Below are 57,671 nucleotides of genomic sequence, written 5' to 3'. Positions count from 1 at the left end.
GCCAGCTGGCCTTTCACCACATAGACGGTATTGCCGTTTTCGTCGTAGATGTCATAGCTGTCGAACCAGGAAAAGATCCGTTGACGGAACAAGAGTTTCATGGCCGCACCTCCCTTTTTGGTTCTATGGTACCACAAAAAGGGGCTGCTGCAAATGCAACAGCCCCTTTTCAGTTGTGAATTGTGAATTGTCAATGGCCGACTGAGTCTCGTACAATATCCAAAATATGGTTTCCCACGTCTTCCTTGCTCATAAGCTCCAGGCTGCGGATCTCTCCGCTGGGGAACAGGAGCTTCACCACGTTGGTGTCGGTGCTGAAGCCGGCGCCTTTCATGGTCACGTCGTTGGCCACGATCATGTCCAGGTTCTTCTTCCTGACCTTGGCGGCGGCGTTTTCCAGCAGATGCTGGGTTTCGGCGGCAAAGCCCACCAGGAACTGATGGGTCTTCTGCTGACCCAGCTGCTTTAAGATATCCGGGTTCTTGTCCAGGTCCAGGGTAAGGGTATCGTCGTTTTTCTTGATTTTCTGCTCTTCCGCATGATGGGGCCGGTAATCAGCCACGGCAGCGGCCATGATCACCACATCCACCTGGGGATAGGCTCCCAGCACCGCATCCATCATTTCCCGGGTGGTTTCCACGTTCTGGAACTTCACGTTCCGGGGAGCCGGGAGAGCCGTGGGACCGGATACCAGGAACACTTCCGCCCCTCTCCGGGCGGCGTCCCGGGCAATGGCGTAGCCCATCTTTCCGCTGGACCGGTTGCCGATGAACCGGACCGGGTCGATGGCTTCCCGGGTGCCTCCGGCGGTGACCAGAACCTTGAGGCCCCGCAGATCCCCTTCCCGGCTGGCCAGGAACCCGTCGATGAAGGATTTGATGTCTTCCGGTTCCGGCAGCCGTCCGGACCCGTTCACCCCGCAGGCCAGATGGCCGGCAGCGCTGGGCATGATGGTGATCCCGTCCTGGCGCAGGGTGGCCAGGTTCCGGACCACCGCCGGGTTGTTCAGCATATTGGTGTTCATGGCCGGGCAGATGATCTTGGGTTTGTCACAGGCCATCAGAGTGGTGGACAGCAGGTCGTCGGCAATGCCGTTGGCCATTTTCCCGATCATGTCGGCAGTGGCCGGAGCCACCACCATCACATCGCACCAGCGGCCCACGGCCACGTGTTCCACATTGAATTCCGCGTTCCCGGCCCACAGATCCGTGGCCACCGGATTCCCGCTGATTTCCTTGAACAAAAGGGGCGAAACCAGATGGGTGGCGGCGTCCGTCATGATCACCCGCACCTGGGCTCCCGCCTGGACCAGCCGGCTCACCAGGGTCACAGCCTTGTAGGCGGCAATCCCCCCGGTGACCCCCAATGCAATCTTTTTGCCTTCCAGCACCTGGGGCCTCCTTTTATTTCTTCATTTCCTTCAGGTCTTCTTTGGTGGCAATGGTCACCAGGCCTTCGCCGATTTCGTGGAGGGCGATGGAAACAGGCTTGTTGGAATCGCACTTCACCAGGGCCGGTGCATGGTCCACCAGCTGCCGGGCCCGTTTGGAAGCCATAATCACCAGGGCATATTTGCTGCCCACTTTGTCAGCCAGATAGTCAATGGAAGGATCAATCATGGACATAGTTACATTCTCCTTTACTTCTCCTGCGCGTTTTCTGCGCAGTCACAGGTGCCGTTATGGCAGATTTCGTCAACAATGTAATAGGTGCGGCCCACCCGCAGGTGTTCCACATCGATGATCTTGCTCACCTTGTCGGTGGCCTTTTCCACTTCGTCGTTGACCACGATGTAGTCATACTTGGAAGCGTAGGCCAGTTCGCTGGTGGCGGCGCTGAGCCGGCGTTTGATCACGTCCACCGCGTCGGTGCCCCGTTTGTAGATCCGCTTGGACAGTTCATCCAGGGAAGGCGGCACAATGAACACGAACACTCCGTCGGGATAGCTTTTCTTCACCTGGAGGGCCCCCTGAGGGTCGATTTCCAGGATTACATCCAGCCCTTCCGCCAGTTTGTCCAGCACATACTGCCGGGGGGTGCCGTAGTAGTTGCCGTACACGGAAGCATGTTCCAGCAGGCCCCCGTTCCTGATCATTTCTTCGAACTCATCCCGGGTCTTGAAGAAGTAGTTCACCCCGTCCACTTCCCCGTTCCGGGGCTGGCGGGTGGTGCAGGACACCGAGTAGGCCATTTGGTCCCGTTTTTCCCGGAGCCGGGCGCAGATGGTGCCTTTGCCGGCGCCGCTGGGGCCGCTGAGTACCAGCAGAATTCCCTGAGGTTTATTCATTGGGTTCCTCCTTTTCTTCCGCAGCCGTATCATCGTCCTCTTCCGGAGTGGCGAACCGGTTGGCGATGGTTTCCGGCTGGAGGGCAGACAGTACAATATGGCCGCTGTCCATAATCAATACGGCTCTGGTCCGCCGGCCATAGGTGGCGTCGATGACCACACCCTTGTCACGGCCGTCCTGGACAATCCGCTTGATGGGAGCGCTGTCCGGTCCGATGATGGTGATGACCCGCTGGCCGGATACCATGTTGCCAAAGCCGATGTTGATCATTTTGATGTCCATAGATGATTTCTCTCCTACTCTTATTGTATATTCTGGATCTGTTCTCTTACCTTCTCGATTTCGCTTTTCATATCCACAATGGTCTGGATGATCCGGGCATCCCCTGCCTTGGAGGCTATGGTGTTGGCTTCCCGGTTCATTTCCTGGACCAGGAAATCCATCCGCCGTCCCACCGGTTCCTCCTTTTGGAGCAGCTGCCGGAACTGCCGGAGATGGCTGCGGAGCCGGACGGTTTCTTCCGTCACATTCACCCGGTCCGCGTAAAGGGCCGCCTCCTGGATCACCCGTCCCTCGTCCAGAGGCCCTGCCCCGGCTTCCTGGAGCAGGTCCCGGAGCTGACCGCTGATTCTTTCCCGGTATTCCGCCACCGTTTCCGGGGCCCGGGTTTCGATGGTCCCCAGCTGGGTCTCGATGGTGCCAATCCGTTTTTCCAGGTCGGCGGCCAGTTGTTCCCCTTCCGCCTTCCGCATGGCCAGCAGCCGGTCCAGGGCTTCCCCGATGGCCTGTTCCATCCCGGGCCACAGCCGGTCCAGATCCACCGTTCCTTCTTCCGGCACCAGCACATCCTCACAGCCGGCTATGAAAAACAGGTCCTGCCGGGAAGCTTCTTCGGGAGATCCCAGCAGGTGCGCAAGTTCTTTCAAACTATCATGATAAGCCTTTGCCAGCCCTTTGTCAACTTTTACCTGACGGCCTTCCGTCCCTGTATAGACCGCCGTAATGAATACATCGGCGTGGCCCCGGCTGATTTTTCCCAGCAGCAGCTTCCGGATCCGGTTTTCCACCGGATTCAGGAACCGGGGCAGCCGGAGGGCCAGCTCCGCGTACCGGTGGTTCACGGTCTTGATCTCGATCTGGAAGGAAAAGTCCTTTTCTTCCCAGGCGCCCCGGCCGTAGCCGGTCATGCTCTGTACCATGTCCCTTCCCCCTTAGTTCATATTGGGCAGCTTCAGCACAAATTCCCGGGTACCAGCGTATTCATCGGTGGCCGCCAGCACCATGATCCGGTTGGGGTCCACCTTGGACAGGTCGAAATAGACGAAGTACTGGAGATCCCACACATTGTTGTCCTCCAGTTCCCCGGACTGCTTGTTGAGGATCTGCATGTCCCGCTGGGAGGCATTGTTCAGGTTGCAGGCATAGGGTTCCAGCACATTCTGGCCCTGGTACATCCGCAGTTTCAGGTTCCTGGGTTCCAGTTTCACACTGGTGCTCAGGTTGAGACCCAGGGCCAGCACTCCGTCATACTGTTTGGCCACCTTCATGCCCTGGGGCACACTGGGGGTGCCCCCGTCCGCTGCGGTCTGCCGGGCATCCACCGCCGCCGTCAGGAAGGGGGTATAGACCACCACCCGTTCCCGGAGGCCGTAGGGATTCATCTGCTTCCGGTCGTAGACAGTCCAGGGAGCCAGCAGCTCTCCCAGGGACGCCCCCTTCCGTTCCACGCCGTAGACCTGGGCGGCCTGGATGGTGGTGGGCGTCAGGGGAAGCATGGCGAAGGCGGGCTGGGTGAGCAGCAGCAGGGCCGCTGTCAGAGTTCCGATTTTTTTCATGGTATCCTCTCCTCTATGGTTTGACCGAAAAGTCCAATACGGTTTATACTAATCAATATATTATAACGAATTTAACGAAACCGTGCAAATATTGGAGGAAAACACACCATGAACCTGGAAGGTATCACCCTGCAGCTCCTGACCCGGGAACTGACAGGAGCTTTAAGCGGCGGAAAAATTTTCAAGATCTTCATGCCCAGCCGTGAATCCCTGCTGCTGCAGGTGAACCGGCTGAACCGTACGGTGAATCTTTTGATCGACATGAACGGGGCCTCCCCTCTCATCACCCTGCCGGAGACCCTGCCGGAGCGGCCGGACCTGCCCCCCAGCTTCTGCATGCTGCTGCGGAAGCACCTGGAGGAAGGCCGGATCGCCCGGGTGACCCAAAAGGGCCTGGACCGGATCCTCACATTGGATGTGGATCTCATCGGGGCGGAACGGAAGATCATCACCAAACACCTGATCCTGGAACTTACCGGGAAGAACAGCAACATCATCTTCACCGACGAAAAGGGAATCATCCTGGACGCTCTCCGGCATGTAACAAAAGCCCAGAGCCGGGTCCGGCAGATCCTTCCCAACCTGCCCTACACCCTGCCCCCTGCCCAGGAAGGCCTGGATTTTCTCCAGGCGGACCCTCACGCCATCCGGGAGGCTGCTGTGGCCCAGGGGGATGTGAGTCTGGTCCAGGGGCTCATTGCCGCCACCCAGGGGATCGGGAAATACACCGCCCAGGAAGTGGAACTGCGCAGCGGCTTTACGGGACCGGTGAATCTTATGGACCTGGAAGGGGCCCAAAAGGTGGAACAGGCCATCGGAGCCATCCAGCAGGAGATCCGTCAGCGTCTGGAAGGCACGGACCCGACCGTGGTGGCCCAGATCGACAGCCGGAACCGGATGAAGAACCTGGTGCCCTATGAGCCCCAGACCCATCCGGAATGGACCCGGAAGGTGTTCCCCTCCCTGCTGGCGGCCCAGGCCTACAGCGCTTCCCTGGTGCCGGTCCAGATTCCGGAAAAGGACCTGCTCACCAAGGTGGTGGCCAGCCAGGAAGCCAAGACGGAAAAGAAGCTGAAATACCTGGCCCAGGACCTGGCCAAAGCGGAAAACGCCGAAACCCAGAAGATCATGGCGGACACCCTGATGGCCTACGGCTGGTCCCTGAAAAAGGGCCATACTTCCTGTGAACTGGACAGTCTCTACGACGGAAAGAAGCTGAAGATCGCCCTGGCTCCGGAACTGACCCCCATGGAAAACGCCCAGGCCTACTACAAACGGTACAACAAGTTCAAACGGGCGGTGGGAGAGATCCGGCAGCAGCAGAAAGAGGCCAACGATCTGCTGGAATACCTCCAGAGCCTGGAAGTGTCCCTGGAAACCGCCTCCACCAAAGGGGAGATCGGGGAGATCAAACAGGAGATCATCTCCCTGGGCCTTTTGCCCCAGCCCCGGAAGAAACAGCCTTCCCAGAGCCGGTCCACCCCCCTGAAGGTCCAGCTCACCCCGGACACCTTCCTTTATATTGGAAAGAACAACCGGCAGAACGATTATGTGACCTTCAAGCTGGGCCGGGGCAGCGACCTGTGGTTCCATGCCAAGAACATCCCCGGGTCCCATGTGATTTTAAAGACCACCCTGCCCCAGCCCCGGGAAGAGGACATCCTGGCCGCCGCCCAGCTGGCTGCCGGGTACAGCAAGGGACGGAACGCCGACCGGGTGCCGGTGGATTATGCAGAGAAACGGCTGGTGAAAAAGCCCTCCGGAGCCAAGCCCGGATTCGTGATCTACACGGGCCAGACCACCCTATATGTAAAACCTTGTACAACTGTCCACGTCAAAAAGGACTGATTCTGCTTTTCGTTGACACTCTTTTTCCATCGTGTTACAGTATTGGTTATATTACGGCGGAAACGCCAGTACATGAGGGAAAAGAGGAATACTATGAGAAGTACAACAGTGAAAAAAGGTTCCACCCGGGCGGCCCACCGCTCTCTGTTCTATGCCATGGGATATACGGAAGATGAATTGAAAAAGCCGCTCATCGGCATCTGCAATGCCCAGAATGAAATCATTCCCGGCCATATGGATCTGGACCGGATCGCCAAGGCCGTTAAATATGGTGTGCTGGAAAACGGCGGCACCCCCATTGAATTCCCTGCCATCGGTATCTGCGACGGGATCGCCATGGGCCATGACGGGATGAAATACCCGCTGGCCAGCCGGGAGCTGGTGGCGGACAGCATCGAAGCGGTGGCCAACGGCCATGCCTTTGACGCCCTGGTGCTGATCCCCAACTGCGACAAGATCGTTCCCGGGATGCTCATGGCCGCTGCCCGGCTGAACATCCCTACGGTGGTGGTCAGCGGGGGCCCCATGCTCCCGGGCCGGTACCAGGGGAAGGACATCAGCGTCAGCACCGTGTTCGAAGCCGCCGGCCGGTTTGAAGCCGGGAAAATCAGCAAACAGGAACTGTCTGCCATCGAACACTGCGCCTGCCCGGGCTGCGGCTCCTGTGCCGGGCTCTTTACCGCCAACACCATGAACTCCCTGACGGAAGTGCTGGGCATGGGCCTGCCGGGCAACGGCACCATCCCTGCCGCCTACCAGGGTGCCCGGATCGCCTTGGCCAAACAGGCCGGGAAACAGGTAATGGAAATGCTGGCCAAGAACATCCGGCCCCGGGACATCATGACCGCCAAGGCCTTCAAGAACGCCATTACCGTGGACATGGCCATGGGGGGCTCCACCAATACCTGCCTCCACCTGCCGGCCATTGCCCATGAAGCCGGGGTGGACCTGACCCTGGAAGAATTCGACGAAATCAGCAAGAAGACCCCCTACCTGACCAAGCTAAGCCCAGGTGGCACCTTCCACATGGTGGATGTGGAAGAAGCCGGGGGCATCCGGGCAGTGATGAACGAACTGGCCAAGCACGGACTCATTGAAAAGGACTGCCTCACCGTCACCGGCAAGACCGTAGGCCAGAACATCAAGGGCGCCAAGATCCTCCGTCCGGAAGTGATCCACACGGTGAAGGACCCCATCCGGAAAACCGGGGGCATCGCCGTGCTGAAAGGGAACATCGCCCAGGACTGCTCTGTGGTGAAGGAAAGCGCCGTGGCTCCGGAAATGCTGAAACATTCCGGTCCCGCCCGGGTGTTCAACTCCGAAGACGAAGCCATCGAAGCCATTGTGGGCAAGAAGATCAACCCGGGTGATGTGGTGGTGATCCGCTACGAAGGGCCCAAGGGCGGCCCGGGGATGCGGGAAATGCTGAACCCCACCGCCGTGATCACCGGCATGGGCCTGGGGAAATCCGTGGCGCTCCTCACTGACGGCCGGTTCTCCGGAGCCACCCAGGGGGCCTGCATCGGCCACATCTCCCCGGAAGCCCGGGAAGGGGGCAATATCGCCCTGATCGAAGAAGGGGACATCATCGACATCGATATCCCCAACCGGACCCTGAACGTGCGGGTCAGCGACGAAGAGCTGGCCAAACGGAAGGAAAACTGGGTGTGCCCGGAACCCAAGGTGAAGAAGGGCTACCTGGCCCGGTACGCTTCCCTGGTGTCCTCCGCAGCACAGGGAGCGGTGCTGAAGTATAATTGAGGATAAAAAAAGGCTGGCGCCTGCGGCGCCAGTCTTTTTTTCCACGATTGGGGTGTGAATCTTTTCACACCCCCTTTTTTCTCTTCATATCCTTCATCACCCACTGCCAGGCACACCAGGCGAACAGGCCGGCGGTCAGCCAAGCCATGGGGTCGCAGGCGGCGGAGATGGCGTAGCTGTGGGTGTGCATGCCCAGAAGGGCCGTGCCGCCCCGGGCGGCCAGTTCCACCACCCCGCACAGGGTGGGCGCCAGGGCGTACCCCACCCCCTGCATGGCATTCCGGTAAATGAAGATGCTGCTCAGGGGCAGGTAGAACCACATGGCAATGTCTCCATAGGTTTGGGCCCAGGGCATAAGGGCCGCCGGGTCCGTATCCCCGGAAAAGAAGAAGCCCATGAGCCAGGGCAGCAGATAGTGGAGCACCACCGCCGCCAGCACCGAATACAGGGCCATCACCCGGAGGGATTTCTTCACCCCCAGGCGGATCCGTTCCAGGTCTCCCCGGCCGAAATTCTGGCCTGCATAGGTGGCCATGGTCTGGCCCATGGACAGACACCCCTGGGTCAGCAGCATGGATACCTTGGAAGCCGCCGTATAAGCCGCGGCAGCGGTGGAACCGAACAGGTTGATGGCAGACTGGGCAATCATGATTCCGGAGGCGGTGATGGAAAACTGAAGAGCCATGGGCACCCCCATCCGGAGCTGTTCCCGGGTCTCATACCGGTACAGTCCCCAGTCCTGTTTCTCAGGCACCAGTACCGGCACTTTTTTCAGGATGTACACCAGGCACAGGAGCACGGAGAGCCCCTGGCTCACCACCGTGGCCAGGGCCGCCCCGGCTACTCCCATGCCAAACTGGATGATCAGCAGCAGATCCAGCCCCACATTGAGGCAGGCGGAAAACACCAGGAAGAACAACGGGGCTTTGCTGTTCCCCACGGACCGGAGGAACACGGAAGCCATGTTGTAGAATACGTTGGTGAAAAGCCCCTGGAAAATGATGGTGATGTAAGTCCGGGCATCGTTCCAGATATCCGCCGGCGTGTTCAACAGTTCCAGGAGCCAGGGCACGGCGGCGGTGCTCAAAAGTGTCATGGCTCCGGAAAGGAGCAGCGCCAGAAGGGTGCCGTTGGCTACGCTCCGGCGGACCCCGGCCTCATCCCTGGCCCCAAACCGCTGGGAGGTGAGGATGCCGAAACCGGCGGTGATCCCCAGGGCAAAGCCCAGGACCAGGAACATCAGGGTGCCGGTGGAGCCTACGGCCGCCAGAGCCCCGGCCCCCACATACCGGCCTACGATGATCATATCCGCCATGTTGTACAGCTGCTGGAACACGTTGCCCACGAACATGGGGAAAAGGAATTCCAGGATCAGGGGAAGGATGGGTCCCCGGGTCATGTCTTTTTGCATGGTTGTCACACCTCATAGAAAAAAGGGGCTGTTGCTCACGCAACAGCCCTTTTTATCAGCACAATTTCGCGCCGGCGGGGATATGGGGATCCAGCATCAGGAGATGGAGTTTCCGTTCTTCCCCTTCCATATGTTCCGCGCTGAGCAGCATCCCGCAGGATTCGATGCCCATCATCTTCCGGGGCGGCAGGTTCACAATGGCCACACAGGTCTTGCCGATCAGGTCTTCCGGATCGTAGTAGGCCTTGATGCCGCTGAGGATGGTCCGGTCGGTGCCGGTGCCGTCGTCCAGGGTGAACTGGAGCAGCTTCTTGCTCTTGGGCACGGCGAAGCAGTCCTTCACCTTCACCACCCGGAAATCGCAGTCTGCAAACTTGTCGAAATCCACATAGTCGGTGAAGAGCGGTTCGATGGTCACGTTGGAGAAGTCGATCTTTTCCGGTGCCACCGTTTCGAAAGCCGGAGCTGCAGCAGTTTCGGCTGCCACAGGAGCGGCGGCAGGGGCCTTGGCTGCTTCGTTCTTCCCACCGTCCAGAGGCTTCATGGTGGGGAACAGCAGCACGTCACGGATGGACACAGCCCCCGTCAGGAACATTACCAGGCGGTCGATGCCAATGCCCAGGCCCCCTGTAGGAGGCAGGCCGTGCATCAGGGCGTTGATGAAGTCTTCGTCCATCATCCCGGCTTCGTCATCCCCGGCATTCCGTTCTTCCACTTGTTTTTCGAACCGTTCCTTCTGGTCCAGAGGATCGTTCAGTTCGGTGAAGCCGTTGCACAGTTCCCGGCCGAAGATGTACCCTTCGAAACGGTCGGTGATGTCCGGATCCGCCACACTGCTCTTGGCCAGAGGAGAGATTTCCTTGGGATGGCCGGTGATGAAAATGGGCTGGATCAGGTTCTTTTCCACGAATTCATCGAAGAAGGCGTTGATGATCTTGCCCACGCCCCAGGCGGGTTCCACAGCCACACCGGCTTCTTTGGCCAGCTGCCGGGCCACTTCCACGTCCTTGACGCCGGTGAAGTCCTTGCCGCTGTATTTCTTCACAGCGTCGATCATGGACATCCGGGGCCAGGGCCCGGTCAGGTCGATTTCCGTGCCTTCATACTGGATCTTCAGGGTCCCCAGGACCTTTTCCGCACAGGTGGTGACGATCTTTTCCGTCAGGTCCATCATGGTGTTGAAATCCCCGAAGGCTTCATAACATTCCAGGGTGGTGAATTCCGGGTTGTGTTTGATGTCCATCCCTTCGTTCCGGAACACCCGGCCCAGTTCGTACACCCGTTCCAGGCCCCCTACCACCAGACGCTTCAGGTTCAGTTCCGTGGCGATCCGGAGATACAGGTCGATGTCCAGGGCATTGTGATGGGTAATGAAGGGCCGTGCGGTGGCGCCCCCGGAGATGGTGTTCAGCACAGGGGTTTCCACTTCCAGATACCCCTGGTCGTCCAGCACCTGCCGAATGCACTTGATGATCTGGGTCCGTTTCACGAACACATCCCGGACTTCCGGGTTCACGATCAGATCCACATACCGCTGACGGTAGCGGATTTCCTTATCTTTCAGCCCATGCCATTTTTCCGGCAGGGGTTTCAGGGCCTTGGAGAGGAATTCCAGTTTCTGGACCCGGATGGAGGGTTCCCCCATATGGGTCTTGAACACGGTGCCTTCCACCCCTACGATATCCCCGATATCCAGCAGTTTCACCACGCTGTAGGCTTCTTCGCCCAGTTCGTCCTTCCGGACATACAGCTGGATCTTGCCGGTCTTGTCCTGGAGATCCATGAAACAGGTCTTGCCGTGGCCCCGGATGGCCAGGAGACGGCCGGCCACTTTCACTACAGTGCCGGCAGCTTCCATGGCATCCACCTGGTCATGGACTTCTTTGGTGTGATGGGTCCACTGATAGGCATGGCCAAAGGGCAGGATGCCCTTTTCTTCCAGTTTGTGCATTTTATCCAGACGGACCTGCATCTGTTCATTGACGTCTTCGTCCGCCAGTGCTTCCTTCTCTACGTCCGGTTGGTTCTTCTTTTCGTCGGACATGAAAACCCTCCTGATTCTTTGCGAAATTATTTTGCGTCCTTGGCGGCAGCCTTTTTGGCAGCGCCGGGACGGCTTACGGCTACAATCTTGTAGTCCAGTTCACCGATGGGGGTGGTGACCTTCACCACGGAACCCACCTTCTGGCCCAGGATGGCTTTGCCCACCGGGGATTCATTGGAGATCCGGGGCGGTTCGGCCATAGGGTCGGCTTCGGTGGTCCCTACCACGGTGTATTCTTCCTGATCATGGGTTTCCATGTCTTCGATCTTCACCTTGCAGCCCAGGGAAACCACGTTTTTGGTAATGTCGGAATCCTTGATGATCTTGGCATTCCGGATCATGTTTTCCAGGGTCAGGATCCGGCCTTCCACAAAGGCCTGTTCGTTTTTGGCATCGTCATATTCGGAGTTTTCGCTGATGTCCCCGTAAGAAATGGCAACCTTCAGCCGTTCGGCCACCTGCTGCCGTTTCTCGGAACGGAGATAATCCAGTTCGTCTTCTAATTTTTTGAGACCTTCTTCGGTCAAAATTGTTTGTTCAGCCATGTTTCACGACTCCTTTATAGGCTTTTTGGCTATTACCATATCTTGTAAATTATAGAGTTTTTCCGGGGGGTTGTCAATGGGAAAGGCCCCGCCGGGGCGGGGCCGTCAATGGTCAATGGTCAATTGTCAATTGTCAATGGCCGGAGGAGGCCAAATGCGGACCCATTTGGCGTTGAAGGGATGGGCCCTCTCCGGGCGGGCCCCTACAGAACCGCTGCCATCCCCGCCAGGGGCACCAGGAAGGCCAGGTTGGCCAGGGTGAATGCCTTCAGATAATATCCCTGGAGCCAGGGGTAGCGGCGTACATAATACCCGTAGGAAATCAGGCTGGCCATGGAGGCGATCAGGGTCCCCAGGCCCCCGATGTCCGTACCCAGCACCAGGGCCCGGCCGTTGTCCGTGAACCCGGACAGCAGCACCGCCGCCGGCACGTTGCTGATCACCTGGCTGGCCAGAAGGGCCGTAAAAAATTCCCGCCCCTCCAGAAAGGAAATCAGCAGCTGCCGGAAGGCCGGGATCTGGCCCAGGTTCCCGATCAGCACAAAAAAGGCCACAAAAGTCCCCAGCAGCCGGTAATCCACCCACCGGAACCACCGGGGCCGGACGGCCAGGATCCCCAGGGTCACCGCCCCCAGGGTCACCCGCCAGTCCAGCACATGGGCCACGGTCAAAAGGCACAGACAGAACAGGAACCCCAGGAGCTTTCCGTATTTCCCGGGGCTCCCTTTCCCGGGTTCCCCCCTCCCCCGTTTTTCCAGAGGCCGGCAGGGCACCCACAGGACCACCCCCAGGGCCAGCATCCCCAGGGACACCAGGGTGTAGGGCAGCAGCAGGGCCAGGAATCCCCCCAGTTCCATCTGATAATGGAAGTACAGGTACAGGTTCTGGGGATTCCCCACCGGGGTGACCATGCTCCCCAGGTTGGCGGCCAGGGTCTGGAGGATGATGATCCGGGCTGTCTGTTTTTCCGTTGCCTGCCCGGCCAGGCTGAGGAGGGCAAAGGGGACGAAGGTGATCAGGGCCACGTCGTTGGTGACCCACATGCTGCCGAAGAAGCAGGCAAACACCAGCACCGCCCCCAATTGCCGGGTGGTGGACAGCCTTTCCAGGAGATGGTCCAGGAGCCTGTCAAAGAAGCCCGTTTCCCGCAGACCCCCGATCACCCCCATAAGGCAGAACAGAAGGGCCAGTACCGGCAGGTTAAGGGCCCCCACCAGAGCCCGGGAAGGAGGCACCGCCCCAAAGGACAGCAGGGCCCCCAGGGAGGCCAGGAAAAGGATGGTGTTGGAGCGGATCCAGGGGAGAAGCGTATGGAAGAAGAAGTTCATGGAGGTCGTCCTTTCGGTTGGGAAGGGCCCCGCCGGGGCGGGGCCGTCAATGGTCAATGGTCAATGGCCGGGGGAAGCCAAATGCGGACCCATTTGGCGTTGAAGGGATGGGCCCCCTGGGCGGCCGGGTTGGGCTTGCCTTCGGCGAGCCCCTACGGCGTTGGAGTCGGGGAGTCTTCTCCGGTCGATGGGACCAGGTCCCCCAAGTTTTGGTGCAGGAAGGAGGACGGCGCCGAGTACTGCGGCGCCTAACCCACCACCAGCCTTGCGGCTGGTCCCCAGCTACGGCATAAGCGACCTCGCTATCCGCTGAAGCGGATGCTCCCTGCTTACGCCCTTGCAAAGGGCGGATATACTTAGGCATTCAGGACCACCTCCACGACGCTCGCCCCCCCCTTGCAAAGGGCGGATAAAAACTCGGGAACTTGGTCCCTCGTTTTCTGGTACTGCAATATGCTGCGTATACTGAAAGCAACGGGCGGTCAGCCCGATCCTTTTTCCGCCCCTGCATAGGATGAATATAGATCATGCGGGATCTCCCCTGGTACTCCCAAAAGCTATGGGCGCAAGCCCGAGCGCTTATCCGCCCTTTCCAAGGGCGGGGGACCGTTGCGCCTGCGCAATGGTGGTGGGTTAGCAGCCCAACGGGCTGCGTTTCCCTTCAGGACCCTTTGCCCCCGGCAAATGGTCTCCTTTGGCGTGAGACGTTTTCCCATAAAAAGAACCCGCCCCCAAAAGGCGGGTTCTTTCCTTTGGCTGCCGACTAGTGGCTAGTGACTGTTGGCTGTTCTTACAGCATCCCCTTCACTGCAGCCAGCACTCCGTCGAAATTGATGGCATGGGTCACTTCGGGGACGTATTCCACGTAGGTCACTTTGTCGTTTTTGTCGATGACCACGACCCCCCGGGCTTCCAGCCGCAGGCCGTCCATGAGGAAGCCGTAGTTCTTCCCGAAGGAAGCGTCCCGGTGATCGGACAGGGTCACCACGTTTTCCACCCCGGCGGCGCCGCACCAGCGGGCCTGGGCAAAGGGCAGGTCCATGGAGACCGTGAGCACCACCACATCTTCGGACAGGCCGGTGACATCCTGATTGAACCAGCGGGTCTGGGCGTCGCAGACCCCGGTATCCAGGGAAGGCACCACGGAGATCACTTTGATCTTCCCTTCATAATCCTTCAGGGTCTTTTCCCCCAGTTTGTTGTCGATGAGTTTGAAATCAGGAGCCTGCTGGCCCACTTTCACTTCCGGCCCCACCAGGGCCACAGGGTCGCCGGCAAAGGTTACGGTACGTTTTTCCATATTGAAATTCCTCCTCTATATGATCAGAATGGATAGTTTGTTGGTATAGATATAGTATAGCATTTTAAGAATGATTCGTAAATAGAATTTTGTAAAAGATTGGTGGAAAGAACCCCCTACCCGCTGCCCCGGGTCCTTCCCCCCTTGCCAGGGGACACAGCCCCTTGGGCGGCCGGGTCGGGCTTGCCTACGGCGAGCCCCTACGGCGTTGGGGTCTGGGAGTCTTCTCCGGTCGTTGGGACCAGGTCCCCCAAGGGCCGGTGCAGGAAGGAGGACGGCGCCGGGTATTGCGGCGCCTAACCCACCACCAGCCTTGCGGCTGGTCCCCAGCTACGGCATAAGCGACCTCGCTATCCGCTGAAGCGGATGCTCCCTGCTTACGCCCTTGCAAAGGGCGGATATAGGCTGGGTCCATGGACCCATTGCTTATTTGAGTACAAGGGCGAAGCCCGTGTACTTGTTATCCGCCCTTTGCAAGGGCGGGGGACCGTTGCGCCTGCGCAATGGTGGTGGGTTAGCAGCCCAACGGGCTGCGTTTCCCTTCAAAACCATTTGCCCCCGGCAAATGGTCTCCTTTGACATTAGGCGCAAAAAATCCCCCTGGTTTCCCAGGGGGATTTCGTTGTGCCTGTTCAGGTCTGATCTCACATCATTCCAGGCATCCCAGCGCCCATGGCAGGGGCTGCTGCGGCGCCTTTTTCAGCCGGTTTGTCGGCTACTACGGCTTCCGTGGTCAGGATCATGGAAGCGATGGAAGCGGCGTTCTGGAGAGCACTGCGGGTTACTTTGCAGGGATCCACGATACCGGCTTTGATCATATCCACATATTCTTCGGTGGCAGCGTTGAAGCCGGTGCCTTTGGCAGCCTTCTTCACAGCTTCCACGATGACGGCGCCTTCCAGGCCGGCGTTGTTGGCGATTTGCCGTACCGGTGCTTCAATGGCCCGTCTTACAATATCGATACCGGTCTTTTCATCACCGTCAGCCTTGGCTTCCAGTTCGTCCAGAACCGGCTGTACCTGCAGCAGAGCGGTGCCGCCGCCGGCCACAATGCCTTCAGCCACAGCAGCACGGGTGGCGTTCAGGGCATCTTCGATACGGAGTTTCTTGTCTTTCAGTTCGGTTTCGGTAGCAGCACCAACCTTGATCACAGCTACGCCGCCGGACAGTTTGGCCAAGCGTTCCTGGAGTTTTTCCTTGTCGAACTGAGAGGTGGTGGCAGGGATCTGGGCCTTGATGGAGGCAATCCGGTCAGCCACAGCCTGTTTGTCGCCGCCGCCGTCAACGATGGTGGTCATGTCCTTGGTTACCCGTACCTGACCGGCAGTACCCAGGTCAGCCAGGGTAGCGCTGTCCAGTTTCCGGCCCACTTCTTCACTGATGACCGTAGCACCGGTGAGGGTGGCGATATCCTGGAGCATGGCCTTCCGGCGGTCACCGAAGCCAGGAGCCTTTACAGCCACAGCCTTGAAGGTGCCACGCAGACGGTTCACAACCAGGGTAGCCAGGGCTTCCCCTTCCACGTCTTCAGCGATGATCAGCAGTTCACGGCCCTGTTGTACAACCTTTTCCAGTACGGGCATAATGTCGTTGATCAGGGTAATCTTCCGGTCCGTAATGAATACGTACGGGTTGCTCATAACGGCTTCCATCTTGTCAGGATCCGTTACCATGTAAGGGGAGATGTACCCACGGTCGAACTGCATGCCTTTTACGGTTTCCAGGGAGGTGTCCATGGTCTTGGATTCTTCCACGGTGATTACGCCGTCGTTGCCCACTTTTTCCATGGCATCGGCGATCAGCCCGCCGATTTCTTCATCACCGGCGGAAATGGAGGCAACCTGTGCCTTTTCTTCCTTGGTGCTGACAGCCTTGGCGCTCTTCTTCAGTTCGTCAACCAGGGCATCGGTGGCTTTCTTGATCCCTTTCTTCAGGACCATGGGGTTGGCACCGGCCACCACGTTCTTCATCCCTTCATGGACGATGGACTGGGCCAGCACCGTAGCAGTGGTGGTACCGTCGCCGGCGATGTCGTTGGTCTTGGTGGCCACTTCACGGACCAGGGCGGCGCCCATGTTTTCGAACGGATCTTCCAGTTCAATATCCTTGGCAATGGTTACCCCATCGTTGGTGATGGTGGGAGAACCGAATTTCTTTTCCAGTACAACGTTCCGGCCTTTGGGCCCCAGGGTTACCTTTACGGCATCAGCCAGGGCATTGACACCCCGTTCCAAGCCACGGCGGGCATCTTCATCAAATTTAATCAGTTTAGCCATATTGATCGACTCCTTAATTCCAGATAATGTACGGTTTGGTATTTTCTACCAGATACGGGACGGAGGAAAGCTTTCAGTCTTCCACAACCGCCAGGATATCGCTGTCTCTCAGGATGATGTAGTCTTTCCCGTCCAGGGTTACATCACTGCCGGAGTATTTGGCGAATACCACCACATCCCCTGCCTTCACTTCAGAAGGGACCCGGGTGCCGTTTTCCAGGAGACGGCCGGTGCCTACGGCAACCACTTTGCCGGTCTGGGGTTTGTCTTTGTGAGCAGTATCCGGCAGGTAAATGCCGCTGCTGGTTTTTTCTTCTTGTACAATGGGTTCAACTACAACATGATCATCCAAAGGTTTTAACATCTTACGTATCCCCTTTCATTCTATGAGCAATGGGTTGTTTGCATTTTTATTAGCACTCATTTCACTGGAGTGCTAACTACAGTATCTATAATAGCATGTTTCCAAAAAAAATCAAGCCCTTTGACTATTTTTTGTCAAAAGGCTTGAAAACTTTTTTCTGCAGGGTCCGGACCACCTGGTCGTACCGGTCCGGGTCGTGGGGCAAAAGGCAGCGGCTGCAGTCTTTGTTCCCATCTCCCAGCCGGGTGAAATCCCCGCCGCAGTCCGGCACCAGGTACAGGGGGCAGTAGCAGAACAGGCAGTTGAACCGGTCCGGGTCCGCCCCTTTGTGGCAGGGAAAGAATTCGCACTGCCGGTGGGCAAAGAACTTGTACCGGCAGCTCATGGTTCCAGCAGCTTCCCGTAGGCCTGGGCCAGGCTGCCGAATTCGTCCATGGAAAGGGATTCCCCTCTCCGCTTCCCGTCGATGCCGGCCCCATCCAGCAGTTCCTTCACCTGGTCCGGGGTGATGCCCAGGGTCTTCAGGCAGTTGCTGAGCATTTTCCGCCGCTGGGAAAAGGCCGCCTTCACCACCCGGAAGAACAGCTTCGCCGGAACATCCACCGCCGGGTGCTCCCGTTTGTCGCAGACCACCACCATGGAATCCACCTTGGGGGCGGGCATAAAGTCCCGGGCGGGCACCGGGATGGCCAGCCGGGGCTGGGAATAATACTGGAGAGCCAGGGACAGAGGGCCGTAATCCTTCCCTCCCGGAGCAGCGATCATCCGCTCCGCCACTTCCTTCTGGACCATCACCACCAGCCTCTGGAGGGGCAGATCCTCTTCCAAAAGGGCGAAGATGATGGGGGTGGTGATGTAATAGGGCAGGTTGGCGGCCACCGTAAAGGGCCGGTGCTCCGTCACTTCCCCCAGGTCCACCTTCAGCACGTCCCCGGGGACGATTTCCACATTGTCATACCCTTCCAGGGTTTTGGCCAGGACGGGCAGCAGGGTCCGGTCGATCTCCACGCTTTTCACCTGGGCCCCGGTCTCCGCCAGGGCCTGGGTCAGGGTACCGATTCCCGGGCCGATTTCCAGCACCAGGTCTCCGGGGCCCACCTGGGCTTCCCGGGCGATCCCCCAGACCACCTGTTCATTGATCAAAAAGTTCTGTCCGAACTTCTTCTTGGCCCGGAGGCCAAAAGTATCGAGGATGTACCGGGTCACGTCCCGGCTGGCGATCACTGGATGCAGCATGTCATTTCCCTTCCCCGTCGATTTCCGCCAGAGCGGCCTGGAATTCCTCCCGGGTCACTCCGTAATTGTTCAGCCGATGGACCATCTGCTTGGCATTCCCGTAGCCGATGCCCAGGATGGCTCCCAGTCTGTCCCGCCGGGCCACCGCCTCCGGAGACCCTGACAGCCCGGAAACAAACAAGTCCCGAGAGGAAAATTCCTTTCGGGGCTCCATTTCCTGGAAACGGACCTTGGACAGGGCTTTCCGGATGGCCTCCGGCTGGGCCTGTTCAATGCCCACATCATGATGGGCCAGGGCCTCCGCCTTGGGCACAAAAGCCTGTCCGGCTTTGGGGAAGCGCTCCGTCAAGAATTTCCGGATCCGCTCTCCCGCGCCGTCGGGATCGGTCATGATGATGATCCCCCGTTTCCTGTAGGCTGCTTCGATCAGGGCCAGGGTATGGGGCGCCAGGGTGAATCCCCCGGTCTCGATGGTCTCAGCATCCACTGCCTTCTTCACCGCCACGGTGTCCATCTTGCCTTCTACTACCAGCACTTCTTTCAGCACGATTTTCTCCTGTCTTTTACTCCAAGAAATACACAGTCACATCCCGCCGGCCCCAGGAAATGGCATCGCCATAATCTTCCATGAACAGGTCGATGGTATTGCCGTTGATGGCGCCGCCGCAGTCCGCTGCCACAGCAAAGCCGTAGCCGGGGATGTACATTCGAGTGCCGTAGGGGATCACGTCCGGATCCACGGCCACCACCCCATGATAGGGGACTACGCCGGTGGAGGTGAGCCCTGTGCCGCTGCCTTCTGCCATGGTGTAGGCGGATGCTTCCACCGTCCGGGCAGAGCGGTAACGGACGAAACCACGGGAGGTTTCGATCATATTCAGGTTGTTCCCCGTACCCACTTCCACGATTTCAGGGACCGGTTCCGAGAGCACTTCCCGGTTCAGCTCCTGTCTTACGGTTTCGCTGCCCACCTTGATTTCCCGGTAGGTGACCTTTTCCTGCCCGTTTTGGCCGGGGGAGATCACATTCTGCCGGCCCCGGGGCAGGTTGTCATTGTTCCGCATCTCCACTTCATAGGGGATGTCCCGGGTTTCGGTGGTCAGTTTATTGGTGGGAGAAATAATGTGGATGGTCATGTCCGGGGTCACTTCCGTGTCCAGTCCCGGATAGACCTGGAATCCTTTGTAATCCACTCCCACGGCATTCAATACGTCTCGCACGGTTTTGCGTCCGATGGTGTATTCGGTGGTTCTTCCTGCTTTCCAAACTTTCACGGGCATGGCCCGGGTCACTTCGATGGTAGCTCCATCATTGAGTTTTTCCTCTTCGCCGACCAGTTCATATCCGTCGGCTTTCTGAAGAACAACACCGGCTTCTTCCAGGGCTCCCTGAACGGTCAGGGCTCTGGTCTGCAGGGTTATGGTCTGTCCGTCCACTTTGATGCTCACGGTTTTGGGCTGGGCCGCAAAGCCCACCAGGTTCACGCTGGCAGCCAGCAGCAGGCAGACAACAATCCACTTGTAGGGACGCTTAAAAGGTTGTGATTTTCGCAAAGTTTCGCCTCCTTAAAGTGCTTGCATCATACCATAAGGAGGCGATTCCTGTCAAAATTAAATTAGTACCAGGTACTAAAATTATGCACTCTGACAGGTGTAATTTGTGACGTTTTTGTAGACTGTACAGCTGTTTTACTGGTTTGTGAGACGGAAAAACAGCTTTTTCGCATTATTTGTTGAACTTTCCATGATTTTTTCCGGTGTGGTCCCCCGGAGTTCCGCCGCCCGCTCTGCCACAATGGCGGTGTACAGAGGGTTGTTCCGCTTTCCCCGGTAGGGCACAGGGGCCATGTAGGGGGAATCGGTCTCGAACAGGATCCGGTCTTCCGGCACCCGGGCCAGGATGGATCTTACCCCCCGGTCGTTCTTGAAGGTGCTGGTGCCCCCGAACCCCAGGTACCAGCCCAGGGCCAGGGCCTCTTCCGCCATGGCCCAGTCCCCGGAAAAGCAGTGGAGCACCCCCCGGACGCCTTTGCCTTCTTCCCGGATGATCCGGAGCACGTCCTCATGGGAATCCCGGTCGTGGATGATCACCGGCAGGCCGGTTTTCCGGGCCAGGTCCAGCTGGCGGATCAGAAATTCCTGCTGCAGGCCGTGGGGGGAATGTTCATCGTTGTAGTAATCCAGACCGATCTCCCCGATGGCCACCACCCGGGGATCGGCGCACCAGGCTTCGATCTGTTTCAGGTCCTCCAGGCTGCTGTGGCTGATCTCTTCCGGATGGATCCCCACTGCCGCCCACACAAAGGGGTACTGGTGGGCCAGGGCAAGGGCCGTTTGGGAGCTGGGAATGTCACAGCCGGGATCAATGATCCCGGCCATGGTCTCTCCGATGGAACGGAGCAGCTCTTCCCTGTCTTCGTCAAAATCCTCCACGTCCACATGGGCGTGGGTATCGAACAAAGGAAGCTTATGCATGTTATTTCACCTTGCTGCCGGAGGCGATCCCCGGCACTTCCGCCAGTTTCAGGTTCCCCTGGCCGTCAGACGCGGCCAGCAGCATCCCCCGGGATTCCACGCCACGGAGTTTGGCCGGCTTCAGGTTGGCGATGACGATCACGTTCTTGCCCGTCAGTTCTTCTTCCTTGTAATAGGGAGCGATGCCGGAAACGATGGTCCGGACTTCGTCCCCCACCTTCACTGCGATCTTCAGCAGCTTGTCCGCGTTGGGCATTTTTTCCGCTTTCTGGATGGTGCCCACCCGCAGGTCCAGTTTGCCGAAGTCTTCGATGGTGCACTGGTCCGGGGTCACGACCCCTTCAGCCTTTTTCTCCGCCTTCTTGTCCTTTTTGGCCGGTTTGGCTTCCTTTTTGGGTTCCGGAGCCTTGTCTTCTTCCTCTTCTTCGATCCGGGGGAAGATGGGCTGGCCCTTGGCCACCTTGGTGCCGTCAGGGAAGTTGCCCCAGGCCACGTCGTTCAGGTCGAACTGTTCCGGAGTCTCCAGGCCCAGCTGGGCGAAGATCTTGGGTGCGGTGAAGGGCATCATGGAGGAGATCAGGATGGCGATGTTCCGGACCGCGTCTGCCAGGTTGTACATCACCGCTTCCAGCCGTTTGGCCTGGGCGGGATCCTTGGCCAGGATCCAGGGGGTGGTTTCGTCGATGTACTTGTTGGCGGCCCCCACATAGGCCCAGATGGCCTTGATCCCGTCGTTGAGGGCGTATCTGTCCATGGCGGCCCGGTAGTTCTTCAGGGTTTCGGCGGCCAGGCTGCGGAACTTCTCATCGGTTTCGCTGTCCACCACGGTCTTGTGGACGATGCCCCCGTGGTATTTGTCAATCATGGAAACGGTCCGGTACTGGAGGTTCCCCAGGTCGTTGGCCAGGTCGGAGTTGAACCGTTTGATCAGGCCCTTCCGGGAATAGTTCCCGTCGCTGCCCAAGTTGATTTCCCGGAGCAGGAAATACCGGACGGCGTCAGCGCCGAATTCTTTGATGGGCTGCACCGGATCCACCACATTGCCCTTGGACTTGGACATTTTGTCCCCGTCTACCACCAGCCAGCCGTGGCCGTACACTTCCTTGGGCAGGTCGAAGCCCATGGCCATCAGCATGGCCGGCCAGATAATGGTATGGAACCGGACGATTTCCTTCCCCACCAGGTGGAGGTCCGCCGGCCAGAACCGGTTGAATTTGTCCATGTCCTGACCGAAACCGATGCCGGTGAAGTAGGCCAGCAGGGCGTCGAACCACACGTACACCACATGTTTGGGGTCAAAGGGCACCTGGATGCCCCAGTCGAAGCTGCTCCGGCTGATGCACAGGTCTTCCAGTCCCTGTTTGATGAAGTTGATCATTTCGTTCCGGCGGGAAACAGGCTGGATGAAATCCGGATGGGTCTCGATGTATTCCAGGATCCGGTCCGCATATTTGGACATCCGGAAGAAATAGCTGGATTCCTTCATCTTTTCCACAGGACGGCCGCAGTCCGGGCACACGCCCCCGGCTTCCTCCACCTGGTGTTCGGTCCAGAAAGATTCGCAGGGCACGCAGTACAGGCCTTCGTAGTCTTTTTTGTAGATGTCCCCCTGTTCCCACACCTTCTGGAGCAGGGTCTGGACGGTCTTTTCGTGTTCCGGGCTGGAAGTGCGGACGAAGGAGGTGTAGCTGACCCCCAGCATCTCCCACAGCTTCTTGAAGTCCGCCACGATCTTGTCGGTGTATTCAATGGGCTTTACCCCGAAGGATTCCGCCTTCCGCTGGATCTTCAGCCCGTGTTCGTCACTGCCGGTGATGAACTGGACATCAAAGCCGTTGGCCCGTTTGTACCGGGCGATGGTGTCGGCAATGGTGGTGCAGTAGGCATGTCCAATGTGCAGGTCGGCGCTGGGATAGTAAATGGGCGTCGTAATATAAAAAGCAGGTTTCGTCATGGTCATTCCCCTTTGTCAAATAAAAATAATGCTCTAGTATATTATCATATCACAAATGGGCGGGAGATGCACGGAAAAGGGGCTGTTGCAAGAGCAACAGCCCCTTTTTGTCAGCGGTCAATGGTCAGCGGCCGGTGGAAGCCAAACGCGGCCGGGACGGGCTCGCCTCCGGCAAGCCCCTACGCCGTTGGGGTCAAGGGATCTCCACAGAGACAAGGAAACGGGGTTGTCGGGGAATTCCGTTTCCCTGACCGTTGTTGTCGACTCCCGATTCCAACGCTGTAGGGGCGTGCCGAAGGCCCGCCCTTCCGTGGCCTCCAGTTTTATACGTTCAAAACCATTTGCCCCCGGCAAATGGTCTCCTTCGGCTGCTGACCGTTGACCGGCCCTTATCCCCTCACTTCCCGGAGCAGCTCCCGGATGTTCTCCTGCTGGTTTTCTTCGGTCACTTCTTCGGAGAAGGGAATCACGTTGGCGGCGGGGCGGATCTCTTTGACCGGCAGCTGGCAGTTGTAGAAGCTTTCCAGCTGCTGTTCTCCGTGGGTAAGGCCGTAGAGGATCTCCAGGCCCCGTACCGCCACTTCCACCGGCTGTCCCTTTTCTTCATAGGGCACCGGGCTGAGAGACAGCAGGTATTTGTAGCTCATTTCCGGCATCAGTTCCTGGAGGACTTTTTTCCGGTAGCTGTACTTGGCGTCCAGGATCAGGTAGTTCTCCCGGTTCCCCTGCTTCCACCGGAGCAGGTAATCCGGGGTGTAATAATGGCCCTCTTCCAGGGGCTTGAAGGCGTAGGTGGTGTTCCGGTACAGGTGGATGGCCCCCGGGCCCTGTTCCGGCTGGTCCGTGAGCACCGGCTGGAAGAACAGGGTCAGTTCCTCGTCCCCCCGCTCCAGCCGGTACACGTTCTGGTACCCGGAATGGTCGTACAGGTTCCGGCTGCCCAGGGTGTACACCTTCCGGCGGCATTCCTCCAGTACAAACCCTTCCTGCCGGAGCCCCTGGAGCAGCCGGGCCAGGCAGTAGATCTCGAACACGAAGGTGTTTTCGTACAAATTGAGGAGCATCCGCTCCCGGGGAAAGTGGCGGCAGGTGTTCTGGTACCACTGGTGGATGCACAGATAGATCCGGTAATACTGGGGCACCCGGAAAAAGGGCTCCGTAGGTTCCGGCATCTGGCTGGCGTCCAGCAGGGTCACCGGCAAAATCTGCCGGTAGGACACGAACATTTCCTGGAGCCGCTCCTCCACCTCATCGCACCGTTCCAGGAAGCCCTTCAGCATGTGGGCGGCGTTGGCGTAGAGCACCTGGGAGGACAGCTGGTACCCCTCCCGGTCGGCTTCCGGCAGGTCCAGCCCCTGGACCAGGGCCCGGATTTCCTTTCCCTCCTCCCCGATGTCGTAGAGCATCCGCTGGAGGAAGCTGAGGACCACCTGGTTCTCGTACACGTCCCGGCTCATTTTGTCCTGGGTCATCAGGAGTTTTTCCGGCAGGTAGTGCTTGTCCCCCACCTGGATCCCGAAAGGGGCCTCCCGGAGGTATTCCGGGTGCCGGACCAGGTACTGGAGGGTGTGGGGGCTGACAGTCTGGACCTTTTCCGTCCAGTCCACCACTTCGGCGGTTTCCAGGGTATGCCGGCAGTTGGCCTTGAAATACCCGTAGCTTTCCTCATACACCTGGAGGATCTCCTCTGCCAGGGTCAGCTGGGACAGGAAATCCTGGAACCCGTTCCGGCTGTCCGGGCCGGTGCCCTCCGGGGCTTTATCCCGCAAAAGCGGCGCCTGGTGGGCGTAGATGTATTCCACCATGGCCTTCAGGTTTTCCTGCTGCTGGGAAGGCTGGATCAGTACCGGCAGCAGATCCGTGTACCAGATCTCTCCCGGCTCCTCCCCTTTCTGGAGGGTGATTTCCAGTTCCACCAGCCCCATATGGTAGGCAAAGATATTGTAGGGAAACAGGATCATGTGCCGGCGGCTGTCCCAGAGACTGTTGAGAGGCTTCCCGTTAAGGGAGACCCCGGCCCCTGTGCAGTCCCAGTCTCCCGGCAGTTCCAGGTCGTAGTGGAGGTTTTCCCGCACCCCCTGGTGACCGGCGGCGGCCAGCACCCGTTCCGCCGAATGGGGACGGGGCTCCCGGGTCACCGGCAGGGTCAGGACTTCTCCGTTCTGTTCCCGGAGACGGATGAATTGTTCCATGGCCATCTTAGTGGAAGAACTGGAAGAACTTCATCCGCCGGTTCCCCCACTGGAGGATCTGGTCCAGCAGGGCCGCACTCTGGACCATCCGGTTGCCTTCACAGTCGTCCCGGAACTGGATCAGCCATTTTTCGTATTCCGCCCCGTTGCCGCTGAGTTTGGGCAGGATCTTCTGGGCCACCGCATAGTCCAGGGCGATGATCCCGGGCCGGATGTGGTCTTCCGGTTCCATGAGCCGGGCGGCCACCTTCCAGTACCGGCGGAGGGCCAGCTCGATCCGCATGCTCAGGTAGATGTTCTGTTCTGCCAGCCGGGCTTTGATCCGGTCGTACACGTTCTGTTCCACGCTGGTCAGTTGGCAGCTTTCCCGGGGCGCCACGTCGAACAGGCTCTTCAGCTGGCTCCAGGACAGCAGCTGGATATCCCCCTGGCTGATCCCCTGGGTCATTTCCGGCACCGCGTCAGTCCGGGGCAGGGTGATGATCCAGGCCCGGTCGATGAGCCGGGGAGACAGGGTCTCGGTGGTGTGGTCGTTGTTGATGGTGGCCAGGAAATGGAGGGTTTCCGGCAGCTGGAGCCGGTGGTTGTACCCCAGGCTCAGGGTGTGTTCCCCGTCCCAGTCATCGCACACGTTCATAAAGTCCGCCCAGTAGTATTCCATGGGGGACAGATTGGCCTCATCCAGCAGGATGTAATAGGGGAACTGGCGGATCCCCCGGGTCTTTTCCCAGTCCAGCAGCTTCAGCCCGTCGTACACGTCCCGGTTGCTTTCCTCAAAGGTCCGGGTCAGCGGGTTGTAGTACCCGATCAGGTCCCGTTTGGAGGTCCAGCCCCGTTCCACGGACACCGGGATGTACCGGTTGGCGGTGCTCATGAATTCCTGTTCCCCGATCTTCCGGTCGAACTGGGTGAGCCCCAGCACCTTCCCCAACAGGTTGCAGAAGGAGGTCTTGCCGCTGCCGGGAGCCCCGGAGAATACGGTAAGGAACCCCTGGTGGGTGCAGATCAGCAGGTTCAGGATCAGGTTCCGGCTGTACTGGGGCCGTTCCTTCTGGATGGCAGTGATCAGGTAGTCCAGGGCCTTCCGGTTGTTGGTGCCGGAGGCAGGCAGGCTGTTGATGGCTTCCGCCAGTGCTTCCGGGCTCTGGGGCCGGGGCTTCTGGTTCTTCCGCTGTTCCGCCTGGGCCAGGGCCTTCCGGGTGCGGGCGGGCAGCCCTTTGGCACTGCCCAGGTCCTGCCAGATGTCCGGATACCGTTCCAAAAGGGCGGTGATGAAGTCCTGGCTCCACCGCTTGTTCAGGTTTTCCAGCAGATGCCGGTAGAGAAAGTCCCCCACCTGTTCATACCCTTCCCGGGCAGCGTCGTCCCCTTCCAGGATGGCTTCCAGCCGGGCGATCCGTCCCTGGCGGATGTGGGCCGGGAGACCGCTGAACAGCTGGGTCTTTTCCCGTTCCAGGAAGCTTTTCAGCACCCCGGGCTTCACCAGGTCCCCTTCGTCCACCTGGACGGATTTCACCAGGCTCCGGAGGAGCACTTCGTCCGGCACCCGGTCCACCAGCTGGGAGGGAGACCCGGGCACCCGGTGCCAGAACACCCATTCCGTCTTTTCCTGCCGGCTGGCCCAGGTGCCTTCTGCCGGGTAGAAGGTGACGGGCTGCCAGGCTTCCGGCGGGCAGGCGGTCAACAGGTACTGGTTTTCCGGCACATCGCTCTGGAGGAAGAAGCCGAACCGGATGTTCTTCTGGACCTCATAGGGCCCGGCGATCCACCCGTCCCGGAGCTGGAGCAGGATCTGCTTGCCGGCGAAAAGGCCCGGTTCCTGGAGCCGGAGCACCGTATCCATGGAAAGGGGATCCAGGAGATGGGTCTCCGGCACCTGTTCATAGAGCCCTTCCCCAAAGGGGAACCGGAGACGGCCGTCCTTCAGGGCGTCGATGCAGAACACCCGGTAGGCGGTGGACCGGAGATTCCCCTGGCTGTCCTTGTTTTCCACCAGGGAATGGGGTCCCAGGTCCAGGAAGACGATATCGTTTTCGTGGAAGTGTTCTTCCATGTATTTCTGGTCGCTGTGGAGGCTGTACCACAGGTTGATGTTCTTGTACTGTTCCGCCCGGGGGATCAGGGCATCGATTTCTTCCGGGGTCAGGGCCCGGTAGGTTCCCTGTTCCCATACCCCCATGGGGGTGAAGTTGTAGAAGCTGTCCACAATGTTGATCCGGCCCACATAGGTGGTGAAGGGTTCTTCTTCCGGGGCTTCCGGTTCCGCCGGAGCGGCCGGTTCGTCAGGCGCCGGGGCCGGTTCTGCCGGTGCCGGGGCGGCTTCCGGCTGGGGAGCCGGGGCGTTCCGGGGCTCCGGAGCAGGGGTTTCCGGGGCTTCCGGCCGGGCCGGGGCGGCTGTTTCTTCCGGTGCTGCCTCTTCTGCCGGAGCCGGGGTTTCTTCCGGGGCCGGTTCCGGAGCGGCGTTCTTCTTCCCCCGGCGGTTCCGGGCGGCCTTGTCCCATTTCCGGCTGTTCCGGGTCTTCCGGGAGGCCGGTTCTTCCGTGGCTTCTTCCGGGGAAGCTTCCGGTTCCCGGTTATCTTTGTTATCTTTGTTATCTTTGTTATCTTTGTTATCTTTGTTATCTTTATTTTCTTTGCTGTTCCTGGCTTCCTTGTTCTCTTTGGCCCCTTTCTTCTCTTTGGAGTCCTGGGTTTCCCGGGCCTCCTTTTCCTTCTTCTTCAGCAGGGATTCCGCCTGGTGCTGTTTCCCTTCCGGATAGGGCATTCCGGCCATTTCCAGCACCATCCACAGGGCATTGGGACGGAAGGGCTGCTTTTTATTCTGGCAGATCCGTCCATATTTCAGCAGCAGTTCCGCCATGGCATCCGGGCTGTATTTGCAGATTTTCCTGATATTCTCCGGATCCTTCCCTACAATCTGCTGCAGGTTCCGGCATACCTGGCCCAGGAAGGCCTGGAAGGTATAGGCGGCAATATCCCGGTAGATCCGGTCCCCTTCCTTGTACAGTTCCACCGCAAAGGGGACGATTTTTTCCCGGACCCGGGGGGACCGTTTGTCCAGTTTCCCCAGCTGGATAATGTATTTCCGGTATTTCCGGCTGTTCCCCTTCATGGGCTTCAGCAGCACTTCCACCGGGGTGGTTTCATAGATCAGCTGCAGATACCGGTCGTTGATATTCTCCAGTTCCTCTTCAGAAACGGTCAGGGAGGAGGGTATAACAGGAGATTTTGGCTTTTTCGGCGATTTCATGGTGTGACCTCCAAAAATAAAATATAAGAGTAATTTGACAAATAAAAAGAAAGCCCACGCCTCAAAAAGCGCGGCTTTCTTTATTATACCCGTGGATGTGGGGCCGGGTCAAGGAAGAGGTCTACCCCTTCCGCTCTTCCAAGCCTTTGTGCCTTCTTTCGTGAAGAGCATAATAGGCGGCCTTGTCCTGGTACATTTCCCGGTCAGCCTGGCGGATGGCCTGCCTGATCCGGGCGGAATCCTCCAGCCACAGGGCCCCTACAGCCAGGATGGGTTCCGGGTCTTCAGCCAGTTCCCGGCGGATCTGTTCCACCCGGCGGGAAAATTCCCGTTTCCCCAGGTTCCGGGCCAGCACCAGGAACTCGTCTCCCCCTTCCCGGAACACCTGCTCCCGGGAAAAGTTCCGGACCAAAACCCCGACGGCCCGGCGGATCAGCTCATCCCCGGCCTGGTGGCCCTGTTGGTCGTTGGTGGCTTTCAGACCGTTCACATCGGCGTAGATCACCCCCAGGGGACGATCCTGCCGGGCCAGGCTGTGGAGAGTCTCCCGGAGGGCGTTCCGGTTGTGGACCCCAGTCAGGGCGTCATACCGGCTCATATGCTCCAGCTGTTTCACCAGCTTGTGGTTCCGGATCTTGAAACTGAGGAAATAGGAAATGGTTTCCAGCACTTCCCGAGTGTTGATCAGGTCATTTACCTCGTAATTGTCCGCTCCCAAAAAGCCCACGATCTGTCCCTGCAGGTAAAAGGGTGCGGCGATCAGCCGCTGGATGTTCTGCCGCTTCAGGTTCTCGTAGTCCACCGGATCATCTTCCCGCAGCAGTTCGATGTCTTCAATCAGCACACAGGTGGAACTTTCCAGGAACTGGCTCCAGCCTCCCATGTACAGCTGATAATCCTTGTTCTGCAGGGTCTGGATTTCCGGTTCAATTCCCGGGGCGCACCATTCAAAGGTGTTGGAGACGGTTTTCCCGTCGGTTTCCAGCACATACAGCCGATCCGGGTGGATCATTTCTCCCAGGGCTTCCAGGGCATGGTCCATGGAAGCCTCATACCCTTCCTCTCCATTGAGGATCCGGAAGATCCGGAGGATCACGTCATCGGTCATCATCCCCCGGCGCATGGCGTGGCTCTCTTCCCGTTCCCGGTCCGCGATCATGAATACAAAAGCCACCCACCCTGGATGGTTCTCCAGGGGCTTTACGGCAAAGTCCAGCCAGTGGCCGATGCTCTCCTCATACAGTCTGCTGCGGATTTCCGTCTGTTCCATCACCGCCCGGTGGCAGCAGTCCATCCACAAAGGGTTCCCCTGGGGATACACCTCAAAGAACCGGTGTCCCAAAAGATCCTTGGGGGCGCGGCCAGCAATGGTGCAGTACAGCTGGTTCACATAGACATACCGGGCATCCATGGCTCCAGATCCCCCCTCATTGGGGATCACCTGGAACACCGCATAGGCCGCCGGCACATCCCGGAACAGGTCCAACCCCATCCTGTCTTCGTCCATAGCATACACTCCCTTACAGGCATTGTCATCATCCGCTGCTGGGTAGAATGGTGAGCCAAATTGTCAGTTTACAGTTTTATTATACCATGAAAAGATACGGGTGACTATACAGGAAAGGGGCTGCCGAATGGACAGCCCCTTTGGTCGCGGTCAGCGGCAGGTGGAGGCCAGATGCCCTGGTGCCCCAATAGCTATGGGCGGCCGGGACGGGCTCGCCTGCGGCAAGCCCCTACGTCGTTGGGGTCAAAAGTTCATCACGATGATCCTGGGAACGGGATTGTCGGGGAATCCGTTTCCCTGACCGTTGTGATCAATTCCCCGGTCCCCGCCAGACAACCCTTCGATGAACCCCGTTGTTTCCCTACCCTCCGACCCTGACGCCGTAGGGGCGCGCCGCAGGCACGCCCTTCCGTGGCCTGCGGTTTTCCTGTATTTCCAGGAACCCGCCCTGGGGGTTCCTTCCATAAAAAAGAACCCGCCCCCAAAAGGCGGGTTCTTTCCTTTGGCCGTTGACCGAGTTGCTGCTCTTACTTCTTCACCCACACCCGTTCCTTCACATCCAGTTTCTCGATGGGTTTGGGATCAGCGGTGGGTTCCCCGAAGGGCATCTGGGCCACCAGGGTCCAGCTGTCCGGCACTTCGAAGGCCGCCTTGATGGCATCATCGATGATCGGGTTGTAGTGCTGGATATTCACCCCCAGCCCCAGGTCCGTGAGAGCCGTCCACAGGGCGAACTGGAGCATCCCGTTCCCCTGGCTGGCCCATACCGGGAAGTTGGCCGCGTACCCCGGGAACTGTTCCTGGAGCTTTTTCACCGTGTCCGTTTCCTCAAAATACAGCAGGGTGCCATAGGCAGCGGCAAACCCCTTCACCTTGGCTTCCGTAGGAGCGAATTTCTCCGCCGGCACGATTTTCCGCAGGGTTTCCATCACAATGTCCCACACCTTGTCATGGTACTTCCCCAGGGCCACGATCACCCGGCCGCTCTGCATGTTGAAGGCCGAAGGCACCTCCCGGGTCACCTTTTCCACCGTGTCGATGATGGTGTCCTCGCTCACCGGGATGTTCCGCCCCAGGGCATAATTGGTCCGCCGATGAGCCACCGCCTGATAAAAATTCCGTTCCGTCATGATATTCATCCCCTTAACTGTTATTTTACAAAGTACATTTGATGGGTATAGTATACCATATGGGTGGGGAAAAGGGAAGGGGCGCGCCAAAGGCACGCCCTTCCGTGGCCTGCGGTTTTCCTATGACAGCCCTATTCCATTTTCTCCGCCAGTTCCTTCAGATAGGCCTTGAACGCCGGGCCCAGGTCCTGTCTCCGCAGGGCGAATTCCACGGTGGCTTTCAGGTAGCCCAGCTTGTCACCGGTGTCGTACCGTTTCCCTTCGAAATTGTAGGCATAGACGCTTTCGTTGTGAGCCATCACCCGGAGGGCGTCGGTGAGCTGGATTTCCCCGCCCTTCCCGGGCCGGGTCTGTTCCAGTACATCGAACACATCCGGGGTGATCACGTACCGTCCCAGGGCGGCAAACCGGCTGGGAGCCTCTTCCACGCTGGGTTTTTCCACCATGTCCTTCACCTTCAGCAGGTTGTGGTCGTCGGTTTCCTCCCCGTCGATGATCCCGTAGGCGGACACCTGTTCCGGCTTTACCACCTGGCAGCCGATCACCGTGCCCCCGGTCTTGTCATACTGGTCCATGAGCTGCTTCAGGGCCGGTTCACCGCTGCCGTTGTACACCACATCATCCCCCAGGATCACACCGAAGGGTTCCCCGTCGATGAAATCCTTGGCGCAGAGGATGGCGTCCCCCAGGCCCCGCTGGTATTTCTGCCGCACATAGTGGATCTTGATGCTGGAAATGGCCCGGACCTGCTTCAACAGTTCCATCTTTCCGCTTTCGTACAGGTGCTCTTCCAGTTCCGGAGAGCTGTCGAAATGGTCCTCGATGGCCCGTTTGGCGTGGCCGGAGATGATCAGGATCTGTTCGATGCCGCTGTGGAGGATTTCTTCCACAATATACTGGATGGTGGGTTTGTCCACAATGGGCAGCATTTCCTTGGGCATGGCTTTGGTTTCCGGCAGGAACCGGGTACCGAACCCGGCAGCCGGGATCACGGCTTTACGGACTTTCATCATTGGGCATTCTCCTTTGTTTCTTCATGGGCGGCCTTTTTGGGTGCTTTTTTGTTGAACCGCTGCATCAGTTCTCCCACGTCGGCCCCCTGCATCCAGGCTTCCACCGCATCGGCGGCCTGTTCCAGGGCTTCCTGGATCTTTTCCTTGTCCTCTCCCTGGAAGGGATGGAGCACGTGGCTGATCACCGCCTGTTCCTGGTGGACCGGGTGGCCGATGCCCACCTTGATCCGGGGATAGGCCTGGCTCCCCAGGGCCCGTTCAATGGATTTCAGGCCGTTGTGGCCTCCGGAAGACCCTTTCCGGCGGATCCGCAGGGTCCCCACCGGCAGGTCCATGTCGTCCTGGATCACCAGCACGTCTTCCGGGGGGATGTGGTAAAAGTTGGCAAAATCCACCACTGCCGCCCCGCTGTTGTTCATGTAGGTGGTGGGTTTGATCACCCAGCATTTTTCCGGCATCCGTTTTTCCAGGTAAACGGCATTGTCCGCCTTCCGCCAGGCGTCCGTGTCCCCCCACCTGCTGGCCAGGATGTCCGCGGTCATGAACCCGATATTGTGCCGGGTCCCGGCATATTCCCGCCCGATGTTCCCCAGGGCAACAACTAGTTTCATAAGATTCTCCTATAAACGCAAAAAGGGTGCTGCACCGCAGCACCCTTTTACCCTTTAAATTTCAAACAGCTGGCTGATGGACAGCTGGTTGTAAATCCGCAGGATGGTCTCTGCCAGGATCGGAGCCACAGAAAGCTGGGTAATCTTCGGATGCTTTTTGTTGGGCGGCAGAGGAATCGTGTTGGTCACGATCAGTTCCTTGATTTCGGACTGGGCAATACGGCTCAGTGCCGGATCCGTCAGGATGGGATGGGTTACGCAGGCGTAGATGTCCTTGGCGCCGAATTTCTTCAGAGCCTTGGCCCCTTCGCACAGGGAGCCGGCGGTATCCACAATGTCATCCACCATGATGCAGATCTTGCCTTCCACATTGCCGATCAGGTTCATGACTTCCGCCACACCAGGTTCCGGCCGTCTCTTGTCGATGATGGCCAGGCCGCATTCCAGACGGTTGGCAATGTTCCGGGCACGGCTTACCCCGCCCAGGTCCGGAGAAATCACCACCATGTCTTCCGGTGCAAAGCCTTTTTCCTTCACATAGTCTGCCAGGATCGGGCCCCCGGGCATATGGTCCACAGGAATGTCAAAGAAGCCCTGGATCTGGGCTGCATGGAGATCCACCGTCACCAGACGGGTGATCCCGGAAACGGTCATCAGGTCCGCCATCAGTTTGGCAGTGATGGGTTCCCGGCCCCGGGCCTTTCTGTCCTGACGGGCATAGCCGTAGAAGGGAACCACTGCGGTAATGTGCCGTGCGCTGGCTCTCTTGAAGGCGTCGCACATGATCAGCAGTTCCATCACGTTGTCGTTGACAGCCGGTCCGCAGGTGGGCTGGATCACAAATACATCCTTGCCCCGGACACTTTCATTGATCATGACCTGGACTTCTCCGTTGTTGAACCGGTTGATCACCGCGTCCCCAACCGTAGTTCCCAGATAGGCAGCGATTTCACGTGCCAGATCAGGGTTGGCGTTCCCGGAGAAAATCGCCATGTCTTCGCCTGTTTTATCACCCAACATACAATCAATACCCCCACTGCTTTATAATGTAATTCTATTAAAAAGTATACAACTCATTGAGGTTTGTGGCAAGGGAAAAAAATGAGAGGCAACAGCCTCTCATTTTTGGCCGCGGCCAAAAAAGGGGCCCAAGGCCCCTTTTTTATTTCCTGTTCCGGTACTTTTCCGCCCAGCCGGGGATGTTCACCTGTTTCCCCCGGGCTACCCCCAGGGCGTTTTCCGGCACATCCTTGGTAATGGTGGAGCCGGCGGCGATGTAGCTGCCTTTGCCGATGGTCACCGGGGCCACCAGGTTGCTGTTGCAGCCTACGAAGGCGTCGTCCTCGATCACCGTCCGGTGCTTCACCTTCCCGTCGTAGTTCACGGTAATGGTGCCGCAGCCCATGTTCACCCCGCTGCCGATGTCGCTGTCCCCGATATACTGGAGATGGGGCAGCTTGGTGCCCACTCCCACATTGGAGTTCTTCACTTCCACGAAGTTCCCCATCTTCACCTTGTCCCCGATCACCGTGTTGGGCCGCAGATGGTCGTAGGGTCCCATGTGGACCCCGTTGCCCACCTGGCAGTCATGGGCGTAGGCGAACTGGATATGGGTGTCATTCCCCACTTTCACATTGGTGAACCGGACCTGGGGTCCCACTTCGCAGTCTTCCCCGATCTCCGTTTCCCCTTCCAGCCAGGTGAAGGGATAGAGCACCGTATCCCGGCCCACCTTCACGGATTTTTCCACAAAGGTGCTGGCAGGATCCATCACCGTGACCCCGCTGTCCATCAGTTTCCCCAGGATCCGTTCATTCATCACCTTCTGGGCCACCGCCAGCTGCCGCCGGGAGTTGATCCCCATGACCATGTCGAAATCCCCGGTTTTGATCCCGGCCACCGAACGGCCCCGTTTCAGGCATTCCGCCAGGATGTCCGTCAGGTAGTATTCCCCCTGGGCATTGTCGTTCTTCAGGTTCACCAGAAGGTCGAACAGCAGGGGCAGTTCCACACAGTAGATCCCGGTGTTGATTTCCCGGATCTTCCGCTGTTCCGGGGTGGCGTCCTTTTCTTCCACGATGCCGGTAACCTGGCCGGCATCGTCCCGGAGGATCCGTCCGTAGCCGAAAGGATCCGGAGCTTCCGCCGTAAGCACGCTGACCCCGGCGCCGTTTTTCAGGTGGGTTTCATAGAACTTCTTCAGTTCTTCCCCTTCCAGGAGTGGCGTATCCCCGCAGAGGATCAGCGCCGTCCCTTTTGCATCTCCCAGCAGGTCCCGGGCCTGGAGCACCGCATGGCCGGTGCCCAGCTGTTCTTCCTGGACTGCCACCCGGGCCCGGGTCCCCAAAAATTCCGTCACCTGTTCGGAACCGAAGCCCACGATCACGATCTTGTCGTCCGCCCCTGCTTCGTCCGCTGCGTCCAGCACATGTTCCAGCATGGGCTTGCCGCTCAGTTTATGCAGGACCTTGGGGAGCTTGGATTTCATCCGGGTCCCCTTCCCTGCCGCCAGGATAATTGCCGCCAAATCTGCCATTCTTCCTTGCCTCCTAAAAATTACCGCAGTTCAATTTTGTAGCCCGCCTTGCGCAGGGTATCCGCCACTTCTTTGGAATGCTGCGCGTTCCGGGTCTCCACATCCAGTTCCACCCGGGTCACCCCCAGGGGCACGGACCGGTCTGCCCGGTCGTGGTTGATGTAGAGGATGTTGATTTTCATTTCTTCCAGATAGCTGACGAACTTCAGCAGTTCCCCCGGCCGGTCCACCATCCAGGTGACCATCCGGACCCGCCGGCCGGTGCGCACCAGCCCCCGTTCGATGATCTGGGAAATGGTGTTCACGTCGATGTTCCCGCCGCTGATCACCGCTGCCGCCCGGTCGCTGCCCGGGACGATGTGGTGCAGCAGGGCTGCCAGAGGCGCTGCCCCGGCTCCTTCCACCACCATCTTGCCCCTCTCCAGCATCAGCAGCATGGCGGCACAGATGTCCTCTTCGTTCACCAGCAGCATGTCGTCCACATATTTGTTGATCAGGTCCCAGGTGAGCTTCCCGGGGATCCCTACGGCGATCCCGTCGGCGATGGTCTTGCCCACCCCGTGGGTCACCCATTTGTTTTCCTTTTTGCACAGGTACATGGCCGGAGCCTGTTCCGTCTGGACCCCATACACCTTCACCTTGGGGTTCACCTGCTTCACTGCCGCGGCGATCCCGGCCAGAAGGCCCCCGCCCCCTACCGGCACCACGATGCTTTCGATGTAGGGATTCTGTTCCAGGATCTCCAGGCCGATGGTCCCCTGGCCGGCGATCACCGCCGGGTCGTCATAGGGATGGACAAAATAGGCGCCGGTTTCCTTCTGGATCTCCTGGGCCTTGGCCAGGGATTCGTCGAAGGTCTTCCCGTAAAGCACCACGTCCGCCCCGTAGCCTTTGGTGGCTTCCGCCTTGGCCAGAGGCGCCCCTTCCGGCATCACCACCGTGGATTTGCAGTGGGCCATCCGGCTCCCCAGGGCCACCCCCTGGGCATGGTTCCCGGCAGAAGCAGCGATGATCCCCTTGGCCTTCTGTTCCTCGCTGAGGGTCATGATGCAGTTGGATGCCCCCCGGACCTTGAAGGACCCGGTGCGCTGGAGGTTTTCCAGCTTCAGGAACACGTCCCGCTCACTGATGGTGCTGAAGGTATGGTTGTGTTCCAGCGGGGTTTTGTGGACCAGCTTTTCCAGCCGCTCCTGGGCAGCCCGGATGGTTTCCAGGGTGATGGTTGTGTCTGTCATGGGAATCTCTCCTTTTTTGGGTATTGGGTACGGCAAAATATGATGGATCTGTTACAGCATTTCCGGGACGATGTCGATGGCTTTCGTCTCGTCATCCACCCCTTTCAGGGTCATCAGGGACGCATATTCGCTGACGATCTTCTTTTCCGGCTCCCGGCTGGCAATGAACAGGTAGGTGCCCACCACTTCGGCCCCCACTTCTTCCGCCAGTTCCTGCATGCCCCGGGCGGTGCCCCCCGCCCGCATGAAGTCGTCCACCACCAGTACCCGGCTCTTGGGGGCCAGGGCCTTCCGGGGCAGGCTCATGGTCTGGATCTTCTTGCTGGAGCCGCTCACATAGCTGATGGAAACCGCCGGGCCTTCAGTGATCCGGGCTTCCTTCCGGGCCATCACCATAGGGATGTTGAAGGCACGGGCAGTGGCCAGGGCCAGGGAGATCCCCTTGGCTTCCACAGTCATAATGTAGTCCGGCTGGAGTTCCAGGGTCCGCTGCATGATGATTTCCCCCAGCCGGAAGGAAATCTGGGGATCGAACAGCAGGTCGTTCATGTAGATCATTCCCCCTGGAAGCAGCCGGGCAGGGTCGTTGAGCCGTTTGGCCAGGGTCCAGAGGAATTCGTTGTCCGCTTCAGGAGAATGATAGGGAATGAACCGGACCCCCCCTCTGGCTCCCGCCACGGTTTCGATGATTCCCAGATCGTAGGTGGACAGCCCGTTCCGGACAGTCTGGACATCTTCGCTGAGGGTGCTTTTGGCCACGGCGAATTTTTCACAGAAATAGCTGAAAGGAAACAGCTGAAAAGGATGATCGTTCAGTTCTTTGGTCAGTGCCACAATACGTTCCAGTCGTTTGATCCGTGCCATTATGCATTCCCCTCCTTCTTGTTCCCTGCCTTCTGGTCAGCGTGTTCCTTTTCCTTGGCTTCGATGACCTTCAGCAGGGTCCGTTCCGCGTTTTCCATATGGGTCCGCACCGCCTTCTGGGCCTTGTCCACACTGCGCTGGGCAATGGCGTCATAAATGGCCTGGTGTTCCTTGATCATATCGTCCAGACGGCCGGGGTAAGGCATGGACCGGCCCCGGATGGCGGTGATCTGTTCCCGCAGGTTGCTGATGATGTTCATGCACCGGCGGTTCCGGCTGGCCTTGTAGATCACATCATGGAACGCCGTATCGTTTTCGATGATCCGGGGATAATCTTTGGCCGCCACCAGAGGCTTGTCCGCATCCAGCAGGGTCTTCATCTCCTTGATCTCGTCATCCCCGATCCGTTCCGCCGCCAGTCCCGCTGCCAGAACGTCCAGGGCCGTACGGATCTCGTACACTTCGTTGATGTCCTTGATGGAAATGTCCGCCACATAGGCGCCCCGCCGGGGGATCATCACCACCAGGCCCTCCAGTTCCATTTTCCGGATGGCTTCCCGTACCGGGGTCCGGCTGACCCCCATCTCTTCCGCCAGCTGAAGTTCCATCAGCCGCATCCCTGCCGGGAACTGTCCGCTGATGATGGCCTGGCGGATGTTGTCCACCACCACATCCCGCAGGGGTCTGTAATTGTCCAAAGGAATCTGTTTCAATTGCCGCACCATAATAAACTATGCCTCCTCAACCGTATGTGCCACTTCAAGTTGTATATCCTGCTGTCTCCCTGCCAGGTATTCTGCCGCCCGGGCCGCCGCCTGCCGGTCCGGGAAGATCCCGAACACCGTAGGGCCGCTGCCGCTCATCAGGGCCTTTTCCGCCCCCAGGGCCGTCAGTTCCTGTTTCAGCTCCTGGAGCACCGGATACCGGTTCACCGTCACCCGTTCCAGGTCGTTGCCCATCCTATCCAGGATCCCCTGCCGGTTCCCCTGGCGGATGGCATTTTCCAGTCCCCGGATATCCAGGGGCACCCGGCCGGGGGTCCGGTCCATTTCCCCGTAGACCCAGGCGGTGGATACCCCCAGGTTCCGGGGTTTGGCCAGGACCAGATCCAGCCGGGGCACCGGGGGCAGGACGGTCATTTTTTCCCCCCGTCCCCGGGCCCTCTGGGTGCCTCCGTACAGACAGAAAGGAACGTCGCTGCCGATGCTGGCCGCCAGTTCCTCCAGGGCCTGCCGGTCCAGAGGCTGCCCGCAAAGGTCATTGAGCCCCCGGAGCACCGCCGCTGCGTCCGTACTGCCCCCGGCCAGCCCTGCCGCCAGGAAGATCCTTTTGGTGCAGGCCAGGTGCCAGTTGACGGCCAGACCGGTTTTTGCGCCGAACGCCCGGGCCGCCTTCACCATCAGGTTGCTGCCGTCACAGGGCAGGTCCGGGTTGTCGCAGACAAGAGACAGTCCCTCCCCCGGGGCAAAGGAAACAGTGTCCGCCAGGGAAATGGACTGCATGATCATGTCCACCTGATGATAGCCGTCAGGACGGCGGCCCAGCACGCTGAGCCCCAGATTGATTTTACCGTATGCCTTCCGCTCCATGGTTTGCTCCTTTGTCCATCAGGGGAAGTCCCCCCGCAAAAAATGATTGTGTATTCTGTATTCATTTATTGTACCGTGAAAACCCATTTGCCGCAAGAGTTGACAGGGGTTTTTATGAACATTTTTTCAAAAATTTTTCACGAACGTTCTTTAATTATAATTTTCAGTCACCGGCTGTCGGAAATGTGGGGAAAATGGTACAATGGGGAAGGCGGCCTGGGGGGCGCCTCTGTCAGCGGTCAGCGGCCGGTGGTGGCCGGATGCCCCCGGCATCCGGCTTTGAATGGATTGGCCCTCTGGGCGGCCGGGAAGGGCTCCCCTGCGGGGAGCCCCTACAACGTTGGGGTCAGAGGATCATCACGGCGATCCGGGGATCCCAGCCAGGCAACCCTTCGATGAACCCCGTTGTCCCCCACCCTCCGACCCTGACGCCGTAGGGGCGCGCCGCAGGCACGCCCTTCCCGGCCGCCGGTTTTCCTATATTTCCAGGAACCCGCCTTGCGGGTTCCTTCCAACTGCAAAGCGGCCCTGCCGCTTTTCCCCATACACCGGGGCTGCCCTGCCAGCCCCCAAAGGAGGTCCTGCCATTGAAAAAAAACATCATCCGCTACTGCATCACTGCCCTGGGATGCCTGCTGATGGCCCTTTCCATCAACGCCTTCTTCGTCCAGCACCATTTCCTGTCCGGCGGCATCTCCGGGGTATCCATCATCCTGTACTACCTGACCGGCTGGCCCCCGGGGATCACCAGCCTGATCTTCAACATCCCCCTGTTCTACATAGCCTGGAAATTCATGAGCCGCCAGTTCTTCATCGACAGCGTCATCGGCACCGTATTGTTCTCCCTGGCCCTGGACGGCACCGCCTTTGTCCAGGCCTACGTGAACATCCCGGACAAGCTCCTGTGCTGCATGGCCGGGGGCGCCCTGGGCGGCCTGGGCGGGGCCCTGGTGTACCGGTCCGAAGCCTCCACCGGCGGGGTGGACATCCTGGGCTTCCTTACCAAAAAATACTACAACATTTCCGTAAGCACCACCAACTTTCTCTTCGACTGCTGCGTCATGCTGGCCGCCGTGGTGTTCCTGGGGCTCACCCCGGTGCTCTACAGCCTGGTGCTGTTCTTCATCACCTTCAAGGCCACCAACCTGTTCATGGTGGGCTTCGACTACAAGAAACAGGTGATCATCGTGTCCACCCACGCGGAAGAGATCAGCCGGCGGATCATGGACGAAGTGAACCGGGGGGTCACCATCCTCCACGGAGAAGGGGGCTACACCCGCCGGCCCCTCCAGGTGATCCTGGTGGTGGTGAAGCTCACCCAGCTGGCCCACCTGGAAACCATCATCAAAGAAGTGGACCCTATGGCCTTCGTAACCATCCAGGACGCCAACAACGTGTTCGGCAGAGGCTTCACCCAGCCCAACCTGGATCTGGAAGAGGAGCGGAGGCTGAGGAAGTAGGGGCTGCTGCGCTGCAGCAGCCCTGTCAGCGGTCAGCGGCCGATGGTGGCCGGATGCCGGGCATCCGGCTTTGAACCTATGGCCCTCTGGGCGGCCGGGATGGGCTCGCCTTCGGCAAGCCCCTACAGCGTTGGGGTCAGGGGATCACTGCGGCGATCCTGGGAACGGGGTTGTCAAAGGATCCGTTTCCCTGACCGTTGAGATCCACCCCGATCCCAGCCAGGCGACCCTTCGATGAAACCCGTTGTTTTCCCCGCTCCGACCCTGACGCCGTAGGGGCGCGCACCAGGCACGCCCTTCCCTGGCCTGCTATTTTCCTATATTCCCAGGAACCCGCCTTGCGGGTTCCTTCCATCGGCTAGAGACTAGAGCCTGGAGACTGGCTCCCGGACTTTTTCCGCACATTCCATGAACTTTTCCACCATGCTCCAGGTGCGGCCCTCTTCTTTCCATCCGAAACAGATGGGATAACTCATTTCCTTCCCCAGGGGCACCTCCACCAGATCCTTCCGCTGGTCCGGCTTCAGGAACCCTTCCACCAGGTAATCCGGAGAAAAACACACCCCTGCCCCGGCCACGCACATTTCCAGCAGCAGCTCCAGGTTGTGGGACTTCACCTTCTGCCGGGGCTGGAACTTCAGGCCCTTCAGGTACCGGGCCACCAGATACCCTGCCAGGTCCGCCTCGTCAGTCCGGAGGAAAGGACAGGCCTGGAGCACCCGGGCATCCCGGGTTTCCTGCAGCTTCCGGATCACCTGGTCCGTCCCTGCCCCATACTGCCGCTCCAGCAGCTTCCGGTCTGCCAGCAGCCGGATTTCCTCCTGCTGGATCACCCGGGTCCGGATCCCGGGGATAGCTTCAGGGAAATAGGCCACCACCAGGTCCGTCCCCCCTTCCTCCAGCTGCCGGAGCAGTTCCGCGTTGCTGTCCTCCCGGATCTCCACTTCCATCAGAGGATACCGGGCCTGGAATTCCCCCAGCACCCTGGGCAGCAGGATATGACCTCGGGTATAGGCGATTCCCACTTTCAGCCGGCCCCGGTCCCGGTGATTGATGTCCTGGAAAGCCTGGCCCAGGGACCGGTATTCCCCCTGGAACCGCCGGGCATACTCCAGGAACACCTCCCCTCCGTAGGTCAGCTGCAGGGGCACCTTCCGGACAAACAGCCGGCACCCCAGCTCCTTTTCCAGCGCCGCGATCTGGCCGCTGAGAGTCTGCTGGGTAATGTACAGCCGGTCCGCCGCCCGGGAAAAACTGGCCTCCTGGGCCGTCATCAGGAAATACCGGATGGTGTTGAAATTCATGGAACTCTCTCCTTTCGTATTATCGTCTTTTACCTGTATTATATACTTTTATTAACAGTTTGTATACGATGATGAAAACTGGTACACTGCAGGTATCCAAGGTTGCGAAAGGAGCCCTTCTTATGGAAAACCGCGTACTGCTGCTGTTCTGTCTCATCCTTCTGGCATTCGTCCTGTTCCAGGGTCCCCTGCTGGGTGCCCTGGTCCTGGGCTTCCTGCTGTTTGCCGGCTACGGCCTCCATCAGGGCCACAGCCTCCCTCAGGTGCTCACCATGGCCTGGGAGGGGGTCCTGGGGGTCCGGACCATTTTCCTGGTGTTCCTGCTCATCGGCCTCCTCACCGGGGTGTGGCGGTCCGCCGGCACCATTGCCTACCTGGTCACCGCCGCCGGCCAGCTGATCCATCCGGCGCTTTTCCTGCTCCTGGCCTTCTGGCTCAACTGCAGCATTTCCTTTTTGCTGGGCACCAGCTTCGGCACCGCCGCCACCATGGGGGTGATCACCATGAAAATCGGCATCAGCCTGGGGATCCCGCCCCTGTTTACCGGGGGAGCCATCCTGTCCGGGGTGTATTTCGGGGACCGGATGAGTCCCGTTTCCACCAGTGCCCTGCTGGTGGCCGTCCTTACCGGCACCGACCTGTACCGGAACCTGCGGAACATGGCCCGTTCCACCCTGGTTCCCTTTGTCCTCTCCAGCCTGTTCTACCTGTCCCTGGGGTTCCTGTCCCGGCACCAGGGACAGACTGCGGCCCCTGCCGCCGCCCTGGCCAGCCTGTACACCTTCACCCCCCTGCTGCTGCTCCCTGCCCTGAGCATCCTGGTGCTGAGCCTGCTGCAGGTGCCGGTCAAGACCAACCTGGCCGTAAGTATCCTGCTGGCTTCCCTGCTCAGCCTGCTGGTCCAGCACATGTCTCCGGCCGCCCTGCTCCAGGTGCTGGTCTGGGGCTACCATGCTCCCGATCCCTCCCTGGCCTCCCTGACCGATGGAGGCGGCATCCTGTCCATGGTCCGGGTGGGGGCCATTGTGTGCCTTTCCTCCTCCTATGCCGGGATCTTCAAAGGCACCGGCCTCCTGGACGGGCTCCAGGAACGCTGCCTGGGCTGGGCCCGGAAATGGGGCTGCCAGACCGCCGCCACCCTCACCGCCCTGTTCACCTCCCTGATTGCCTGCAACCAGTCCTTCACCATCCTCCTGACCCACCAGCTGTGCCGGAAACTGCCCTGGACCCCGGAAAAGGCCGCCCTGACCCTGGAAGACACCGCCGTCCTCCTGGCCCCCCTGGTGCCCTGGTCCATTGCCTGCGCGGTGGTGCTGGAATCCGCCGGAGCTCCCGCCGCCTCCATTCCCCTGGCCTGCTACCTGTATCTGATGCCCCTGTGGAATCTGTGGACGGAAAGACCCGGCTGACAGGAGAAGTCCCTGTCAGGGGCCGGTGGTGGCCGGATGCCCGGCATCCGGCTTTGAACCTATGGCCCTCTGGGCGGCCGGGATGGGCTCGCCTTCGGCAAGCCCCTACAGCGTTGGGGTCAGGGGATTCTATCCGGTCGACAGGACCAGATCCCCGAAGGACCGATGCAGGCGGGCCGCCCGTATGGCCGGCCCACGTTCGCCGATCTGACGGAAGACCTCGTTGTCCATCCCACCCTCCGACCCTGACGCCGTAGGGGCGCGCCGCAGGCACGCCCTTCCCTGGCCTCCGGTTTTATACAATCAAAAGGACCTGGCTCATCCGGCCAGGTCCTATCCTGAAGCTTCCGACTTCCGACTAAAAAAGGGACTGTTGCACATGCAACAGTCCCTTTTTTTCCGTATCTTATTTAAACATATTGATGAACACCATCAGGATACCGGAGTTGCAGAAGTCCACGAACATGGCCCCTACCAGCGGTACCGCGAAGAATGCCCGGGGAGCCGGACCATAGTTGGCGGTGATGGCGCTCATGTTGGCCATGGCGTTGGGGGTTGCGCCCATACCAAAGCCGCACACGGCGGAAACTTCAACAGCCGCATCGTAGTCCTTGCCCATGGCGTTGAATACCACGAAGGTGGTGTAGAGAGCCATGAACACAACCTGTACAGCAGCGATGATGGCCAGAGGGCCGGCGATGTCGAACAGTTCCCAAATCCGCAGGCTCATCATGGCCAGGGACAGGAAAATGTTCAGACCCACATCCCCGACGGTGCCGATTTCCTGCATGGGAACAGGCAGCCCCTTGCAGTTATCGGAGATGTTCCGGATGATGGCAGCCACGATCATGGATCCGATGTATCCAGGGAACGTCAGGCCAACGCTGGTGAAGAACTTGCTGACGATGGTCCCGATACCCATGGCAACCAGGATTTCGCCGGTAGCCAGCATGAAGTTTTCCGGAGTCATGGCCAGGGTGGCATTTTCTTCCATGCTCTGGGCCTTTTCATTGGCCCCTTCCTGGTCTTCCTTGGTGCTGTGCAGATGGAATTTTTCCAGCAGACGGTGAGCCACAGGGCCGCCCATCAGGGACCCGGAGATCAGACCGAAAGTAGCCATGGCGATGGCCACGGTGGTGGCACGGTCAACGCCAATCCCTTCCAGCATGGGACCGAAAGCCCCGGAAGTACCATGGCCGCCTACCAGAGGAATGGAGCCGGCGCACAGGCCCAGCAGGGGATGCAGGCCGGTAGCCTTGGCCAGGGATACCCCGATGATATCCTGGAAGGTGATCAGTACGGCGCAGATGATGGTCAGGATCAGTACATCACGGCCGCCTTTTTTCAGCAGGGCATAGCTGGCGCTGAACCCTACGCTGGTGAAGAACATGTTCATGAAGAAGCTCTGCTGCACCGTATCCAGTTTGATGGCACCGGTGCCCGCTTCGAACAGAGCCAGGTTGATCAGAGCGAACAGCACACCGCCGATAACCGGGTTGGGGATACAATAGGTTTGGAGAAATTTGATTTTCTGTTTGAGAAATTTACCCAAATAATAAAGTAAGATACCTACAGCCAAAGTTTGGTAAGAATTCAAGGCAAACATTTATTACGTTCCTCCTTTAAGTTCTGTTTTTTCCTACAAGGGTAACCAACACTTCCTCAAGCCGCGACCAGCTGCGTCCCCCCTGCCGGGACTCCCCCATCAGCTGTGCCAGTCCGACCATGCAAGTCTGTAAGGATTCATTCGTAAAATAATTGCTGTGCTGCATGGCCAGCTTCACCGCATAAGGGTGTATCTTCAGAGTGGATGCAATCGCGTCCTGTCGAGCACCTTTTGCCATCAGTTCCTTCACCTGGAGAAGCCGCCGCAAAGAAGCAAAGAGCCGGGATACGATCCCCGTGATCCCTTCGCTGCCGCTGGTGGTCCGTTCCTCTTTCAAGAGAGTCAGCACCTTATCCAGCTTCCTTTCTTCCACCGCATTCCCCAGAGCAAAGCCGGAGATTTCCGGCAATTGCGAGAACATCCGGGCCACATCCTCCTTCTGCCAGATCTTCCGGTCCCCTGCGTACAGGGCGATCTTGGCGATTTCCTGCTGCAAAAACAGCAGGGGCACCGTTTCCGCCGCCGATACGTATTCCTGGATCAGATTCATGGCATCCGGAGCGAACCGGGCTCCATAGGCCTCCGCCTGGCTCCGCAGCCAGGGCTGGAGCTGGTAGGCACGGACAGGGGCACATTCCACCACCGCCGCCTCCCGGCTCATGGTCTTGTAAAAAGACTGCCTTTTGTCCAGCTTGGTGCACAGGCAATAGACGTAAGAATACTCCGGCACATCCTTCAGCAGTTCCGTGAACTGCTCCAAAGGCGTGGCCGTTTTCTTCCTGCCCTTCCCTGCCGGCTTCCGTTCCTTCTTTTCCTTTTCGCCCAGCATCCGGGGGTCCTCAATGACCACCCAGTTGCCGCCCCCGAAAAAAGGGACGCTGTTAATGGCTTCCCGCAGTGCTTCCAGTTCAAAGTCCTTTTGGAAATTCCAGACCGCCGGTTCCGCATCCGGGGCAAAAGCCCGCTGGCGGAACGCCTGGCCCACGGCTTTCTTAAAGAACTCCTCCTCTCCCCAGGCGATGACAACATGGGGACACGCTGGATTTTTCCGCAGACTTTCCAGAAATACATCAGCCGTTGTATTCACATCGATCCACTCCTAGAAAAAATCTTGTTGCCAGCGATAACTATACCATACAGGACCCCTGCCGTCAAAAACCACCTTGATGGCGCCTCCCGTGTCCGTCCGGGCCACCGGGATGCCAAGCCCGTCCAGCCGCTCCAGCACCTCCCGGTGCGGGTGGCCGAACCGGTTCCCCCGGCCCGCCGAGATCACCCCCAGCCGGGGCGAAACCCCGGCCAGGAACTCCGGACAGGAAGAAGACCGGGAACCATGGTGAGAGACCTTCAGCACATCACTGCGGACAGCCCGGGCCGCCGCCCTCAGCTCCTCTTCCCCGGTAGCATCGCCGGTAAAAAGGACACTGTAAGGACCGGAAACCAGCCGGACAATCCCAGAGTTCTCATTCTCCCCTCCTTCCTTATATTCTGTGGGTGCTTCTACAATTTGTATTATACTCTTTTTTTTGCATATTTTCTGGTTTGTTTGCATTTTGTATACAATTTTTCTGTTTTGTCTAAATTGTTCCAAAGATATCAGTTTTGCTACTGTTTTGGTGGGAAATCCATCAGTTCCTGTCAGATCGGGGGCAGGGAGGGCCAATGCGGAGATGGGGAACCAGTGAGAAAGGCCTGCTGCTCCCCCGGCATGATCCAGATGCCCGTGACTAAGAATCAGAAGATCCACTTTATCAGCTCCCAACCACCGGAGAAAAGGAACCAGGATCCGTTCTCCCGTATCATACTGTCCAGGCAATCCCCCTGTATCCACCACGATGATTTCCCGTTCCGGCGTAACAGCCACAGCACAGTCCCCCTGCCCTACATCCAGAAAATATACCGTAAATGGCTGGGATTGGAACCTGGGCAGAGCCAGTACAGTCACCAGTCCCAAAGAAGCAGCGGCTATGGTTCCTGTTCTCAGACGGGACCGGAATGGCTGGAACCACCCTATTTCCAATACAGACAGAACCAGCAAAATATACAGTGGCCACAGCCACCAGGATACTTGACCCGTAACCAGCTGGGTACCCGGCAGTCTGGCCAGGCTGTTCCCCATCCAAAGAGCCGTTCCCAGCAACTGAGAAACGCCGGCCAGGATAGGCCTTGCGGGAACAATCAGTCCCATACATCCCAAGACCGCGCCAACAGCACTTCCTGTAAGACACAGAGACAGCAAGGGGACCAGAAGTAAATTGGCCCACAGAGAAACCGGAGACAACGAATGGAAATGTTCCACCAGAAATGGCAGACTCAGCAATTGAGCACTGATGGGTACAGCCAGTCCCTGTGCCAAGGGGCGGGGCAGAAAAACACCCAATTTTTCAGCAACAGACCTGCGAAGAGTCATTAAGCCAAGGGCTGCCGTAAAAGACAGCTGGAATCCTGGATCCCGGCACCACCAGGGCTTCCAGGTAAGAAGCAGGATGGCAGCCAGTCCCAGGAAGGCCGTGCCTCTGGCCCGACGGCGGCCTGCTCTGCCCAAGAGGACTCCCATTCCCAGAAGCACCGCCCGACACACCGATGCCCGCAGCCCGCAAAGTACTCCATAGCCCAATAGCAGCACCATAATCAAGGGAATGGCGGCCTTCCGGGGAATATGGAACAAACGGGCGCCTCCTGCAAGAATCCCCATCAGCAATGCCACGTGACTGCCGGATACGGACAGCAGATGGCTCAGCCCACAGCGTTGGAACATCCGGAGTGTCTCAGACGAAATCTGCTGGCTGCCTCCCAGCATCATTCCTTCCAGCAGGGCACTGTCTTCCGGAGCCATGGAATGGCGCAGCTGCTGCCTCAAGGCTTTGCCCAATTTGTAGATCCGGTCCGTCCATGTCAGATCCTGGGACAGGATCCGGCAGTCCCTTCCGTTCACCTGGAGTCTGCCCCCTTCTCCCCGTATGGCTGCCCCTACTTCCGGCATCTGAACTCCCGGATTATAGAATCCATCAATCGGTTGGAGAGGACCTGTTGCCTGGACAACCCCATACTCTGGTTGGAAGGAACCAGCCTTTCGGACAAAGACCCGGATACGGCCCCGTTTTTCTTCCATTAAAAAAGTCATGCTTCCCTGTCGGCTTTTTTTGACTGTCCCTGGGACGATTCTGCCTGTAAATGTATCTCTCTTGGACAGGGCAGATGTCATCCGGGCTGCTGCGGTCTCTTCCATACCACTTCGCCACGCTCCTGCGCAGAACATACAGCCCATGCACACCCCTATCCAGACTTCCCCAGGGAGTTCTTTTTTGCGGATAAATACAATGAAAACTCCCAAAAAGGCCAGTCCTGTAACCCACACCAAAACGGGAAGCCATTTGTCCAGACCTACCCGGACTCCGGCAACGTAGGCCATGCTGCCTGCCAGTACCGGATCCATCTTACACCTCCACCAGGGCCCGCAGCCGCTGGAATTTGGATGGCCCAATGCCGGAAACATTCTGAAGATCTTCCGGGCTGCGGAAAGGCTGCTGCCGCCGATATTCCACAATCCTTCTGGCCAGCGCCGGCCCTATCCCCGGCAGTCCGGTCAGTTCTTCCACACCTGCCTGGTTCAAGTTCACTCTGCCTGCAGCAGCCGGTGGCGGAAGCCCTGAATCGGCTTCTGCTGCAGGATTGACAGTCCCTGTACCTGGGGTTTCACCCCCAGTTGGGTCAACGGTTCTGGTCTGTACCGGTTTCCTGGCACTTTTTTTCAGGAGCGGGACGTTCACATGACTTCCATCTTTGCACTTTTTGGCCAGATTTACTCTCGTCAGGTCAGCTTCTTCCGTAGCTCCGCCTGCCTCAGCCAACGCTTCCTGATACCGGATGCCAGGTTTTACCTGATACAGTCCCGGTTCCCTAACCGCCCCGCTGATGTAGATGGTAATGGTTTTTGGTTTATCAGCAGGAACTGTAACGCTTGGCCTTTCAGACGGTATTTCCGCTGCTTCCGGAACCGTTTCCCGGGTGGCCCAAAAGCTGCCGCCCACACAAAGGGCCACCAGCACCACCACCACCGCCCATTTCTTTTTCTCCCATGGATCCATCATTTGCTTCTCCTCCTCAAAAAGATTCTGTAGGGACCCTTCTCCGCGAAAAGGAAAATTCCTTCCTGAGTGGAAAAATCGGGTGGTGAATGGACATTTCTCGTCTTGCATTCCTCCCCCATCTTCGTTACACTGGTACCATAAACAATCGAGGTGACAATTTTGGAACGGGATTATCTGGTTACGGACCGGCCCATGAAGGCCCTTTTTGTTTTTTCCCTCCCCATGATTCTGGGGAACTTCTTCCAACAGCTGTACAACACCGTGGATTCCGCCATTGTGGGGCGGTATGTGGGCGAACAAGCCCTGGCGGCAGTGGGGGCATCCTATGCCCTGACCACCGTGTTCATCAGCATCGCCATCGGCGGGGGCCTGGGAGCCTCAGTGCTGGTGAGCCGTTTTTTCGGAGCCCATGCCTATGACCGGATGAAAGAATCCATTTATACGGCATTTGTGGCCTTTCTGGTGCTCAGCACCGTGCTGGGGGCTTTCGGGTATGTTTCCAGCCGGCAGATCATGGCCTGGCTGAAGACCCCGGCAGAATCCCTTGCCATGGCGGATGTGTACCTGCAGATCTATTTTCTGGGGCTGCCCTTCCTCTTTATGTACAATATCATCTCCGCCACCTTCAACGCCCTGGGGAAATCCCGGTACCCCCTGGTGTTCCTGATCTTTTCCTCCCTGCTCAACGTGGGCCTGGACATCTACATGGTCCGGAACCTGGGCTGGGGGGTGGCGGGGGCTGCCTGGGCCACCCTGATTTCCCAGGGGATCTCGGCGGTGCTGTCCTATGGCGTGTTCCTCCGGCTGATCCGGCCCCTGGGACAGGCCCCCCGGTATTTCAGCCTGGACCTGTTCCGGAAAATGGGCTCCATTGCCCTCCCCTCCATCCTCCAGCAGTCCATCGTATCCATCGGCATGATGCTGGTCCAGAGCGTGGTGAACAGTTTCGGGGCGGCGGCCCTGGCGGGATTCTCCGCGGCCATGCGGATCCAGTACTGCTGCACCGTGCCCATGAGCGCCATCGGCAACGCCATGAGTCCCTACACCGGCCAGAACCTGGGAGCAGGACGGAAAGAACGGGTGATCGAAGGGTACCACAGCGCCAACAAGCTGGTGGTCCTCTATGCCCTGGTGATCCTGGTGGTGCTGGAAGGGTGGAACGAACCCATTATCCGGTTCTTCCTGGGGGACAAAGCCTCCCCCACCGCCCTGGCCACCGGCACCTCCTTTTTGCAGTTCGTTGGGTTCTTCATCAGCCTCATCGGGTTCAAAATGGCAGTGGACGGAGTGCTCCGGGGAGCCGGGGACATGAAGCTGTTCACCCTGGCCAACCTGACCAACCTGGCCCTTCGGGTGGTGATTTCCGTAACCCTGGCCCCCCTGTTCGGCATCCAGATGGTATGGATGGCAGAACCGGCAGGCTGGGCCGCCAACTGGGCCATTTCCTATTACGAGTACCGGACGGGAAAGTGGGAAGGGAAGGTGAAGGTGTGAAAAAAGCCGCCCCTGAGGGTGGCTTTTTTGTCAACGGTCAGCGGCCGGTGGAAGCCGGATGCCTGGCATCCGGCTTTGAACGTTTTTGCCCTCTGGGCGGCCGGGACGGGCGTGCCTGCGGCAAGCCCCTACGCCGTTGGGGTCAGCGGATCACCACGGAAAATCCGGGAAACGGGATTGTCGGGGAATCCGTTTCCGGGACCGTTGTTATCCACTCCGATCCCAGCCAGGCGACCCTTCGATGAAAACCGTTGTTCCCCCATCCTCCGACCCTGACGCCGTAGGGGCGCGCCGCAGGCACGCCCATCCCGGCCGCCGGTTTTCTCCATTCAAAAAGGACCTGGACAAAAATCCAGGTCCTTTCCTTTGGCCATTGACCCTTGGCCCGCGACCAGCCTGCCTCCGGCAGGTCTTTATTTCTTCGGTGCGGCTTCGGGATGGTTCTTTAAATAGGTGTCGTTCTGGGCGATTACGTCCAGGAACACCAGGGGTTCTTTCTTTTCGTTCCGCAGGCCGTGGGACTGACCGGGACGGGCGATGGTCACATCCCCTGCCTTCACCACCGTTTCCTTGCCGGTGCCGTCGGTGAAGATCCCTTCGCCGGATACGATGATATAGGCGTCTTCATTGAAACCGTGTTTGTGGCAGCCGATGGAGGAACCTTTTTTCAGGGTCAGGTAGCAGATTTCCTTGATGGCAGAATCCGGGGCGGCCTTGTCCCGGGCAAAGGCGAATTTCCCGTAGGCAGTGCCCTTCCCTTTGGCTACATCCTGTTTGTCAAAGGTGAACAGATCGCCTTTGTGGTACACCTGTTCATCGGGTTTGAAAGGAGAATCCGGGGATCCGGCGGCAAACACCGTACCGCCCATAAGGGTGGCACCCAGAGTCAGCAGCAAAGCCAGTTTTTTCAGTTTCATGAAAACCCCTCCTCATAAAATTCAAAATAATTGCATATTTATTGTAGCACTTTGTCCGGTCAGCGGCAATGGGTAACGGTAAAGGGGCAGCGGCCGGTGGAAGCCGGATGCCCGGCATCCGGCTTTGAACGTTTTTGCCCTCTGGGCGGCCGGGACGGGCTCGCCTGCGGCAAGCCCCTACAGCGTTTGGGGTCAGGGGATCATCACGGCGATCCGGGGATCCCAGCCAGGTGACCCTTCGATGAAAACCGTTGTTCCCCCACCCTCCGACCCTGACGCCGTAGGGGCGGGCCCCAGGCACGCCCATCCCGGCCGCCGGTTTTCTCCATGCAAAAAGGACCTGGACAAAAATCCAGGTCCTTTCCTTCGTCTGCTGACCGCTGACGGTGCTGCTGCCAGAGCAGCCGCACCTCACTTGCTCTCAAAAAACGCCTTGTACGCCCGGTAGGTTTCGTAGGCATCGGCCTTGCTCAACAAATCGTAGGGGGAATGCATGCTGAGCATGGCGGTGCCGCAGTCCACCACTTCGCAGCCCCAGTCCGCCAGCATGTAGGCGATGGTGCCGCCCCCGCCCTGGTCCACTTTCCCCAGTTCCCCAATCTGCCAGGCCACCCCGGCGTCGTTGAAAATGGTCCGGATTTTCTGGATGAACTCGCTGTTGGCGTCGTTGCTGCCGCCCTTGCCCCGGGCCCCTGTGTATTTGGTAAGGGCCACCCCGTAGCCCAACAGGGCCGAGTTGTCCTTTTCCGTCACTTCCGGGAACATGGGATCCAGGCAACTGTTCACGTCCCCGGAGAGCATTTCGCTGTTTTCCATGGTTTCGTAGAAGTCCAGCAGGGTGCCCCGGTTCTGCAGGGCCAGCAGCTTCATGACAAACTTGGCGAAATAGGAGGACTGCATGCCGGTGTTCCCGTAGGACCCGATTTCTTCCTTGTCCGCAAACAGGGCCGCCTGGGTCTTTTCCCCGGCCCGGGCGTCCAGGATGGCTTCCAGGTTGGCGTAGGAGCACACCCGGTCGTCCTGGCCGTACCCGGCGATGAGGGACCGGTCAAAGCCCACATCCCGGCTTTTCAGGGCGGGCACCAGTTCCAGTTCCGCTGTGGTGAAGTCCTCTTCCTCCACCCCGTAGGTTTCCTTCAACAGGTCCATCAGGGCGTCCTTCACTTTTTTATCCTTGTCCGTATGAGTGCCGATCACCGCCTGGAGCTGTTCCCCGGTGACCCCTTCCGCCAGGGTCTTCTTCATCTGGTCCTGGGCCATGTGGATCAAAAGGTCCGTAATGTAGAACACCGGATCCTTTTCGTCCATGCCGATGTTCACTTCGATTTTCTTCCCTTCTTTGGTGTGGATCACCCCCACCAGGGCCAGAGGGATACAGGGCCACTGATACTTTTTGATGCCCCCGTAGTAATGGGTCCGGAAGTACACCACCCCATCCTGTTCGTGGACCGGGTTCCCTTTCAGGTCCAGCCGGGGAGAATCGATGTGGGAGCCTACGATCTTCAGCCCCTCATGGACCGGTTCCTTCCCGATCACCGCCAGGATGCAGGCCTTGCCCTTCTGGTTCCAGTACACCTTGTCCCCGGGTTTCAGGGTTTCCGCTTCATACAGGGGCTTGAACCCGGCGGCTTCCGCCTGTGCCAGGATCTCCTTTACAGCCAGCCGTTCGGACCGGGCCTTGTCCAGGAAGGCTTTGTACCGTTCCCCGTAGGCCAGAGTCTCTTTCCGTTCTTTTTCATCCATCCGCGCCCAGGCGGATTCTTTTCTGCTGTAGGGTTCCTTCATATTGAAAAACCTCCATTCATTCACTGTACTGTGCCCAGTATACCATATTTTCCCCGGTTACAGGCTTTCCTTTGTTTTCAGGATCCGGTACAAAGACCGGTCCACCTGGTCCTTTGGCAGCTTTCCTTCCCGGATGGCCGCAGCAATGGCCTTATGGACCTTCCGGATGGATTCCGGGTCGTGGCACACCATCACCTGGTCCGCCCCGGCCCCCAAGGCACGCACCGCCGCTTCTTCCAGGGGCCAGGACCCTGCTATGGCCCCCATGGTCAAATCATCGGTCATAATGATCCCGTCGAAATGGAGCCGGTTCCGGAGCAGATCCCCCATGACCTTCTGGGACAGGGAGGCGGGCCAGTCCGGATCCAGGGCCGGATAGTCCACATGGGTCACCATCATGGCGAACCGGGGTTCCGGGAACTTTTCCAGGGCCTCCCGGAAAGGCAGCAGGTCTTCCCGCTCCAGGGTTTCCCGGCTGGCGGAGACGGTGACCCGGCCTTTGTGGGTGTCTTCCTGTCCTTTCCCCAATCCGGGGAAGTGCTTCACACAGGCCATGAGATGGACCTGTTGGTATCCGGCCAGGGCCCTTTCCACAAATTTGGCGGCGGTGGCAGGATGCTTGCTGTAGCTGCGGCCGGCCCCGCTGCCCACGTCCGCCACCGGGGCCAGGTTCAGGTTGATCCCCAGCTGCTTCAGCTGACGGCCGGTTTCCGCTGCCCATTTCTGTGCCATATCCGGGTTCCCGGTAGCCCCGATGGCAGCCTGGGAAGGAGGTGCCGGCAGGGTATCCTTCATCCGGGCCACCTGTCCCCCCTCTTCGTCCAGGCCGATGAACAGGGGTATATCCCCGGACAGGTCCTGGAGCCGGCCGGTCAGGGCCTTTACCTGGGCCGGATTTTCCATGTTCCGGTCAAACAGGATCACCCCACCGTAGGGATGGTCCTTCATTTCCTGCTGGAAGGCTTCCGAAGGGGTCCGGCCCTCCAGACCCACCAGCATCAATTGCCCGGCCTTTTCTTCCGGAGTCATGGCGGCGATTTTTTCGGTGATGGGGTCCGGCTTCGCCAGTTGGCCGCTCCCCGGCCCTTCAGGAAGACGGGGCCGCCGCATCATCCCCCCAAAAGCCACCAGGAAAATACAGAGTATACAAAACCAGAGTTTTTTCATTTTCTTCCCTCACAACAAAAAGAACCCGTCTGCAAAGGCGGGTTCTTTCCTTCGGCCGCTGACTGTGGACAGCTGACCGTTGACAGGCTGCGCAGCAGCCTTATTTGTTCATAAACACCGGTTTCCGTTTTTCCAGGAACGCCTTCATGCCTTCCTTCTGGTCCAAGGTGGCGAAGCAGGTCCCGAAGACCTGGGCTTCGTAGCTGAGACCGGAATCCAGGTCCATGGAAAGGCCCCGGTTGATGGCATCCTTGGCACTGGCAATGGCAATGGGAGCCTTTTTCATGATCTTCCGGCACACTTCTTCGCAGGTGGGGATCAACTGATCCGGTTCCACCACCCGGTTCACCAGGCCGATCCGATGGGCTTCTTCCGCATCCACCATAGCCCCGGTGTAGATCATTTCCTTGGCATAGCCTTTGCCGATGAGCCGGGCCAGGCGCTGGGAACCCCCGAACCCGGGGATGATCCCGTAGTTCACTTCCGGCTGGCCGAACTTGGCGGTAGTGGAAGCGAAACGGAAATCGCAGGCCAGGGCCAGTTCGCAGCCCCCGCCCAGGGCATAGCCGTTGACGGCGGCCACAGCCACCACCGGCAGTTTTTCAATGGCATCGAACACATCATGGCCCAGGTTGGAGAAATCTCTCCCTTCCACGGCAGTCATGGTGCTCATGGCCTTCAGGTCAGCCCCGGCCACAAAGGCCTTTTCTCCGGCGCCCCGGATGATGACAGCCTTCACCGCCGGATCCGTGGCCAGTTTCCCGAAGCAGTCCTTCATTTCCACCAGGGTGGGGGTATCCAGGGCGTTCAGGTATTTGGGACGGTTCACGGTAACCGTGGTCACCCCGTCGTCCGCAATTTCCACCAGCAGATTTTTGTAGTCATACATGGTTTGACACCACCATTCAGCTTATTTGTTGTAGTCGTAGAAGCCCTTGCCGGTCTTCCGGCCCAGATAGCCGGCTTCCACCATCTTTCTCAGGAGAGGAGCCGGACGGTATTTGGGATCCCCAAAGCCCTTGTACAGCACTTCCATAATGGCCAGGACCGTATCGTTGCCGATCAGGTCGGACAGAGCCAGAGGCCCCATGGGATGGTTGAAGCCCAGTTTGGCCACAGCATCGATATCTTCAGCGCTGGCAACCCCTTCGCTGAGGGTGAAGATGGCTTCGTTGATCATGGGGATCATGATCCGGTTGCCCACGAACCCGGGAGCATCGTTGACCTTTACAGGGGTCTTGTCCAGGGCTTTGGCCAGTTCGTACACCTTCTGGAAGGTTTCTTCAGAGGTGCCCAGGCCCTTGGTCACTTCCACCAGCTTCATCACAGGAGCCGGGTTGAAGAAGTGCATGCCGATGAATTTGTCCGGACGGGAAGTGCCGGCAGCCAGCATGGTAATGGAAACGGAAGAGGTGTTGCTGGCGATGATGGCGTCTTTGGGCATCTTTTCGTCCAGTTCCTTGAAGATGCTTTGTTTGATCTTGATGTTTTCCGTAGCGGCTTCGATGGCCAGATGCACATCGCAGGCTTCGGGAGTCAGATCCACAACCCCGTGGATCCGGGCCATGGTGGCTTTTTTGTCATCTTCGGTGATCCGGCCTTTGGCCACGCTGTGGTCCAGGCTCTTTTCGATCTTGGCAATGCCCCGGTCAACGAATTCCTGTTTGATGTCCCGGAGGGTCACTTCCACACCATGTGCAGCCATGACCTGTGCAATGCCGCTGCCCATCTGGCCAGCGCCGATAACCATAACTTTCTGCAGTTCCATAACAAAAAATCTCCTTTACGTTGGTATAGTGAGAAATCCTGCATCCACAGAAGGACTTCTCGGAAATTCCTTCTGTGCAAAGGAAGGGCTGGCAAAAAACCAGCCCTCCTCATGGTCCTTCTTTTCAGAAGGGATTATTTTTTCTTGTCTTTCAGCAGGGCACGGGAGGTTACGATCCGCATAACCTGGTTGGTGCCTTCGTAGATCTGGGTAATCTTGGCGTTCCGCATGTACCGTTCTGCAGGGTAGTCCACGGTGTAGCCGTAGCCGCCGAAGATCTGTACAGCGTCGGTGGTCACTTCCATGGCCACGTCGGAGGCGAAGCACTTGGCCATGGCGGCAGCTTCGGAATAAGGTTTGCCTTCGTTCTTCAGCATGGCGGCATGGTATACCAGATACCGGGCAGCTTCGATCTTGGTGGCCATGTCAGCCATCATGAACTGGAGAGCCTGGAATTTGGAAATGGGCCGACCGAACTGTTCCCGTTCCTTGGAATATTTCACGGCAGCAGCCAGGGCGCCTTCAGCAATACCCAGGGCCTGAGCAGCTACGCCGATACGGCCGCCGTCCAGGGTTTCCATGGCGATCTTGAAGCCTTCCCCTTCTTTGCCCAGCAGGTTTTCTTTGGGGACTTCGCAGTCTTCAAAGATCAGTTCTGCAGTGATGGAGGTGTGGCCGCCCATTTTGTCTTCGATCTTGCCGAAGCGGAAGCCGGGCATGCCCTTTTCCAGGATGAAGGCGGAAATGCCGTGTACACCCTGGCTCTTGTCGGTCATGGCGAATACCACATAGGTATCAGCTTCTTTGCCGTTGGTGATGAAGATCTTGGAGCCGTTCAGGATGTATTTGTCGCCTTTCAGCACAGCCGTGGTCTGCTGAGCGGAAGCATCGGTCCCGGCGGAAGGTTCGGTCAGGCCGAAAGCCCCTACATGGGTGCCTTCTGCAATGGGAGCCAGGTATTTTTGTTTCTGTTCTTCGGTACCGAACATGTAGATCGGGGTAGCGCACAGGGAAACGTTGGCACTCAGGGTGATGCCGGTGCCGTCATCCACCTTGGACAGTTCTTCCACAGCCAGGATGTAGCTCAGTACGTCCAGGCCCATGCCGCCGTATTCTTCCGGGAAGCAGATGCCGCAGAAACCGGCTTCGCCCATCTTGTCGATAAGCTTCCGATCCCAGATATGGTTCTTGTCTCTTTCTTCAACGGTAGGAGCCAGGAATTTTTGAGCAAATTCCGCAGCCATGTCCTTAATCATCTGTTGGTCTTCAGTCAGGTTGAAATCCATAGTATTTGTACCTCTTTCCTTTTGAATGATAGATGATGAAAGGGAACCCTGCTCAGGAAGCAGCGCTCCCTGAACTTCTTAGAGCATTTCCACAACCGTGGCAGTGCCCATGCCGCCGCCGATGCACAGGGTGGCCAGGCCCAGTTTCTTGTTTCTGTGTTTCAGGGCATACAGCAGGGTGACCAGGATACGGGCACCGGATGCACCGATGGGGTGACCCAGGGCGATGGCGCCGCCGTTTACGTTGGTCTTGTCCCAATCCAGCTGGAGTTCACGGCCTACTTCCACCGTCTGGGCTGCGAAAGCTTCGTTGGCTTCCACCAGATCCATGTCTTTCACTTCCAGACCGGCTTTGGCCAGGGCCTTCCGGCTGGCAGGAATGGGCCCGATGCCCATGATGGCAGGATCCACACCGGCAGAAGCGTAGGAAACGATCTTGGCCATGGGCTTCAGACCCAGTTCCTTGGCTTTGTCAGCGGTCATCAGTACCAGAGCGGCAGCCCCGTCGTTCAGGCCGGAAGCGTTGCCGGCGGTAACAGTGCCGCCCTTCTTGAAGGCCGGGCGCAGTTTGGCCAGGACTTCCATGGTGGTTCCTTCTCTGGGGAATTCATCGGTATCGAAGACTTTTTCGCCTTTTTTGGTTTTAATGGTCACAGGGACGATTTCTTCCTTGAAAGCGCCGCTCTTGATGGCTTCGATGGCTCTTGCCTGGCTGCGGGCGGCCACTTCATCCTGGTCTTCCCGGGTAACGCCGAATTTTTCAGCCACGTTTTCAGAGGTGATGCCCATGTGG

49 protein-coding genes (2 of these 49 running past the window's edge) are annotated in these 57,671 nt (G+C 58.7%); 5 read left to right on the top strand and 44 right to left on the bottom strand.

Annotation, left to right across the window (positions count from 1 at the left end; all coding sequences use genetic code 11):
- From ACZOF8_RS03770 to ACZOF8_RS03740, 7 genes are all read right to left on the bottom strand, one after another.
- Positions 1 to 101 carry the 5' portion of an LURP-one-related/scramblase family protein gene (locus tag ACZOF8_RS03770; RefSeq protein WP_022488176.1) on the bottom strand. It extends 376 nt beyond the left edge of the window, so the window shows 101 of its 477 coding nt (coding positions 1-101); the start codon lies at positions 99 to 101; its stop codon lies beyond the left edge, outside the window.
- Positions 102 to 190: 89 nt separating this feature from the next.
- Entirely contained in the window at positions 191 to 1,390 is a 1,200-nt protein-coding gene (gene coaBC / locus ACZOF8_RS03765; protein ID WP_022488177.1) for a bifunctional phosphopantothenoylcysteine decarboxylase/phosphopantothenate--cysteine ligase CoaBC, read from the bottom strand.
- Positions 1,391 to 1,403: 13 nt separating this feature from the next.
- The gene (gene rpoZ / locus ACZOF8_RS03760; RefSeq protein WP_022488178.1) at positions 1,404 to 1,625 is read right to left on the bottom strand and encodes a DNA-directed RNA polymerase subunit omega; all 222 of its coding nucleotides are present in this window, start codon (positions 1,623 to 1,625) and stop codon (positions 1,404 to 1,406) included.
- Between the two features lie 14 nt (positions 1,626 to 1,639).
- Positions 1,640 to 2,287 (bottom strand): guanylate kinase, encoded by a 648-nt coding sequence (gmk, locus tag ACZOF8_RS03755; RefSeq protein WP_154487330.1) that lies wholly within the window; start codon positions 2,285 to 2,287, stop codon positions 1,640 to 1,642.
- Positions 2,280 to 2,570, bottom strand: a complete 291-nt coding sequence (gene remA, locus ACZOF8_RS03750; RefSeq protein WP_022488180.1) for an extracellular matrix/biofilm regulator RemA — start codon at positions 2,568 to 2,570, stop codon at positions 2,280 to 2,282. The genes gmk and remA overlap by 8 nt, the downstream gene beginning before the upstream one ends.
- A 20-nt stretch (positions 2,571 to 2,590) precedes the next feature.
- Positions 2,591 to 3,487 carry a YicC/YloC family endoribonuclease gene (locus ACZOF8_RS03745; RefSeq protein WP_487426565.1) on the bottom strand — a complete coding sequence of 299 codons (897 nt, stop codon included), beginning with the start codon at positions 3,485 to 3,487 and terminating at the stop codon, positions 2,591 to 2,593.
- Positions 3,488 to 3,499: 12 nt separating this feature from the next.
- Positions 3,500 to 4,123, bottom strand: a complete 624-nt coding sequence (locus ACZOF8_RS03740) for a hypothetical protein (protein ID WP_487426564.1) — start codon at positions 4,121 to 4,123, stop codon at positions 3,500 to 3,502.
- 108 nt (positions 4,124 to 4,231) lie between these two features.
- Between ACZOF8_RS03740 and ACZOF8_RS03735 the strand changes: the two genes are divergently transcribed.
- Together ACZOF8_RS03735 and ilvD are read left to right on the top strand one after the other, a co-directional pair.
- Positions 4,232 to 5,971: an Rqc2 family fibronectin-binding protein gene (locus ACZOF8_RS03735; protein WP_487426563.1), complete on the top strand. Its 1,740-nt coding sequence runs from the start codon at positions 4,232 to 4,234 to the stop codon at positions 5,969 to 5,971.
- 93 nt (positions 5,972 to 6,064) lie between these two features.
- The gene (gene ilvD, locus ACZOF8_RS03730) at positions 6,065 to 7,732 is read left to right on the top strand and encodes a dihydroxy-acid dehydratase (protein WP_022488184.1); all 1,668 of its coding nucleotides are present in this window, start codon (positions 6,065 to 6,067) and stop codon (positions 7,730 to 7,732) included.
- Positions 7,733 to 7,796: 64 nt separating this feature from the next.
- Here ilvD and ACZOF8_RS03725 read toward each other — a convergent pair whose 3' ends face one another.
- The 25 genes from ACZOF8_RS03725 to ispE all read right to left on the bottom strand — a co-directional run bounded on the left by ACZOF8_RS03725 (position 7,797) and on the right by ispE (position 38,591).
- A complete protein-coding gene (locus ACZOF8_RS03725; RefSeq protein ID WP_487426562.1) occupies positions 7,797 to 9,143 on the bottom strand; it encodes an MATE family efflux transporter in 1,347 nt (448 codons plus the stop codon).
- A gap of 55 nt (positions 9,144 to 9,198) precedes the next feature.
- Positions 9,199 to 11,187, bottom strand: a complete 1,989-nt coding sequence (gene lysS / locus ACZOF8_RS03720) for a lysine--tRNA ligase (protein WP_022488186.1) — start codon at positions 11,185 to 11,187, stop codon at positions 9,199 to 9,201.
- A 26-nt stretch (positions 11,188 to 11,213) separates the two neighbouring features.
- Positions 11,214 to 11,732, bottom strand: coding sequence for a transcription elongation factor GreA (greA, locus tag ACZOF8_RS03715; protein WP_022488187.1), 519 nt, complete (start codon positions 11,730 to 11,732; stop codon positions 11,214 to 11,216).
- 203 nt (positions 11,733 to 11,935) lie between these two features.
- A complete protein-coding gene (locus tag ACZOF8_RS03710) occupies positions 11,936 to 13,060 on the bottom strand; it encodes an SLC13 family permease (protein ID WP_487426561.1) in 1,125 nt (374 codons plus the stop codon).
- Positions 13,061 to 13,850: 790 nt separating this feature from the next.
- Positions 13,851 to 14,360, bottom strand: a complete 510-nt coding sequence (gene tpx / locus ACZOF8_RS03705) for a thiol peroxidase (RefSeq protein WP_154487340.1) — start codon at positions 14,358 to 14,360, stop codon at positions 13,851 to 13,853.
- A 644-nt stretch (positions 14,361 to 15,004) separates the two neighbouring features.
- Complete coding sequence (gene groL, locus ACZOF8_RS03700) at positions 15,005 to 16,636, bottom strand: chaperonin GroEL (protein WP_022487043.1); 1,632 nt, start codon at positions 16,634 to 16,636, stop codon at positions 15,005 to 15,007.
- A 73-nt stretch (positions 16,637 to 16,709) separates the two neighbouring features.
- Positions 16,710 to 17,000 (bottom strand): co-chaperone GroES, encoded by a 291-nt coding sequence (gene groES, locus ACZOF8_RS03695; RefSeq protein ID WP_022487044.1) that lies wholly within the window; start codon positions 16,998 to 17,000, stop codon positions 16,710 to 16,712.
- A 124-nt stretch (positions 17,001 to 17,124) separates the two neighbouring features.
- Positions 17,125 to 17,385 carry a cysteine-rich small domain-containing protein gene (locus tag ACZOF8_RS03690; protein WP_154487342.1) on the bottom strand — a complete coding sequence of 87 codons (261 nt, stop codon included), beginning with the start codon at positions 17,383 to 17,385 and terminating at the stop codon, positions 17,125 to 17,127.
- Positions 17,382 to 18,236 carry a 16S rRNA (adenine(1518)-N(6)/adenine(1519)-N(6))-dimethyltransferase RsmA gene (gene rsmA / locus ACZOF8_RS03685; RefSeq protein ID WP_154487344.1) on the bottom strand — a complete coding sequence of 285 codons (855 nt, stop codon included), beginning with the start codon at positions 18,234 to 18,236 and terminating at the stop codon, positions 17,382 to 17,384. Before rsmA ends, ACZOF8_RS03690 begins: the two co-directional genes overlap by 4 nt.
- Position 18,237: 1 nt before the next feature.
- Positions 18,238 to 18,783 carry a ribonuclease M5 gene (gene rnmV / locus ACZOF8_RS03680; protein ID WP_022487047.1) on the bottom strand — a complete coding sequence of 182 codons (546 nt, stop codon included), beginning with the start codon at positions 18,781 to 18,783 and terminating at the stop codon, positions 18,238 to 18,240.
- A gap of 16 nt (positions 18,784 to 18,799) precedes the next feature.
- Positions 18,800 to 19,789, bottom strand: a complete 990-nt coding sequence (locus ACZOF8_RS03675; RefSeq protein ID WP_022487048.1) for a resuscitation-promoting factor — start codon at positions 19,787 to 19,789, stop codon at positions 18,800 to 18,802.
- Positions 19,790 to 19,924: 135 nt separating this feature from the next.
- Positions 19,925 to 20,710 carry a TatD family hydrolase gene (locus ACZOF8_RS03670; protein ID WP_022487049.1) on the bottom strand — a complete coding sequence of 262 codons (786 nt, stop codon included), beginning with the start codon at positions 20,708 to 20,710 and terminating at the stop codon, positions 19,925 to 19,927.
- 1 nt (position 20,711) lies between these two features.
- Entirely contained in the window at positions 20,712 to 22,664 is a 1,953-nt protein-coding gene (gene metG, locus ACZOF8_RS03665) for a methionine--tRNA ligase (protein ID WP_154487346.1), read from the bottom strand.
- A 389-nt stretch (positions 22,665 to 23,053) separates the two neighbouring features.
- Complete coding sequence (locus tag ACZOF8_RS03660; RefSeq protein WP_154487348.1) at positions 23,054 to 24,856, bottom strand: DUF2357 domain-containing protein; 1,803 nt, start codon at positions 24,854 to 24,856, stop codon at positions 23,054 to 23,056.
- Between the two features lie 7 nt (positions 24,857 to 24,863).
- Positions 24,864 to 28,106, bottom strand: a complete 3,243-nt coding sequence (locus ACZOF8_RS03655; protein WP_154487350.1) for a DUF8727 domain-containing protein — start codon at positions 28,104 to 28,106, stop codon at positions 24,864 to 24,866.
- Between the two features lie 121 nt (positions 28,107 to 28,227).
- Positions 28,228 to 29,613 carry a sensor domain-containing diguanylate cyclase gene (locus ACZOF8_RS03650; protein ID WP_154487352.1) on the bottom strand — a complete coding sequence of 462 codons (1,386 nt, stop codon included), beginning with the start codon at positions 29,611 to 29,613 and terminating at the stop codon, positions 28,228 to 28,230.
- A gap of 527 nt (positions 29,614 to 30,140) precedes the next feature.
- Positions 30,141 to 30,743, bottom strand: a complete 603-nt coding sequence (locus ACZOF8_RS03645) for a nitroreductase family protein (RefSeq protein ID WP_022487224.1) — start codon at positions 30,741 to 30,743, stop codon at positions 30,141 to 30,143.
- Positions 30,744 to 30,874: 131 nt separating this feature from the next.
- Complete coding sequence (galU, locus tag ACZOF8_RS03640) at positions 30,875 to 31,756, bottom strand: UTP--glucose-1-phosphate uridylyltransferase GalU (protein WP_154487354.1); 882 nt, start codon at positions 31,754 to 31,756, stop codon at positions 30,875 to 30,877.
- Positions 31,753 to 32,367, bottom strand: a complete 615-nt coding sequence (pth, locus tag ACZOF8_RS03635; RefSeq protein WP_154487356.1) for an aminoacyl-tRNA hydrolase — start codon at positions 32,365 to 32,367, stop codon at positions 31,753 to 31,755. Before pth ends, galU begins: the two co-directional genes overlap by 4 nt.
- Before the next feature lie 54 nt (positions 32,368 to 32,421).
- Positions 32,422 to 33,387: a ribose-phosphate diphosphokinase gene (locus ACZOF8_RS03630; RefSeq protein WP_022486598.1), complete on the bottom strand. Its 966-nt coding sequence runs from the start codon at positions 33,385 to 33,387 to the stop codon at positions 32,422 to 32,424.
- A 142-nt stretch (positions 33,388 to 33,529) separates the two neighbouring features.
- A complete protein-coding gene (glmU, locus tag ACZOF8_RS03625) occupies positions 33,530 to 34,903 on the bottom strand; it encodes a bifunctional UDP-N-acetylglucosamine diphosphorylase/glucosamine-1-phosphate N-acetyltransferase GlmU (protein WP_154487358.1) in 1,374 nt (457 codons plus the stop codon).
- A 20-nt stretch (positions 34,904 to 34,923) separates the two neighbouring features.
- Positions 34,924 to 36,138 (bottom strand): threonine ammonia-lyase, encoded by a 1,215-nt coding sequence (gene ilvA / locus ACZOF8_RS03620; RefSeq protein ID WP_154487360.1) that lies wholly within the window; start codon positions 36,136 to 36,138, stop codon positions 34,924 to 34,926.
- A 51-nt stretch (positions 36,139 to 36,189) separates the two neighbouring features.
- Positions 36,190 to 37,002 (bottom strand): pur operon repressor, encoded by an 813-nt coding sequence (gene purR, locus ACZOF8_RS03615; protein ID WP_487426560.1) that lies wholly within the window; start codon positions 37,000 to 37,002, stop codon positions 36,190 to 36,192.
- Positions 37,002 to 37,727: a GntR family transcriptional regulator gene (locus ACZOF8_RS03610; RefSeq protein ID WP_022486602.1), complete on the bottom strand. Its 726-nt coding sequence runs from the start codon at positions 37,725 to 37,727 to the stop codon at positions 37,002 to 37,004. The genes purR and ACZOF8_RS03610 overlap by 1 nt, the downstream gene beginning before the upstream one ends.
- Before the next feature lie 6 nt (positions 37,728 to 37,733).
- Positions 37,734 to 38,591: a 4-(cytidine 5'-diphospho)-2-C-methyl-D-erythritol kinase gene (gene ispE, locus ACZOF8_RS03605; protein WP_154487362.1), complete on the bottom strand. Its 858-nt coding sequence runs from the start codon at positions 38,589 to 38,591 to the stop codon at positions 37,734 to 37,736.
- 587 nt (positions 38,592 to 39,178) lie between these two features.
- Here ispE and ACZOF8_RS03600 point away from each other — a divergent pair.
- The gene (locus ACZOF8_RS03600) at positions 39,179 to 40,051 is read left to right on the top strand and encodes a YitT family protein (protein WP_154487364.1); all 873 of its coding nucleotides are present in this window, start codon (positions 39,179 to 39,181) and stop codon (positions 40,049 to 40,051) included.
- A gap of 365 nt (positions 40,052 to 40,416) precedes the next feature.
- Here the strand turns inward: ACZOF8_RS03600 and ACZOF8_RS03595 are convergent, their stop codons facing one another.
- Complete coding sequence (locus ACZOF8_RS03595; protein WP_022487232.1) at positions 40,417 to 41,355, bottom strand: LysR family transcriptional regulator; 939 nt, start codon at positions 41,353 to 41,355, stop codon at positions 40,417 to 40,419.
- 122 nt (positions 41,356 to 41,477) lie between these two features.
- On the opposite strand from ACZOF8_RS03595, the gene ACZOF8_RS03590 reads away from it, so the two are divergent.
- Positions 41,478 to 42,764 (top strand): Na+/H+ antiporter NhaC family protein, encoded by a 1,287-nt coding sequence (locus ACZOF8_RS03590; protein WP_195839587.1) that lies wholly within the window; start codon positions 41,478 to 41,480, stop codon positions 42,762 to 42,764.
- Between the two features lie 406 nt (positions 42,765 to 43,170).
- On the opposite strand, the gene gltS is transcribed toward ACZOF8_RS03590, so the two are convergent.
- From gltS to ACZOF8_RS03570, 4 genes are all read right to left on the bottom strand, one after another.
- The gene (gltS, locus tag ACZOF8_RS03585) at positions 43,171 to 44,370 is read right to left on the bottom strand and encodes a sodium/glutamate symporter (RefSeq protein WP_154487368.1); all 1,200 of its coding nucleotides are present in this window, start codon (positions 44,368 to 44,370) and stop codon (positions 43,171 to 43,173) included.
- A 16-nt stretch (positions 44,371 to 44,386) separates the two neighbouring features.
- Positions 44,387 to 45,457 carry a DNA polymerase III subunit delta gene (gene holA / locus ACZOF8_RS03580; RefSeq protein WP_022487229.1) on the bottom strand — a complete coding sequence of 357 codons (1,071 nt, stop codon included), beginning with the start codon at positions 45,455 to 45,457 and terminating at the stop codon, positions 44,387 to 44,389.
- Positions 45,458 to 45,469: 12 nt separating this feature from the next.
- On the bottom strand, positions 45,470 to 47,353 hold the full coding sequence (locus ACZOF8_RS03575; protein ID WP_487426559.1) for a DNA internalization-related competence protein ComEC/Rec2: 1,884 nt from the start codon (positions 47,351 to 47,353) through the stop codon (positions 45,470 to 45,472).
- 454 nt (positions 47,354 to 47,807) lie between these two features.
- Positions 47,808 to 48,569: a ComEA family DNA-binding protein gene (locus ACZOF8_RS03570; RefSeq protein ID WP_022487227.1), complete on the bottom strand. Its 762-nt coding sequence runs from the start codon at positions 48,567 to 48,569 to the stop codon at positions 47,808 to 47,810.
- A 51-nt stretch (positions 48,570 to 48,620) separates the two neighbouring features.
- Between ACZOF8_RS03570 and ACZOF8_RS03565 the strand changes: the two genes are divergently transcribed.
- Entirely contained in the window at positions 48,621 to 49,955 is a 1,335-nt protein-coding gene (locus tag ACZOF8_RS03565) for an MATE family efflux transporter (protein ID WP_022487226.1), read from the top strand.
- Between the two features lie 413 nt (positions 49,956 to 50,368).
- Here the strand turns inward: ACZOF8_RS03565 and ACZOF8_RS03560 are convergent, their stop codons facing one another.
- The 7 genes from ACZOF8_RS03560 to ACZOF8_RS03530 form a co-directional block, all read right to left on the bottom strand.
- Positions 50,369 to 50,824 (bottom strand): cupin domain-containing protein, encoded by a 456-nt coding sequence (locus tag ACZOF8_RS03560; RefSeq protein ID WP_154487454.1) that lies wholly within the window; start codon positions 50,822 to 50,824, stop codon positions 50,369 to 50,371.
- A gap of 459 nt (positions 50,825 to 51,283) precedes the next feature.
- Positions 51,284 to 52,657 (bottom strand): aminopeptidase, encoded by a 1,374-nt coding sequence (locus ACZOF8_RS03555; RefSeq protein WP_288311309.1) that lies wholly within the window; start codon positions 52,655 to 52,657, stop codon positions 51,284 to 51,286.
- Positions 52,658 to 52,714: 57 nt separating this feature from the next.
- A complete protein-coding gene (locus ACZOF8_RS03550; RefSeq protein WP_154487376.1) occupies positions 52,715 to 53,824 on the bottom strand; it encodes a glycoside hydrolase family 3 protein in 1,110 nt (369 codons plus the stop codon).
- A 100-nt stretch (positions 53,825 to 53,924) separates the two neighbouring features.
- Positions 53,925 to 54,713: an enoyl-CoA hydratase-related protein gene (locus ACZOF8_RS03545; protein WP_022487220.1), complete on the bottom strand. Its 789-nt coding sequence runs from the start codon at positions 54,711 to 54,713 to the stop codon at positions 53,925 to 53,927.
- A gap of 21 nt (positions 54,714 to 54,734) precedes the next feature.
- A complete protein-coding gene (locus ACZOF8_RS03540) occupies positions 54,735 to 55,592 on the bottom strand; it encodes a 3-hydroxybutyryl-CoA dehydrogenase (RefSeq protein ID WP_022487219.1) in 858 nt (285 codons plus the stop codon).
- A gap of 134 nt (positions 55,593 to 55,726) precedes the next feature.
- Positions 55,727 to 56,878, bottom strand: a complete 1,152-nt coding sequence (locus tag ACZOF8_RS03535; RefSeq protein ID WP_022487218.1) for an acyl-CoA dehydrogenase — start codon at positions 56,876 to 56,878, stop codon at positions 55,727 to 55,729.
- A gap of 78 nt (positions 56,879 to 56,956) precedes the next feature.
- Positions 56,957 to 57,671: the 3' portion of an acetyl-CoA C-acetyltransferase gene (locus tag ACZOF8_RS03530; protein WP_022487217.1), read on the bottom strand. It continues 467 nt past the right edge of the window; the window shows 715 of its 1,182 coding nt (coding positions 468-1,182); its start codon lies beyond the right edge, outside the window; it ends in the stop codon at positions 56,957 to 56,959.

The sequence above is a fragment of the Acidaminococcus sp. genome (genome assembly GCF_057597765.1).
This window is presented reverse-complemented; position numbering and strand designations above follow the sequence as displayed.

Coding starts and splice junctions, on each gene's coding strand:
- rpoZ (WP_022488178.1), bottom strand. CDS start 1,625: ATGTCCATGATTGATCCTTCCATTGACTATCTGGCTGACAAAGTGGGC.
- gmk (WP_154487330.1), bottom strand. CDS start 2,287: ATGAATAAACCTCAGGGAATTCTGCTGGTACTCAGCGGCCCCAGCGGC.
- remA (WP_022488180.1), bottom strand. CDS start 2,570: ATGGACATCAAAATGATCAACATCGGCTTTGGCAACATGGTATCCGGC.
- ACZOF8_RS03745 (WP_487426565.1), bottom strand. CDS start 3,487: ATGGTACAGAGCATGACCGGCTACGGCCGGGGCGCCTGGGAAGAAAAG.
- ACZOF8_RS03740 (WP_487426564.1), bottom strand. CDS start 4,123: ATGAAAAAAATCGGAACTCTGACAGCGGCCCTGCTGCTGCTCACCCAG.
- ACZOF8_RS03735 (WP_487426563.1), top strand. CDS start 4,232: ATGAACCTGGAAGGTATCACCCTGCAGCTCCTGACCCGGGAACTGACA.
- ilvD (WP_022488184.1), top strand. CDS start 6,065: ATGAGAAGTACAACAGTGAAAAAAGGTTCCACCCGGGCGGCCCACCGC.
- ACZOF8_RS03725 (WP_487426562.1), bottom strand. CDS start 9,143: ATGCAAAAAGACATGACCCGGGGACCCATCCTTCCCCTGATCCTGGAA.
- lysS (WP_022488186.1), bottom strand. CDS start 11,187: ATGTCCGACGAAAAGAAGAACCAACCGGACGTAGAGAAGGAAGCACTG.
- greA (WP_022488187.1), bottom strand. CDS start 11,732: ATGGCTGAACAAACAATTTTGACCGAAGAAGGTCTCAAAAAATTAGAA.
- ACZOF8_RS03710 (WP_487426561.1), bottom strand. CDS start 13,060: ATGAACTTCTTCTTCCATACGCTTCTCCCCTGGATCCGCTCCAACACC.
- tpx (WP_154487340.1), bottom strand. CDS start 14,360: ATGGAAAAACGTACCGTAACCTTTGCCGGCGACCCTGTGGCCCTGGTG.
- groL (WP_022487043.1), bottom strand. CDS start 16,636: ATGGCTAAACTGATTAAATTTGATGAAGATGCCCGCCGTGGCTTGGAA.
- groES (WP_022487044.1), bottom strand. CDS start 17,000: ATGTTAAAACCTTTGGATGATCATGTTGTAGTTGAACCCATTGTACAA.
- ACZOF8_RS03690 (WP_154487342.1), bottom strand. CDS start 17,385: ATGAGCTGCCGGTACAAGTTCTTTGCCCACCGGCAGTGCGAATTCTTT.
- rsmA (WP_154487344.1), bottom strand. CDS start 18,236: ATGCTGCATCCAGTGATCGCCAGCCGGGACGTGACCCGGTACATCCTC.
- ACZOF8_RS03670 (WP_022487049.1), bottom strand. CDS start 20,710: ATGCATAAGCTTCCTTTGTTCGATACCCACGCCCATGTGGACGTGGAG.
- metG (WP_154487346.1), bottom strand. CDS start 22,664: ATGACGAAACCTGCTTTTTATATTACGACGCCCATTTACTATCCCAGC.
- ACZOF8_RS03660 (WP_154487348.1), bottom strand. CDS start 24,856: ATGGAACAATTCATCCGTCTCCGGGAACAGAACGGAGAAGTCCTGACC.
- ACZOF8_RS03655 (WP_154487350.1), bottom strand. CDS start 28,106: ATGAAATCGCCGAAAAAGCCAAAATCTCCTGTTATACCCTCCTCCCTG.
- ACZOF8_RS03650 (WP_154487352.1), bottom strand. CDS start 29,613: ATGGACGAAGACAGGATGGGGTTGGACCTGTTCCGGGATGTGCCGGCG.
- ACZOF8_RS03645 (WP_022487224.1), bottom strand. CDS start 30,743: ATGACGGAACGGAATTTTTATCAGGCGGTGGCTCATCGGCGGACCAAT.
- galU (WP_154487354.1), bottom strand. CDS start 31,756: ATGATGAAAGTCCGTAAAGCCGTGATCCCGGCTGCCGGGTTCGGTACC.
- pth (WP_154487356.1), bottom strand. CDS start 32,367: ATGAAACTAGTTGTTGCCCTGGGGAACATCGGGCGGGAATATGCCGGG.
- ACZOF8_RS03630 (WP_022486598.1), bottom strand. CDS start 33,387: ATGTTGGGTGATAAAACAGGCGAAGACATGGCGATTTTCTCCGGGAAC.
- glmU (WP_154487358.1), bottom strand. CDS start 34,903: ATGGCAGATTTGGCGGCAATTATCCTGGCGGCAGGGAAGGGGACCCGG.
- ilvA (WP_154487360.1), bottom strand. CDS start 36,138: ATGACAGACACAACCATCACCCTGGAAACCATCCGGGCTGCCCAGGAG.
- purR (WP_487426560.1), bottom strand. CDS start 37,002: ATGGCACGGATCAAACGACTGGAACGTATTGTGGCACTGACCAAAGAA.
- ACZOF8_RS03610 (WP_022486602.1), bottom strand. CDS start 37,727: ATGGTGCGGCAATTGAAACAGATTCCTTTGGACAATTACAGACCCCTG.
- ispE (WP_154487362.1), bottom strand. CDS start 38,591: ATGGAGCGGAAGGCATACGGTAAAATCAATCTGGGGCTCAGCGTGCTG.
- ACZOF8_RS03595 (WP_022487232.1), bottom strand. CDS start 41,355: ATGAATTTCAACACCATCCGGTATTTCCTGATGACGGCCCAGGAGGCC.
- ACZOF8_RS03590 (WP_195839587.1), top strand. CDS start 41,478: ATGGAAAACCGCGTACTGCTGCTGTTCTGTCTCATCCTTCTGGCATTC.
- gltS (WP_154487368.1), bottom strand. CDS start 44,370: ATGTTTGCCTTGAATTCTTACCAAACTTTGGCTGTAGGTATCTTACTT.
- ACZOF8_RS03575 (WP_487426559.1), bottom strand. CDS start 47,353: ATGCCGGAAGTAGGGGCAGCCATACGGGGAGAAGGGGGCAGACTCCAG.
- ACZOF8_RS03570 (WP_022487227.1), bottom strand. CDS start 48,569: ATGCAAGACGAGAAATGTCCATTCACCACCCGATTTTTCCACTCAGGA.
- ACZOF8_RS03560 (WP_154487454.1), bottom strand. CDS start 50,824: ATGGGCGGTACGGTGTTTGCCGCCGGATCCCCGGATTCTCCTTTCAAA.
- ACZOF8_RS03555 (WP_288311309.1), bottom strand. CDS start 52,657: ATGAAGGAACCCTACAGCAGAAAAGAATCCGCCTGGGCGCGGATGGAT.
- ACZOF8_RS03550 (WP_154487376.1), bottom strand. CDS start 53,824: ATGAAAAAACTCTGGTTTTGTATACTCTGTATTTTCCTGGTGGCTTTT.
- ACZOF8_RS03545 (WP_022487220.1), bottom strand. CDS start 54,713: ATGTATGACTACAAAAATCTGCTGGTGGAAATTGCGGACGACGGGGTG.
- ACZOF8_RS03540 (WP_022487219.1), bottom strand. CDS start 55,592: ATGGAACTGCAGAAAGTTATGGTTATCGGCGCTGGCCAGATGGGCAGC.
- ACZOF8_RS03535 (WP_022487218.1), bottom strand. CDS start 56,878: ATGGATTTCAACCTGACTGAAGACCAACAGATGATTAAGGACATGGCT.